Consider the following 55675-nt stretch of genomic DNA (forward strand, 5'->3'; position numbering starts at 1 on the left):
GAACCAGTGCGGGTGCGCGTGTCGAACTCGGTAACCTCGCCGGGTTCGAGGATGAGGTCGTGTTCACCGAGGACGAGTCGGAGTCTGCCGTTAAGGACAAAAGCCCAGTCGTAGCCTTCGTGAGTGCGAAGGTCCGGTTCGGCGTCGTCGCTTCCGGCGGGGAGCACGAATTTGTAGGCTTGGATACCTCCGGCTCGGCGGGTCAGGGGCAGGATGGTGTGGAGCCGTCGCGGCTGGGGAGCGGCAGCAGGCTGCCGAACAGATCGTCATGAGCCACGATCTGTTCGGCCATGCCGCATACGCCAAGGCGATCACTGCCGACGCGGGGTCACCTATCGTGCCAGCGGGCGGTCGGTAACCAAGCCCGCGAACTCCCAATACACCTGGATAGTTGAATCTCTCCCGATGACAAACCACCGCTGATCTAAAGTGGGCCTATGTCCGAATTCGTCCGATATGCGATCTGGTGGACGAAAACCGAACACGCCCGGGTGGTCACCGCAGCAGCGTCATGTCTTGGCGGCGTGGACCGCCGAATTGGCCAATCAGCCCGTAGGGCATGTGTGCCACACCGGCCCGTTGCGGGGATTCCCCGAAGCCAAACTTCTCAACGAGGTTTGCGCACGCGCCCACGGGTGCGGCACGAGCAAGCTCGCCTGAGTCAACAGCCTTTTCACCGCAGTCGAGGCACGTGGCATCGGACTCGGGAGCCAGCTGATGCGGGTCGTGGTCGATGACGCACTGAGCTGTGGGTTGTACCCGTGCCTGGAAGTACTCCCGAACCACCCAGCGGCGATATCTCTCTACACCGCGACTGGATGGCGCACCGTGCATCGACTCCGACCCGACTGGTTGCGTACCGGCGCCAGCGACGACGAGCCCGACGTGCATGTCATGGTTTTCACTGGTCAAACACTGTCGACACCGAACACCTCGCCAATATCCGCAACCGCCCGACTGAGTTCGCGCCAGGCGGCATCCCGCACTTGATCCTGGAGGTCATTGCGTACCCGGTTGACGAAGCCGAAAGTACGACGTCAGGGCGCTGTACTGTCAGGCTGCATGCCGACGGCTCGGTTTCTGTGACGGACAACGGTCGAGGAACCGACACCCGTCACGACGATTACGGCCAGTCGATCAAGAAACCGGTCATGGCGACCAGAGACCTCCGGTTCTTTGACTTCCCCGACGCTCAAATCCTTCCCGATAGTCATCCTCGCCGGGGGATATCGGTCGTCGCGGCGCTGAGCGAGTGGCTCATCCATACCAACCAACGCCACAGCGGGGCGTGGACCCAGCGCTACGAAAATGGCATGCCTGTGACTGATCTGGCACCGATTGAGGCCGACGGGACCAGCGGGACAACCGTGCACTTTCTTCCCAGCAAAGTGCGGCGTAGAGCAGCACCAGTGAGCGCGGTGCAGTTGAGAAGCTTGATCGGCTGGCCAAGCCTGGCAGTTGAGGTCATCACCGATGCGGGGTATGAGACGATCGCGGCAATCGACTGATACTGCCTTGGGGCGCTTATCTTGGCGTGCTTCTATGCCGCTGTGGGACGGAACGCCCGGCCACCCTGCGTCAACCGCTCCAGCACGGCGTCGCGATTCGGGTTGCCCACATCGTCACCACGCCACACCAGATGCAGCCCTGACTTCTCAGCCACGGCTTTCGAAGTACGATTGTGTTCGAGCCCGTCACGTTCCCAGGCTGCGACTTGCTCAACCAACCACTCAGAAATCTTCGCGCGGTCGGTGTACACCCCGGATGGAAAATGTGCCCACACCCGAGGATCGGACTCCAATCCATAGACGGCGTCGATGTCACTGACGTCAATGGCCGTTAGCTCAAGCCGGTCAGTCTGGCACCGTCGAAGATCACGCATCGACAGCACGATATATGGATCAGCATGTCCCCGTCTTTCCTCACCGGACGGTTCCGCAAGCCGGCGTCATACCGGGCACCTGAAGCGACAGTTGCGGCACTGAGGTGTCTCGAAACCTATAGGTTCCGACGCATCTGGATACCGAAACGTCGCAGTCAAACTGCTGCCGCAGACGTCAGCCGGCTGCCACCCGCCCCCAAGGTGCCTATCCGGCTGAGAACATGGACACATGGAGTTCACCGCGATGACTAGTCGCCCCCAGATCGACATCGCAATCCGGTCGGCGGTTGCTCTCGCCCTCGTCGTTCTGGTCATCGGCGCCGTGATCGAAAGGGACGCAAGCCAGATTGTTTCAACTGGTGTCTTCGGTGCGTGGATTGTGTCGATCTCCCGCGGGACTTGGCCCATGTGCTCGAAGCGGTGATCCTAGTCGGCTTCGTGGCCTGGCTGGCTCTCACGTTTGCCTGACAGCTAGGGACTGGCTCGATTTGGTTGACGCCTTGGGGTGTCACAGGCTTGACGGTTGTCAGGCCGCGTTAGGAGCGGAGCCTGTGAACGCGCCGACCGTATTGGGATCAAGGTCGGTTGAAACGCTCGACCGTTTGCCGCACAGTTAGTCGCTCCGCGAAGCAGCGCTCGTGACGACCACACGTGGGCTGCTGCAAGGTCCGGTGGTCCAAACCTGGGCCAGCCCCGGAAGGTCAAACTTAGACCTGGCCATAGATGTAGCCATGCGGCCCAACGCTTGTGCGTCGAGGGCGAAAGCAAGAGACACGCAATGTCGAACGAGTGTTGCGGAAGCGGCGTTGATGAAATCCTGCGTGCTCCTGTTATCGGTCATGGGGACCGTCATCTTGGTCCGGGTTTGTTCGCAGCTGCTTCGTAGTAGAGCTGAGTTGGCGACTCGAGTTCGCCGTTTGCCGGATCAGGGTTGCGATGAGTGTTGTTCGCCGTGCACTGCGCATTTCGCGTGCCAGCCTGTGGGAGCGACCTGGACGACCATGCGGCGGCGGCATTGGGCGCAGAAGCGCGGGGGTTCCATTCGCAGCAGGTCCGCGCACTGGCTGTGGTCGCGAGCGTCCGAGGCCTCCCCACATTGGTTGCAGAACGTCTTCATCATGGGGCGATCAGAGCGTCTTCTGAAGTTCCTTGATCGGCATCCCAAGCTCTGCCAACAAGTCGATGTCCTCGTTGGCGTCCCGGCCGAGGGTCGTGAGGTAATTGCCGACGACGACGGCGTTGACACCACCGAGGAGCCCCTCACGGGTACCGAGGTCGCCGAGGGTGAGTTCGCGTCCGCCGGCGTAGCGCAGAATCGTGTGGGGCATCGCCAGGCGGAAGGCAGCGATTGTTCGCAGCGCATCCTGCGAGCTCATGAGTTCTTGGTCGCCGAAGGGAGTGCCGGGACGGGGGTTGAGGAAGTTGAGCGGCACTTCGTGGGGCCGTAAGACCGCAAGCTGGGCGGCCAACTCGGCGCGCTGCTCGATCGATTCGCCCATGCCGACAAGTCCGCCGCAGCACAACTCCATACCGGCTTCGCGCACCATGAGGCAGGTGTCCCAGCGCTCTTCGTACGAATGGGTCGAGACGACCTGCGGGAAGTACGACTTGGCCGCTTCGAGGTTGTGGTTGTAACGATGAACGCCCATCTCGGCGAATTCATCGACCTGTCCTTTCGTCAGCATGCCGAGCGAACAGGCGATGTTGATGTCGACCTCGGTGTGGATCGCCTTGATGCCTTCGCGGACCTGGTCCATGAGGCGCTGGTCGGGGCCACGGACGGCCGCGACGATGCAGAACTCGGTCGCGCCGGTCTTGGCGGTTTCCTTGGCGGCTTCGACGAGCTCGGGGATGTTGAGCCAGACGGCACGCACGGGTGACTGGAACTGGCCGGACTGGCTGCAGAAGTGGCAGTCCTCAGGACATCCGCCGGTCTTGAGGGAGACGATGCCCTCGACCTCGACCTCGGGGCCGCACCACTTCATACGGACCGCGTGGGCCAGCTCGAGGAGTTCGGGGATCTGTTCGTCAGATAGGTGCAGGATCTCGACCAGATGATCCTCGGAAAGTCCGAGGCCCTGGTCGAGCACGTTATCGCGGGCAATCTGCAGTACGTCAGTCATGCTGGAAAACTTACCTGAACACTGTTCAGGTGCGGTGTCATACCCCCGCTCCACGGAAGATACCCTGATTTCGCTATGACCGACCTCCTCGACTTCGACCGCCAGCACCTCTGGCATCCGTATGCCCCGATGAACTCTGGCCGGGACGCGTTACTGGTTCGATCTGCGTCAGGTGTCCGGCTCACGCTCGACGACGGTCGGCGACCCGTGGATGCGATGTCATCGTGGTGGGCCGCGATCCACGGTTACCGGCATCCCGTCCTCGATGCCGCCGCGCACGCCCAGATTGACACGATGTCTCATGTCATGTTCGGCGGGTTGACACACGAACCGGCCATCGAGCTCGCCCGGCGCCTCGTCGACCTCTCGCCGGCAGGCCTCAACAAAGTGTTCTTCGCGGACTCGGGGTCGGTCTCGGTCGAGGTCGCGATCAAGATGGCGCTGCAATACCAGCGTGGCCGTGGACACGCCGGCCGCACAAAGTTCGTGTCCCTCAGTGGTGGGTACCACGGTGACACTTTCGGCGCGATGAGCGTGTGCGATCCGGTCGGCGGCATGCACTCGATGTTCACCGACGTTCTCGCCGATCAGGTCTTCCTGCCCCAACCCCCCGCCGGCCTCGGCGCCGACATCGCCGAATGGATCTCCGCGGCCGAACCGTTGCTCGACCGGGACGATGTCGCCGCGATCATCCTCGAGCCGGTCCTCCAGGGCGCTGGCGGTATGCACGTCTACCCACCCGCAGTCTTGTCGTGGCTGCGTGACCGGTCAACTGACCGCGGCTGGCTATTCGTCGCCGACGAGATCGCAACCGGTTTCGGCCGCACCGGAGAGATGTTCGGAGTCGATCACGCGGCTGTCTCTCCCGACATCATGTGCGTCGGCAAGGCCCTGACCGGCGGCTACCTGACCCTTGCCGCAGTGCTCTGCCAGGACGAGGTCGCCTCAGGAATCGACGCCTCGGAATCCGGCGCGCTCATGCATGGTCCGACGTTCATGGCCAACCCACTGGCCTGCTCCGTCGCGCTCGCCAACCTCGACCTGCTGGCTGGTTCGGACTGGCGCGCGACGATCGGGAACATCCAGACACGCCTCGCTGAAGGCCTCGCCCCCGCTCGCGCACTTTCCGGCGTCGCCGATGTTCGCACGATGGGTGCGGTCGGGGTCATCCAAGTGGACCGACCCGTCGACATGGCGATTGTGTCCAATATCGCCCTTGACCACGACGTGTGGGTCCGGCCGTTCCGCGACCTGATCTACACAATGCCGCCCTACATCAGCACCGATGACGATCTCGCGACGATCACGACTGCACTGGTCGCCGCAGCAGGAGCGCAATGACCTTGCCCGATTGGCTGGCCGCCCAGGCGAAGATCCGCGAACGCGACGGCCTTGTCCGTCGCCTCGTGCCCCGGACCGATGACTCGCTGATCGACCTGGCCGGCAACGACTACCTCGGACTGTGCCGAGACCGAAGGGTGATGGCCGCCGCGGCCCGCGCCGCCCTTCACTACGGAGCCGGAGCCGGCGCATCGCGGCTGGTCACCGGCACCTTACCGGTCCATTCCGATCTCGAGGACACCCTCACCGACTTCACCGGCCAAGAAGCCGCATTGGTTCACTCGACGGGCTATCACGCCAATCTCAGCGCCGTCACGGCGCTCAGCGACCGCGACACGTTGCTGGTCTCCGACGGGCATATCCACGCTTCTCTCATCGATGCGTGCCGGCTCGCGAAAGGGACGCTCAAGGTCGTCGGCCACAACGATCTCACCGCCGTTGAAAACGCACTCGCCTTCCGGACACAGACGCGGGCGATCGTCTTGGCCGAGTCGATCTACTCGGTCCTCGGCGACCAAGCCCCACTGACTGAACTCGTTGCCCTGTGCGACCGCCACGAGGCGATCCTGCTGGTTGACGAAGCTCACGGCATCGGTGTCGCCGGGGGAGGTCGCGGACTCGTCCACGCCGTCGGTCTCGCTGGCCGGGACAACGTCATCGTGACCATGACACTGTCCAAGGCCCTCGGTAGCCAAGGCGGAGCCGTTCTCGGAAGCGGCGCCGTCGTCGAGCACCTCATCAACCGGGCACGGCCGTTCATCTTCGATACCGGGCTCGCCCCCGCCGCCGCCGGCGCCGCGTTGGAGGCTTTGCGCATTATCGCCGAGACGCCGGCGCTCGTCGACCGGGTCAACGCCGTTGCCACTGCCGTGTCCGCGGCCGCGGGCATCACCGCTCCGGCCGGCGCCGTCATGTCAGTGGAGATGCCCGGGCCGCTCGAGGCTCTCGCCGCCCAGGCCGAGTGCGCCTCCGGAGGCCTTCGCGTGGGCTGTTTTCGACCGCCTTCGGTTCCGGACGGCATCAGCCGGCTGCGCATCACCGCCAGCGCCGGCCTCACCGACGAACAACTCTCCACGGCCTGCGCGGTCATCACCAAGGTGACCCGATGAAGTTCCCGCACTCCCGCTTCATCATCGTTACCGGCACCGACACTGATGTCGGCAAGACTGTCACGACCGCGGCGCTTGCCGTGTCCCTGGAAGAGCGCGACTTCAAAGTCGCGATCGTCAAACCTGTCCAAAGCGGTGTCGAGGCCGACGACTCCGGTGACATCAATGAGGTCGTTCGTCTCAGCTGCAACACATTCGTCCACGAGTTCGTCCGACTCCAGGCCGCACTCGCCCCCGAGTCAGCAGCGATGATAGAACTCGTCACGCTACCTACCATCGCCGAGCTGGCGACCCGTATTCGCAAGATCGAGGCCGACGCGATCCTGATCGAGGGCGTCGGCGGACTGCTCGTTCGGATCGACCTCGAGGGCGGCACGATCAAAGACCTAGCCCAGACGCTGCGCGCCGAAGTCATCGTCGTTGGACATGAGGCGCTCGGGACGCTCAACCACTTCCAGTTGACACTCGAAAGCCTCCGCCCAGTCCTTAGGCACGAGCCCCACATCGTCATCGGCTCCTACGCCGAGGATCCCAGTTTCGTCGAGCGCGCCAACCGGGACGATCTGCCGCGGATCACCGGTCTACCGATCGAAGGACGCATCCCCGCAGGTGCAGGTGTCCTGTCCGGGGATGAGTTCCGAAACAAGGCCCCCAGCTGGTTCACGTTCAGCTGACACTGAGGCCGCCCCAGATCCCATCCGGACGATCACAACCCGCTGCGCCATGTGCTCTCTCCGGAGTTTCATTTTCGGATGGGTCCTTGGGGCTTTTCAAACCGCTGACAAAACCAGAACGACTTGGCCTGCTACTGATCTCAATTGGAAGTTCGACTCACAGATCAGGGCGTAGTCATCGAGTCGGGCACGAAGGTCGGGTAGTTGTCCTCGCCGTGTCGCATAGGACGCACATACTCGAAACCAGCCTAGCCACGCCGCTTGACCAGAGCGGCGCCCTTAACGAGACAGTCCCACCGGCTGTCGGTGATGCTCCAATAGTGAGCAACCCGCCGCATCACATCTGCTCACTTTTCGAGCATCACTGAAACCGACCGGGATGAACCCCATTTTCCACTGATTTTCCGAGGTGGATTGTTGGTGTGGGTGGCTGTCAGTGGTGGTGGCTAGCGTGTAGGTATGTTCGAAATTGTGGCTGCCGACGACGTGCTTTCGTCCGTGCGCAGCCATGATTTTGATAGCCCAGATGATCCGATGGGGGCTGAGCGAATCGATGCGATTACCGCCCTCGATCGGGCGATTAGGGCGGCGCAGGCCGAGCAAGCTGTGCAGGTCGAGGCATTGCATGATTCGCGTTCTGCGGCGGCCAAGATCGCGCGTGAAGACCCATCGCTGTCGGTGGGGGCACCTCCCTGGACGCAGTCCTTGGGGGAATCGGCGAACTCGGCATGGCACGCAACATCTCACTATCAGCGGCCGCAACCCAATACGGTTTTTCTGTTGGTCTTGCCCGGCTGCCCAAAACCGCTGGCGTGTTTGCTGCTGGCGGGATTAGCGAGCAGGCCGCGAAACTGGTCGTCAAAGAGTCCACCGGCCTGACCCTGCTGCAATGCGGCATACTCGACGAGCGTCTTGCTCCACACATCGCTGGGATGACGGCCCGCAAAGCCCAAAGCCTGGCCCGGTCTGGGGGCACCTCCCTGGACGAAGTCCTCGGGGGATTTGACGAGCTGATCCTGCGCACTACTGGCCAGAAGACCGTGACAGGAGTGAACGTCGAACTCGGTGTCGCCATGAGCGTGGGCACCATGTTTGGGACCGAACAACTACCCGCTATTCTCGCTGGCTACGGCCCGATCCCCGCCGACCTGGCCCACGACCTGGTCGCCGCCGGCCACCAAGCGTGGATCCGCAGACTGTTTACCGACCCAGCCACCGGATCGCTGGTCGATTGCGACCCCAAACGACGCCGCTTCACCGGCCCACTCAGGCACCTGATCGCCACCCGCGACCGCACCTGTCGCCAACCGGGTTGCAGCTGTCGGATCAGCCAATACGACCACATCCGACCGTTCCACGCCGACAACGGCCCCACGAGCCTCGACAACGGTCAAGGCCTCTGCACCAGGTCCCACGCGTTGAAACATTTACCCGGCTGGAAGATCACCGGCAGTGGCTCGGGCGACATTATCTGGCGCACCCCAACCGGCCACAACTACACCTCAAAACCAGAACCGATCATCGAATACCAACCCCGACCACCAAAACCACCACGACCACCCGGCCACCTACGCCAATAAGCAGCCGGGAGCGATGGTCAGCTGCTTTTCTTGGGCAACTTGGGCAACGTCGCTTTGCCGCCATGCAGCATCGTGATCAGCGTGGCGGCGCGTGAGTCCGTCTTGCCGGTGCGTGTGAACGAGGTCAATAGCATCGGCGGTTTAATCCGCTGACTGGTGATCGACTTGGCGTAGGTGAATTCCTTGAGGCCGTCGGGTCCGTGGATACGACCGAAGCCGGATTGACCGACACCACCGAACGGCAGACCCGGCACACCGGCATACGCCACGACCGAGTTGACCGAAGTCATACCCGAGCGGATGCGGCTCGCAATGTCGACGCCGTTCTTCTTCGCGAACACCGTCCCCGCTAGGCCGTAATCAGTCGCATTCGTGAGCCGGATCGCCTCGTCCATGTCCTGAACCGGATTGACCGTCATCGTGGGACCGAAGGTCTCCTCGGTGATTGCCACCGAGTCTTCGGGGACATGGGTCAGGATGGTCGGCTGAACGAACCGCTCGCCAACTGCGTCCGCGCCACCGAGAACAACCTTGGCGCCCTTGGCGATTGCGTCATCGATGTGCCGCTTGATGATGCCGAGTTGCGAGGGCATCGTGATCGGACCAATCGGCGCTTCGGGATCGCCACCGGCTCGCAATGACTTGGCTTGCTTCATGACCTCGGCCATGAACGGATTGAAAACACGCTCGTGGACGTACACCCGCTCGACGCCGATACAGGTCTGTCCCGCATTTGACATCGCACCCCATACCGCAGCATCAGCTGCCGCGGCAAGATCGGCATCTTCGTCAACAATCAATGAGTCTTTGCCGCCCGCCTCGATAATGACCGGTGTCAGATTCTGGGCGGCCGCCATCATGACCTTCTTGCCCGTCGCGCCCGATCCGGTGAAGGCAACTTTGTCGACCTTCGCGCCAGCTAACGCGGCGCCAGTTTCACCCAGCCCAGTCACGACTTGGAAAACGTCATGATCGGGAACGATTTCGGCGAAGGTGTTTGCTAGCCATTGGCCGACTGCCGGCGTGTATTCACTTGGCTTAAACACCACCGTATTGCCAGCCGCCAACGCATAGGCAGTCGAACCGATCGGGGTAAAGACCGGATAGTTCCACGGTCCGATGACGCCGACGACACCGAGTGGATGATATTCGACCGTCGCGGCCTGATTGGCCATCAGTAGTCCCGGGTTGACTCGGTGTCGGCCGAGGACCTTTTTGGCGTGCTTGGCGGCCCACGCAATGTGATCAATCGCGAGCACGATTTCTAGCTGCGCATCCCCATGCGGCTTGCCAGTCTCCTGATGCGCAATATCGGCCAATTGCCCCATCCGCCTGGTGATAACCGCATTCCACTTGAGCAGAATTTCCTCACGCTCAGCGAATGTCAGCGCACCCCACCACGTGGCTGCGACCCGGGCACGTTCGACAGCGGCATCGACTTCGGCTGCGCTAGTGATCGGATGGACACCGACGACATCGCCGGTCGCCGGGTTGAGCGACTCGAAGGTCGGGACAGAACCACTCGTATCAGTTGCGGTATCGACGGTCGCGGTCATGATGCTCCTTTAATGAGATCGGCAGCCTTTTCGCCGATCATGATGGTTGGCGCGTTGGTATTGCCGCGCGGCACCCGTGGCATGACCGAGGCATCGGCGACCCGGAGGCCTTCGACACCGCGGACCCGCAGTTCGGGATCGACAACAGAATCGGCGGACGTTCCCATCGCGCAGGTGCTGGTCGGGTGATAGAGCGTCTGCGTAAGCCTTCGGATCGTCTCGATAATTTCGTCGTCGTTGGGTCGCAAACTAGCCGGCATCCATGGTTCATCGATAAATTTGGCGAACGGACCCTCGCGAAGCGTGTCGCTCACGCGATGGAAGCCGGCAACCAACGCATCAAGATCGGCCTGGTCCTCAAAGTAGGCCGGATCGATATGTGGATGCCACGTTGGATCGGCCGAACGCAGCCGAAGCGTTCCTTTGCTCTGCACGTTGACCAGGGTCGGCGCGACCGTAACTGCACGGCGGACCGGCTCATGCATGCCATTGTCATAGAAGCCCGCCGGCGCCATATGGATCTGGAGGTCGGGGGCGGCAAGGCCGTCACGACTGCGAAGGAATGCGCCAGCCTCGCCAATATTTGATGCGAGTGGGCCCTTGCCGGTTGCCTTCCACTTCAACAGATTTCCGACGTTGCTGAACTCAGCAAGATCGGTGGTGTTCTTGGTGTAGACAATGAATCCGGCGGCCGGATGATCCTGTAGGTTCTGGCCGACACCCGGCGACTCAACCGCGACATCGATACCCATCTCGCGCAGATGTGCGCCCGGCCCGATACCGGACAGCATGAGCAGCTGCGGGGTATTGATGGCGCCAGCGCTGACGATGATCTCGGCCTCCGCGTGAACCGTATGCTCCTGCCCGCCCTGCGAATAGGTCACTCCGACCGCGCGATTGCCCTCGAGCAGGATCTTCGTGGTAAACGCATTCGTGCGCACGGTGAAGTTCGGTCGGCCCATCGCGGGGCGGATGTAGGCATCCGCAACCGACCAACGACGGCCTTTCTTGCAGGTCACCTGATAGAGGCCAGCGCCATCCTGTTCGGCGCCGTTGAAATCATCGGTGCGCTTATGCCCCGTGGCAACCGCGGAATCGACCCAGGCTTCGCTCAGCTCATGCGTGTAGCGGCGATCCTCGACGTGCAATGGGCCGTCGGTGCCGTGAAAGCGGCCAGCCAGGCGGGTATTGCCCTCGGCCTTCTTGAAGTAGGGAAGGACATCGTCATAACCCCAGCCGGTTGCTCCGTAGGCGTCGCGCCATTCGTCGTAGTCGGCGGCATTTCCGCGAATGTAGATCATGGCGTTCATGGAGGAGCAGCCGCCGAGCGCTTTCATCCGCGGCCAATCCTTGCGTGCGCCGTGTAGCTGCTTCTGACCGGCAGTCCAGTAGTTCCAGTCCCATTTGGTTTTGAACAGCGTGGGGAAGGCCGCCGGAATCTTGATCTCGTCCGCATCATCTTCACCGCCGGCTTCGAGCAGCAGGACGCGATGCGATGGGTTTTCGCTCAATCGTGCAGCAATGACGCCGCCCGCGCTGCCCGAACCAACGACAATGTAATCAAATTTCTCTTCGGGCATGAACGACTCTTTCCGAACCTAGGTTCCTCATAACGTACTTCGGGTATGAGGTCAGGGCAAGATATCGGCGACCGCATCTCGCACGGCGGATGAAATTCGATCGACGAGTTCGCGCCGCCCGTGCCGGTCGAGCGGGACTTCCAAAACGCGTATACCGGCGGCTGGCACATCGATCATCGCCGCCAGATCGGCCGGTTCAACGAGCTGGTGTTCAACCCCATACCCACGGCAAAGGTCGACGATCGAGGCGCCCGTCGGCGTTGCATAGATTCGTTCGAAGCTGTCCGCATACTCCGAAGCGCCCTGTTCGAGCGTCGCAAAGATACTGCCACCGTCATCAGAGGCGACCACGATGGTGAGATCGGGGCGTGGTTCGTTCGGGCCGATCAGCAATCCATTGCTGCCGTGTAAGAAGGTCAGATCACCGACATAGAGCAGCGCACGGCTGGAACTGCGAGCGAGCGCCGCCCCGATCGCGCTAGACAGCACGCCATCGATCCCGGCAAGTCCGCGGTTCGCCATGACGTAGCGGCGCTCCCCCACCGTGTATGGCCGCGCCACCAGATCAAGATCACGGATTGGGTTGGACGACCCGACGAACAGCAGACCATTTGGGGGGACGGCATCGGCCACGGTTCGGGCAACGTCATACGGGGTGCTGCCGTCGAGGGTTTTGTCGATCGCGGCGACCGCAGCGCCGTCGGCTGCCTTCCAGGCGTCGAGCCAGATGCCGTCGTCGGCCCGATCGACCGCGACCTCGTCAACGAAGCGGACATTCGGGCCGGCGAGCACCGGGAATGTCGACTGATCACCAACATGGATGACCTCAATGTCGGTGCGCGCCAACAGGCTCGAAATCGGACGGGAGAGCGTCGCGTGACCGAAACTCACGACCCGCTCGATTCGGCTAGCAAGCGGTGAATGCTCAAGGAGAAGCCGATAGGCGATGAGGGCATCATGGCCATTGCGTGAACCCGAGCTCGGTTCGGCCAGCAGCGGCCAGTGGGCGTCGCGGGCCACGTGACGAGCTGGTTGTTTTGCGTCATCACCGGCAACAACAACCGTGCGCGGGCCGATTGTCAGACGTGGAACATCAACCCGGTCAGACGCGGGAATCGCCATCGTCCAAGCGGGCTGGGTGCTAGGTGTGAACCCCCAATCGATCGGTTCAAGCAGCGGCTGGTCGAGTTCGACGTTCAGGTGCAGCGGACCATCTGTCCTAAGCCTGCCGAGAATCTCACTGACCCGATCGGTAAACGGGATGCCCGGAAAAATAGCTCGTTGCTCTGTCGTCTGATTGGCTCCGGTCTCGCGCAGCCGTGCTGGGCGGTCGGCAGTGATCGCCAATAACGGCACACGCGCGTGCTTAGCCTCGAGCAGCGCTGGGTGAAGATTGGCGACCGCGGTGCCCGACGTAGTGATGACCGGAACAACGCGGTGCGAACCCTTCGCCAGACCCAGGGCCAGAAAACCGGCTTCACGTTCGTCGATCCGGACGTGGAGACGCAGTGCCCCGGCAGAGTCGGCGGCAGCCAGCGCAATCGCGAGCGGCCCCGATCGCGACCCGGGGCACAGCACCGCATCGCGGACGCCAAAGTCGATCAAATTGTGCACGAGGCTGCGCGCAATCGCGGTTGCGCCATGCGGGATCCTCACCGGCGCACGCCCCGTCCGAGTAGCTTCATCCGAGCACTCCCCGTCCGAGTACTCCGCGTACCGCGTCCATACGAGCGTGCCAACGTTCGGTCGTCTCGGCATCCGCAGCGACTGCGGCCAGTCGGGCGGGGTCGACGGCCGTACGGCCGACCGGCAGTGCACCGTCGACCGGGATCAGCGATTGGCCCACGACATCTGCACTCAGCAGCGCAGTCGTGGCTAGACCACAGGCATACGGCAATTCCGGCAGTGCCGCAGCGAGCGCAAGACCAGCGGCCAGACCGATCGAGGTTTCGAGGGCGCTGGACACGACCACCGGAATACCGATCTCTTCGGCGATTCGCAGGCAGGCCGCGACGCCGCCGAGCGGCTGGACCTTCAAGACTGCGACATCGGCAGCATCCAACTGAACGACTCGCAATGGGTCAGCCGCGTGCCGGATCGATTCGTCCGCGGCAATGGGTACGTCAACCTTGCGGCGGACGGCAGCCAGTTCTTCGACGCTGCGACAGGGCTGTTCGACATACTCAAGCCCGCCGGCTGCACGGTCGAGAAGTGCGATGTTGGCAATTGCTGCGTCAACCGACCAGAGGCCGTTGACGTCGATGCGCAGTTTGCCGCCCGGGCCGAGCGCATCGCGGACCGCTTCGACGCGAGCGATGTCGTCGGCAATGCTCTGACCGGGGTCGGCAACCTTGATTTTGGCGGTACGACAGCCATGGCTGCTGGTCACGACGGCCGCGGCGGCCTCCGGTCCAACCGCCGGCACGGTGCAGTTGACCGGGATCGAGGCGCGCAGCGCGGTTGGCCATACCCGCTCCGCAGAGGATAGTGCGGCGGCGAGCCACGGCGCCGACTCAGTGTCGTCATAGTCGTTGAACGGGCTGAACTCGCTCCATCCCGCAGCGCCTTCGAACACTATTCCTTCGCGCACCGTGATGCCACGGAAGCGTGTCACCATGGGGATTGAGTACACCTGCACGCCTCGACACTAACGCCACCTTGCGTGCGTCGTTACCGTGGCTGACAGAGCAAGGGAGAACTCATGGGAACTATTGCAATCGTTGGCGGTCACGGAAAGATCGCACTGCAGCTCATACCAATCCTTGTCGCGAACGGTCACACACCGCGCGCGCTTGTGCGCAATGCTGACTACACCGCCGAACTCGAGGCGATGGGGGCTTCAGTTGGCATCCTCGACATCGAGTCAGCCGACGCCGAAGCATTCGCCGCTGCCTTCGCAGGCACTGATGCCGTCGTCTTTGCCGCCGGTGGCGGGGCGGACGGCAACATCGAGCGCAAACGGACTGTCGATCTCGAAGGTTCGCTGAAGTCAATCGGCGGCGCACAGTCGGCCGGGGTGAGTCGCTTCGTCCAGATCTCGGTCATCGGCATTGACAACCCCGTGGCCGAGGACGCTGGCGAGGTCTGGACCGCCTATGCCGATGCAAAACGCAATGCAGATATCGCGCTCCGCAGCAGCGGTCTTGACTGGACGATCCTGCGGCCCGGTGGGCTGACCGACGATGCCCCGACCGGACAAGTGCGGCTCGACATCGAGGTGCCGCGCGATTCAGTCCCCCGCGCCGATGTCGCCGCAGTGCTCGCTGCAGCCCTCGACGACGACCGGACGATCGGTCGACAGTGGGAACTCACCGGCGGCGACGAGGCTATCGCCCACGCGATCGATCGACTGGTCCGCGCGGCCTAGGCGGTTGCGGCTTCGGCGCGGCGCCGCAACGCCAGTCGGTCGACTTTGCCGCCGGGCAGAAGCGGCAACGCGTCGACGATGAGTAGCTGACGAGGCGCCCAGGTGCGCGGCAGACCGGCCGCCTCAACCGCATCACGCATCGCATCGAGTTGAACCGATCCGACGACACAACCCACAACCCGTTGCCCCCACTCGGCGTCATCGATTGCTACCGCCATGGCATCGGTGACGTCGGCGCTGCCGCGAAGCGCGGCCGTGACGGCCGGGAGCGCGATGTTGACCCCGCCACTGATTACGACGTCGTCAGCACGGCCAAGCACACGCAACCGGCCCTCGGGATCGAATTCACCGAGATCCGCCGTGGCGAACCAGCCGTCGCGCAACACTGCCGCGGTGGCTATCGGATCGGCGTATCCATCGAACAGCATGGGCCCGCCGAGGTGAATCTGCCGATCGTCGTCGATTCGTATGCGGACCCCGTCGAGCGGAACTCCGTCGTACACACAGCCGCCGCAGGTCTCACTCATGCCGTAGGTACGCACGATGTTGATGCCCGCTCGTCGCGCTGTAGCCAGCAAGCCCGGGGCGACCGCAGCACCGCCGATCAAGAGCGCATCAAGGCCAGTCAGGATGTCGAGTTCGCCGGCTGCGGCCAGTCGATGAAGTTGCGTCGGGACGAGTGAGGCATACCGTCGGGGGCCGGTCATCCCGGTAATCGCGGCGGACAGCGAGTCGCGCTCGGCGGCGATCAGTGGCCGCTCGCCGGCAAGGATCGATCGGACGAGGACCTGCAATCCGCCCACCCCGGTCGGCGGCAAAGCCAGCAGCCATTGACCCGGACCGCCCAGCCGCGAATGAGTCGCCATGGCCGAAGCCAACATGGCCGCGTGCGACAAGACGACATCTTTGGGCTGCCCACTTGAACCCGACGTACGTACGAGAAGCGGCGCTCCGCCGTCAGTAACCCACAGGCGCAACAACTCGACCAGCCCGGCCGGATCTCCCGAAACCGGCGATAGCGACGCCCGCACGCTCAGTCCTCGCGCTCAGCGGGTAACCCGAGCGGCTTCTTGAGGTAGACCCAGGGAAACCACAGGTGCCCGATGCGCTCCCAGCCTTCGGTTTCCAAACTCTTGGCGCGTCGACTCCCGACGAACGCCCGGCGATGTTCCCACTGGCCATCGCTTTTCTCGAGTTCGTGGAACATCGGGCCGAAGCCAACCGAGTGCCAGCCGTGGCGGCCCTTCTCGTTGAGAATCGACATTTCATTCGTCGCGGAAAGGCCGACAATCCGCTGGCGGTCATTTGCCTCATCGGGTAGATCGCCCTTTAACCCAAAGCGCTGTTGCGCTGCCTGCCGGGACATGCCAAGCGCCTTACCGACCGCTTCCCAGCTCCACCCAGCAGCGCGGGCCGACGAAACCGCCGAGGTCAGAAGTTGCCCGGTCGCCGAATAGGCGTCAGCGGTGATGACAACAAGATCAAGTGCGGCTTGCGGGTCGGCATCGATGCGTTTCTCGATCGACGGGTCAACCTTGGCGATTGCTGCAGCCAGCGCATCGGCAAGATCAGTCATCTTTCCGGCTCAGCCGGTATTGCCAGGCAGCAGCGCAGCAGACGATCACCAGCGCGACGCCACACAACGCCTTAAGCCAAGGAATGTCCGTGGTCAAGGTAAAAACCAAGAACAATGCAGCAATGAAGACTAGCGAGTAAACCCCGGTGCGCTGATCCTTATTGGCCATACGTCAACTATTACTTGACACCTGTTCGTTGTCAACTATTTCTTGACATGTAGACGACTGGCACACTTGCTTCTCGTGACTTCATCGGATCGCGCCACATTCGCCCATTGGCTTGAAGGCGCACGGCCTCGTACGCTCCCCGCTGCCGTCGCCCCCGTGCTCGCCGGCAGCGGTGCGGCCGCCTATGCAGACTCGTTTATCTGGTGGAAGGCGTTGCTCGCACTCGGCGTCTCACTCGCGTTGCAGATTGGTGTCAACTACGCCAACGACTACTCCGACGGCGTCAAAGGTACCGATGACGACCGGGTCGGACCGCTGCGCCTTGTCGGATCGGAACTCGCTAGCCCGGCCGCGGTCAAGCGTGCCGCATACGCCTTTCTCGGGCTTGGCGGCGTGTTTGGGTTCGTCCTGGCTGCAACGTCATCGTGGTGGATCCTGCTCGTTGGCGTGGCCGCCATTTTCGCCGCTTGGACCTACACCGGCGGTGCCAACCCCTACGGCTATCGCGCGCTTGGCGAGGTCAGCGTCTTCGTGTTCTTCGGGCTCGTTGCTGTGATCGGGACAACCTACGTGCAGACCGAGTCGATCACCTGGTTGAGCGTGGCCGCCGCGTTGGGTATCGGCTCACTGGCCTGCTCAATCCTGGTGGCCAATAATCTCCGAGACATTCCCAGTGACACCCAAACCGGCAAACGTACGCTTGCGGTCGTGCTCGGCGACAAACGTTCGCGGGTGTTCTTCCTGCTGTTGCTGCTGCTCGCACTCGGCGCATTGATCTGGGCCGCAACGTTCACGGCGTGGGCGTTGCTCGGCCTCATTGCATTGCCCTTGGCCATCAGGGCCTATGTGACCGTCGCGCGCGGCGCGAATGGCCTTGACCTCATCCCGGTGCTCAAGCACACCGGCCTGACCGAACTGCTCTACGCGATCGGCCTCACCGCCGGCCTCGTCATCTCCCACCTCCGCTGACGAGTCAGCGGGTGGGGGTGAAAATTCCGGTGCGTGCGAACTCTTCGAGAACTGCCGTATACGGCGTGATGTCGAGGTTCTGCGCGGCTAACCAGCCATCGTTGTAATAGGTGCCGCCGTAGCGTTCGCCGCCGTCGCAGATCAACGTGACAACGCTTCCGGCCTCGCCGGCGGCTCGCATCTGTTCAATTATTTGCAGCACAGCCCACATATTGGTGCCGGTCGACCCGCCAACAGCCCGCCCGAGCTTTTTCGAGACCCAGCGCATCGCCGCAATCGAAGCCGCATCCGGAACGCGCACCATCTCGTCGATGACCCCACCGACGAACGACGGCTCGACGCGCATACGGCCGATGCCCTCGATCCGCGACGCGGTGCTGGTCGTGACATCGGAACTGTCGCTCTCCCAGCCGTCATAGAAAGCCGAATTCTCCGGATCCGCCACAGCGATACGAGTCGGGAAGCGGCGGTAACGGACGAACCGACCGATCGTTGCCGAGGTGCCGCCCGTGCCAGCGCTGACGACGACCCACGATGGGATCGGATGCAGCTCGGCCGCCATTTGCTCGAAGATTGACTCGGCGATGTTGTTATTGCCACGCCAGTCGGTCGCGCGTTCGGCGTAGGTGAACTGATCCATGTAGTGCCCGTCGCACTCGGACTCGAGCCGCCGTGCCTCGTCGTAAACCTCGCCGGCGTCGTCGACCAGATGCGTACGTCCGCCATAGAACTCGATCAACGCGATCTTCTCGGTACTCGTTGACTTGGCCATCACCGCGACGAACGGCAACCCGATCAAGCGCGCGAAGTATGCCTCGCTGACCGCTGTCGAGCCGCTCGAAGCCTCGATGACCGTGGTGCCTGGACCGACCCAGCCATTGCACAATGCATACAGAAACAGTGATCGCGCGAGACGATGTTTGAGGCTGCCAGTGGGGTGGACTGACTCGTCCTTGAGGAAAAGCTCGACCCCGTCGACCGGGAGTTCCAGCGCATGAAGATGCGTGTCAGCACTCCGATTGGCGTCAGCATCGACACGGCGGATGGCCTCGGCGATCCAGGCTCGATCTTCAGTCGACGTCTTCGGCACTCCGCGACTCCTCTATGCGTTCGCTCATCCGTGCGGCCCGCGCATGAACATCGGCAGCGAGCCGGTTGCGAAGGCCGTTCAGCAGGAATAAGGATCCAACTCCCGATACGGCCAGCGACACCAGCAATACCCAGAGCACAGAGATTCGATTTACGTCCAGCCAGATCGATGCGATCAGGCTGATCACGACGAACGCCCCAAAGAACAGCCCCAGCCGGGCAAGCGTATAAGTCCAGAAAGCCTTCATGAGCGAAGCCTACTTTGCCCCGATCATCGGCAGCTTCACGCCTTGACCGGTAGACTCAAATGTATGGGTAGAGCACTTCCGATCGTCATCGCCATCGTGCTGTTTGTGTATGCCCTATTCGACCTAATCGCCACGCCCTCACAGAACACGCGATACGTCCCGAAGCTGCTCTGGTTTGTCGCGATCCTCATCCCCGTCGTCGGCCCACTGCTGTGGATCTTCCTGGGTGTGAGCAACGCGGGCCGGCCGCCCGGCCCCGGCAATATCCCGCGCCACCCCAGCACGCGCGGCCCAGACGACGACCCAGATTATCTGCGCGGTCTCTAGGCAAGCTGCACCGTCAGTTCGAATCCCAGCGGAACATCTTGGCGCTGATCGCCGTAAGTACGACCGCAAAGCCCAATAGGATCAGGATCGGGACAACCGCCGACGACGGTCCCTCACCACGCACCATTGTGTCGAGCATCCCGTCATTCAGGTGTTTGAGCGGCAACAGGTTGCCGACCGCTCTGACCCAGCCGGGTGATCCGTCGAGCGGGAAGAACGAGCCGGACAGGAAGGCCATCGGCAGCACCACGAAGTTTGCGAGTCCGACAGCGCCCTCCTCCGTCTTAGCAACCGACCCCGCTAACAACCCGATCGACATGAACGACAACGTCCCGGCCAATACCAGCGGCAGGATCATCGGCCATGATCCGGTGAGCTTGAGACCGAACACCGCCATGCCCAAGCCGAGGAAAATTACCGTCTGAACCACCGCGATCGTAATGCTCACAGCAACGCGCGCCATGACAATCGAACTCGTGGAGACCGGCGCTAGCCGAAGGCGTCGCAACAAGCCATTCTTACGCCAAGCGACGAGATTGGTTGCGGCACCGAAAGTTGCACCCATCGCGATAGCCCAACCCAGCAGGCCCGGGGTGACATATTGAATCGTCGACATGGAATCGTCCTCGACCGGCTGACCGTCGAGGCTGAACTTGGGCGGCTGGCCGCTCGCGCCGATATTGGCCGATTGGACGATTGCTTGAAAGGTGCCTTGAACGACGGCCGATGTGACCTGATCGGCCTTGGAGAAATGGACAACGACCTTGTCACCATCCTGTTGGATCACGGCATCGGCGTCGCCCTTGCGCACCTTCGCAATCGCGGTCTTTAAGTCCGTGGATTTCGTGATCTTGAGGCTGTCGTCGAGAACTGCCCGCTCCTTGGCCGGGGCCTGGTCGAGCACTGCAACGGGGCCGACTTGGATCACATCGGACTTCGAGACGCCCTGATTGGTGAAGATGCCGCCAAACAACACCAAAAACATCAATGGAAACACGATCGAGAAAAATAACGCCATCTTGTCGCGGAAGAAACCCTTGGCCATCGCGGTCGACAGGCTCTTGAGCGCAGCCCACTTATCGCCGGTCATGCGCGGTACTCCCGCCCGGTGCGCTCAAGGAACACATCCTCCAGCGACGCACCCCGGACCGACAATCCGTCAAGCGCATCCCGCTGGGCCAGATCAGCCAAGATGCGTGCGGGATCACGAGTGGTGATCGTGAGCGCAGCTTCTTCATCGTCGACGTGATCCTCACCGGCAATTAGTCGAGCTGTCGCGAGATCGAGCGTTCCGGGCGCAACGCTGATCCGAACCGGCGCATCCAGGTCGCGTACGAGTGCTGCCGGTGTGTCAAGTTCGAGAATTCGGCCAGCATCCATGATCGCAACCCGATCGCACAATGCTTCGGCCTCATCCATGTGGTGAGTGGTCAGTATGACGGTCCGTCCCGAATCATTGAGGCTACGCAGCAAATCCCAGAGATTCCGTCTGGCCTGCGGGTCAAGGGCCGCCGTCGGCTCGTCCAAGAACACGATATCCGGATCGTGAATCAGCGCGCATGCGATCGACAGGCGCTGCTTCTGCCCACCGGAAAGGTCCTCGGTCCTGGTGTCAGCCTTATCCACCAGCCCAACATGTTCCAGCATCTCCTGCACACGACCGCGAGCAACGCCATACAACGCGCCAAAACTGTCGAGTTGCTCGCGCGCGGTGAGCCGTTCGAAAAATGCTGATGCCTGCAGTTGGACACCCATGCGTCGGAGCAGTTGCGGATTGCGCTGGGCCGGGTCCATTCCGTCAATCGTGACGGTGCCAGACTCTGCCGATCGCAGCCCCTCGATCATCTCGAGTGTCGTGGTCTTGCCGGCGCCATTCGGCCCGAGCAAACCGAAGAATTCTCCCGGCTCGACCTCGAATGTCACATCGTCGACCGCCCGTAGGCTGCCGTACGTCATTGTCAGGCCCGTGGCCTTGATTCCTGCCCCCATGGGACCCAACCTACCGAAATGGATTGGCACAAGGCCATGGCCTTTGCCCGATTTCGGCGCCAAACCTCAACCGGTCATTTAGCGTAGGAGTGTAATCCGGGGATGAAGAGGTTGACGCCGACGAAGTTGAAGATGAAAGTCGCGAAGCCGATGAGGGCGATGATCGCCGCGGCACGTCCCTTCCAACCGGCAGTGACGCGAGCGTGGAGGTAGCCGGCATAGACGACCCAGGTCACGAACGCCCAGATTTCTTTGGGATCCCAGCCCCAGTATTTGCCCCATGCATACTGCGCCCAGATCGGCCCGGCGATGAGCGCCGCGAATGTCCATATCGGGAACGCGAAGGCATGGACGCGGAAGGAAATCTGGTCCATCGCCGCCGACGAGGGCAGGCGCCAGATGTAACCGACACGGTCGGCTTCGGGTGTGCGCCGTTCGGCCCGCTCCTTGACCAAGAAGATGACTGAGGTGGCCGCACCGACGAGGAACGCGCTGCCGGCGATCATCGCGGCGGCGACGTGCATGACGAGCCAGTATGAATGCAATGCCGGTACAAGCGGTCCGGCCGGGACGTAGACGAGCATCGACAAGCCAAGCACGATGACGCCGAAGCCAGTGACAATCGGGCCGAGCCAGTCGATACCCCAGACCCGAACCAGCAGTAAGTATGCGGTCAGCGCAACCAAAATCGCGGCGCACGCAAACTCATACATATTGCCCCACGGAACCCGCTCGGCAGCCAGACCGCGGGTGACAACGGCGGCGAGCAGGATTGCCCAGGACAGGCCCGCGAGCGAGGTGCCGATGCCGCCAGCAACGGCGCTTCGTTCACTTGCCGCAGTTGCCGGGGCGGCTGGCAACCCGGGCGAACCGGCAGTGACCAGATCTGCGCTGGTGACAACTTTGCGCGCAAAGCCCCATTCGGCGAGATAGGCCAGCCAGGACAGTCCGAGCACGACCGTGGCCGAGGCCACTGCGTAATTGGAGAAGTTGGCATAGTCGGCGAGACTCATGTGCGGTCTTTCTGCTCAGCAAGCGTCTTCTTGAAACGCTCGACGAAATCTTCGAGTTCGACCGGAACGCCTCCGCGGGAGACGCGGTCGAGCACTGCGACTTCCACCACGGTACGCGACCCGTTTCTTTCGGCACGAATCCAGGTGCGTCGCGGCTTGATCGTCAACGACGCCATGAGGCCCAGGATCCCGATCGAGATACCCCACAGCGGAACCTGCAGCCACGGCGACGAACTGATCTGGAACTTCACGAATTGGGCGGTGCGGACGTATTGGAGCGTCCCGCCGTCGGGAAGGTCGACGACCTGCCCTTCGGAAAGGCTCAATCGAACTGGCGCGCCGTCCTTCTTTTTGGCCTGTACAAGCTTGTCCTTATCAAGGATGAACACCGACTGTGGCACGCCTTCATCAAGCCCGAGGTCCCCCGAATAGACGAACAAGCCGAGCAAGGGTGCAGCGGCCGCAGGGAATGCCGAGATCGGGGCACTATCGCCGACCGACACCGCGGTGGGCAGGAAGAACCCTTGGAAGCCGAGCTGTTTGGGCTTGGCATCGGGGACCTTAAGAACACCATTCGAGGTGTAGGTCGCATCGGCGGGCAGGAACGGCACCGCACCTTCGAACGCGACGTTGTCTTCGGCATCGGTGACCTTGATGACCGGCGCATAGCCTTGACCGATCAGAAAAACCGATGCCCCGTTGACGTTCAGCGGATGGTTGACCGTGATGTCGAAATCGCGCGGTGAGTCGCCAGGTTTGGGAGCGTACGTTCCGGTCGCCTCGAACATCCGCGGAGCGCCACGTTGCGGACCACTGAGCTGGAATTTCGCGGTGAAATCATCCAGCGTGAGCGAGAACGGAGCCAAATCGTCGGGGTTGAAGAGCGCACCCGCGCTGAACTCGTCGTATTGAGTGAGCGAGTTGGAGAAGCCACTGCCCTCGGTGACGATCGCGCCACCGCGGTAGCCGTACAACGCACCCGACGCCACACCGAGGAGCACGATGACAAGACAGACATGGAAGACCAGGTTGCCGGCCTCGCGCAGATAGCCGCGCTCCGCACGAACCTCATTGCCGACAACGTCGATGCGCGCGCGACCGATTGTCGTACGCCCGGCAGCGAGCACTTCGTCGATCGAGGCAGTCGTCTCAAAACTCGCCGAGGACGGCAGCCGGGTCAGGTTGCGCGGCGCCTTGGGCGGACGCGACCTGAGCGCTCGGTAATAGACCCCCGAGCGAGGAATGATGCAACCAACAAGGGACACCAGCAGCAATAGATAGATCGCGCTGAACCACGGCGACGTGTAGATCGAGAACAGTCCCAAGCGATCCATGATCGGGGCGCTCGAACTGTGGTTGAGGAAGTAGGCTTCGACCTTTTGTGGATCGACGCCACGCTGCGGAATGAGCGACCCCGGCACAGCGGCGACCGCCAGCAGCAAGAGCAGGAACAGCGCCGTACGCATCGAAGTGAGCTGTCGCCAGATCCAGCGGCCGAACTGGCGCGGGTTGAGGGCAGGAGCATTGGAAGTCATAGAACCGTCTCATATCCGGGGAACCAGCTACGCATCTCATTGACCAGCGAATCCCAGCCGCCCGTCACCAAGAGGATGCCGACGGCGATTAGCATGCCACCACCGGCGATCGAGACGACACGCTGGTGGGTCTTGAACCAGGCGATCGCGTGCATAAACCGACCGAAGCCGAGCGCCGCAAGGATGAAGGGGATGCCGAGGCCGAGACAATAAAATAACGTCAGGAAGGCGCCACGTCCGGCATTGGCGCCCGGGGTCAGGCTGAGCCCCAGCACCGCGCTCAAGGTGGGGCCGAGGCAGGGCGTCCAACCGACCGCGAAGAAAATGCCCAACAGCGGCGCCGCAGCAAGGCCGACCGCCGGCACCGCGTGGATCCGGGCTTCACGTTGCAGGAATGGAATCCAGCCAATGAAAGCGAAGCCGAGGATGATCACCAGGACGCCAGTGACGATTGAGAGAGTACGGGCGTGAGCGGCCAACTGCAGACCGATCGAGCCGAAGGCCACGCCGAGGCTGACAAACACCGCCGAGAAACCGAGCACGAACAGCACCGAGCCGGCGAGCATACGGCCACGCCGACCCCCGTCGAGATCGGTCACTGACAAACCCGTGATGTAGGACAGGTAGCCCGGCAGCAGCGGCATGACGCAGGGCGAGAAGAACGAGACAAGCCCCGCGAGCAGCGCGATTGGGATTGCCAGAACCAATGTCCCCGAGGTAACCGTCGCCCCCAGCCAGTCGGTCACGACGTGCTCTTCTGAACGTCTTCGATCAGGCCCTCGAGCGTCGCCTTGGTGATGGCGTCCAGAACACGTACGGCGACCCTTCCCTTGGCGTCGATGATCCACGTCGTCGGTATGGCCGCGGCCGGAAGACTCTTGGCAAAACCGAGGGTCAGGCTGCCGGACGTGTCGCTGATGTTGGGATAGGAGATGTCGTGCTTGCGGGTGAACGCCTTGGTAGTCGTGGCGTCCTCACGCTGGGCGATGCCGAGAAACTCAACATCCTTGGTCTTGAGTGACCGCGCCACTGCATCGAGGGCGGGCGACTCTTCCCGACAAGGTGGACACCACGAACCCCAGAGGTTGATCACGATCGTCTTGCCTGCCCAGTTCTTTGTTGAGACCGGATTGCCATCGAGGTCTTCACCAGCAATGACCGGTGCAGGCTTGCGCTCGGCCGGCGCGATCTGGACGATCCGATGATCGGCGTCGCCACTGATGTAACCGCCCTGCGTGCCATCCGTTTTCGGCGCGCCACAGCCGACCAGCGGCAGGACGAGGCACGCGGCAAAGATAAAACGCACCGTCAGACCCCTACGGGTTGTCCCGATGCACGATGACCTGATCATGCTCCGCCGACGAACTTCTTTCGAAGTGCTTCAGGGATCAGGTCGCCTGCCGGTTCGGTGTAGGACAGGGACACGAACCGGTCGTCCTCAAATGTCACCGACGTCAGGCTCGCCAATGAGCATTGACGCTTGCGCGGATCGTGCGCGAACCGATTGCTTTCGATCGCCTGGCGGGCGGTCCAAACCGGCAACTGGTGCGACACGATGAGCGCCTCATGGCCACGTGCTGCCGCGCGCGCATCACTGATTGCGTCCTGCATACGGGCGGCGATCTCAACGTAGGGTTCGCCCCACGATGGTTTGAACGGATTGCGCAGCAACCACCAGTTCTGTGGCCGTTTGAGTGCTCCGTCACCAACCCCGAAAGTCTTGCCCTCGAACTGATTGCCCGCTTCGATAACGCGCGGATCGGTATGGATCTCAAGACCCAATGCTGCAGCCGACGGGGTTGCCGTCTCCTGAGCCCGCTCCAACGGCGAGGCCACCACATGGGTGATGTCCCAGTCCTTGATCGTCGCAGCGACCCTGTCGGCCATCTGCACGCCAAGTTCCGACAAATGATAGTCGGGCAGCCGTCCATAGAGGACACCGGAGGGATTGAAAACCTCACCGTGCCGCATCAAATGCACGATTGTTCTGGTGGACATGAATTCCTTACTGCTCGGGTGTTGCGTGCGCCGCAGCTTTGGCCGCAGCCGGAAGTGCTTCGGCAATGATATTAAGTGCCTGGTCGTCGTGGGCGGCCGAGACGAACCACGCTTCGAAGGCGCTCGGCGGCAGATAGACGCCCGCTTCAAGCATCGCGTGGAAGAACGGTCGATAACGCCAGGCTTCCTGTGCTTGCGCACCGGCGAAGTCAGTGACTGTGTCTGAGACGCCCCAGAAGATGCTGAACAGGTTGCCGGCGCTCTGCACGACGTGTTCAACGCCCTCGGCGCTGAGGGCGGAACTCGCGAGCCGGCCAATTTCCGCGGCCGTGTGATCTAGTTTGGCGTAGACCTCATCAGTCGCGAGCCGCAATGTCGTGAGACCGGCGGTTGTTGCAATCGGATTGCCCGACAGCGTGCCGGCCTGATAGACCGGTCCAACTGGAGCCAACTGTTCCATGATGTCGCGACGGCCACCGAATGCGGCGGCGGGAAAGCCGCCACCCATGACTTTGCCGAAGGTCAACAGATCAGGCCGCCAGCCCTCGACTGCGCCGTCAAGTCCCCAATGGCCCGAACGGCTGACCCGAAATCCAGTCATGACCTCATCGCTAATGAATAGCGCGCCGTGCGCCGTGCAGGTTTCGGCCAGAAATTGATTGAAGCCCGGCAGCGGCGCAACCGCGCCCATGTTGCCGGCCGCGGCCTCAGTGATTAGGCACGCGATCTGGTCGCCGTACTCGGCGAATGCAGCCGTGACTGCGGCTCGGTCGTTGTAGGGAAGCACGAGGGTTGCAGCAGCGACCTCCGCGGGAACGCCCGGAGTGCCAGGCAAGCCGAGGGTGATCAGTCCCGATCCCGCTTCGGCGAGCAATGCGTCGACATGGCCGTGATAACAGCCCGCGAATTTGATAATCAGGTCACGACCGGTGAAGCCGCGCGCCAACCGGATTGCCGACATCGTTGCTTCGGTGCCGGAGGACACGAGGCGCACCTCGTCGACCGGGGCGCGCCCGACGATCTCCTCGGCCAAGAGCACTTCAGGCTCGCTCGGAGTGCCAAACGACGTGCCCCGCGAGGCTGCTTCAGTAACGGCCGCAATGATCTCGGGGTGTGCGTGGCCGAGCAACATCGGACCCCATGAACAGACCAGGTCGACATACCGATTGCCGTCGACGTCGGTCAGGAATGCCCCTGCCCCACTGGCCATAAACCGAGGAGTGCCGCCGACTGCTCGAAATGCACGAACCGGCGAGTTGACGCCACCGGGCGAAACTGCGCGAGCACGGGCGAACAGAGCCTGCGAGGATGGAAGGGCCGAATCGTCATGGATCACATCCACCATTGTCCCTGATGACTCCGTCCTACCCAACTTTGCGTCGCCACACCGTAACGATGTGGCCGTTTGGTCGTTGGACATCATGACGTTCGAACTGGCGGGCACCCGCATTCGGCTGTAACATCGGTTTACTTAACGGCGATGGAAGAAATCGCTGATTGTGGAGGGGCATCTCAATGGGAGCACACAAGCTCACTCGCTGGCAGAAGGCCAGTGCACTCGTTCCGATGGCAGTTCTCGTCGGCGCGTGGGGCGCGGCGCTGACCAACACTGGGCTCGCAAATGCCGCCAGTGGTGTCAACAGCCCCGGCATCCCCGATGTCCCCACAACCGCATTCGAGCAGCCTGCCAGCGTCCAAGCCGGCCCCGGCGTTGACGCCAAGGCAGGTCCGGGCGGCACGCTGTCAACGCTCTCAACCAACGGCATCCCCGCCGCGTCGCTGTTCGCCTACCGCCAGACCGAAGCACTCTTGGCCAAGGCCGATTCCAGCTGCAATCTCCCGTGGAACTTGGTCGCGGCAATCGGGCGCGTCGAATCCAATCACGGCCGTACCAACGGCAACACCGTCACGGCTTCAGGCGTTTCGAAGCCTGGCATCTACGGTATTCCGCTCACGGGTGAGAATGGCACGGCCAAGATCACCGATACTGACGGCGGTCGCCTCGACAAGGACGCGGTCTACGACCGTGCAGTCGGGCCGATGCAGTTCCTGCCGGGCACCTGGAAGTCAGTTGCAGTCGATGCCGATGGTGACGGCAAGAAGGATCCCCAGAATATCAACGATGCGGCCGCAGCAGCAGGCGTTTATCTCTGCGCTGGCACCGGCGATCTGTCCAACGCCTCGGGTGCCTCAGCAGCAGTCCTTCGCTACAACCACTCGAGTTCGTATGTCGACCTCGTGCTGAAGATCTCCGCTGCGTATGCCCGTGGCGACTTCACCCAGACGCCCGATGGCACCGGCCCTTCGGCGATCCTGACCAATAGGGCCAATGACCAGACTCTGACGCCAGGTCAGCGCAGCAATGCCACGAAGTCCGAGAAGAAGGCCAAGTCCAAGGGCTCGAAAAATTCGGGTTCAAATGGTTCTGGCACGACTCCGGGCGCTACTCCCGGCTCGGGCACAGTGACCAATCCCGGTGGTGGCACAGCCATTCCGCCGGTCAAGGGCGGAACGACCGGATCGAAGCCGCATACGCTCACCGGCCAACTCGGCGGAACGCTCGATTCGACGCCGCTCGGTACGGTCACCAAGCCAGTGACCGGTATCCTCAGCGCGCTTGAGGCGCGGACGACATGCTTCCTGAAGTTCCCGCTCGGTCTTCCGAAGGCCAAGTACGACGCCTGCGTCTACGACCTAACGCACTAGTCACCAAGATTTGGCGAATAAAGAGCCATTCCGACAGTGCAGCACTCCCGGAACCGGGATGAAACCCGCCAAAGCTCGGGGAGTGGGACTGCTCCTAGCGCAGCCGCGCGGCTAACTCGGCAGCCCAGTAGGTCAACACGATGTCAGCGCCAGCGCGGCGGATTGAGACGATGACCTCATCGATCGCACGTTCTCGATCGATCCAGCCATTGGCAGCAGCCGCTTCGACCATCGCCAACTCACCAGAGATGTTGTAGGCCGCAACTGGGACGTCGACCCGCTGGCGAACCGCAGCAATCAGATCAAGATATGCCAACGCCGGCTTGACCATGACGATGTCAGCACCCTCCTCGATATCGAGGAGCACCTCGCGGATCGCTTCACGCCCGTTCCTGGGGTCTTGTTGGTACGTCTTGCGATCGCCCTGAAGCGAGGAGTCCACAGCTTCGCGGAACGGGCCGTAAAAGGCCGAAGAATACTTCGCTGCATAGGCCAAGATCGACACGTCGGCGTGGCCAGCTGAATCGAGCGCCGAACGAATCGCCGCGACCTGACCATCCATCATTCCGCTCGGACCGACCATGTGGGCTCCAGCCTCGGCCTGGGCAACCCCCATACGGGCATAGATCTCGACCGTCGCATCGTTGTCGACACGACCCTGGGCGTCGAGGACGCCACAATGGCCGTGATCGGTGAACTCGTCGAGACACAGATCGGACATGATGACCAGATCGTCGCCGACCTCGCTATGGGCGTCGGCGATCGCGACGTTGAGGATACCTGCCGGATCGAGCGAGCTCGAACCCATCGCATCCTTGTGCTCCGGGACGCCGAACAGCATGACACCACCGAGCCCGAGCTCGGCCGCTTCGGCACAGGCCTTGCGGGCGCTGTCGCGAGAATGCTGCACAACCCCGGGCATGCTCGAGATTGGTCGGGGCTCGCTCAGCCCTTCGGCAATGAACATCGGCAGGATCAGCTGCCGCGGCTCGAACGAGGTTTCCGCGACCAACCGCCGCACCGCCGGCGTTGATCGCAGGCGGCGCGGACGGTCAGCCGGAAAAGTCATGCCGAGGCGCCTTTGAAGAAACGACGGTAAGGACGCATCGGCATGAATGCCTTAATGGTCACTCGCCGACGCCTAGTCATGCCCCGCTGGATTTCCGGCGGGTGGAGGGACGGCGCTGCGACGGCTTCGTGACCGCCTCGCCAGCCTCGATGAACGCCAACCGGCGTGCTGCACCGAAGGCCGCGAGTGCATCAGCGAGGACATCGACGGACGGCTTCTCGGCCATCACGTCGACACGCAGGCCATGCTCCTCGGCAGTCTTGACCGTTGCCGGGCCAATGCAGGCGATGATGGTCGTCGCATGCGGCTTGCCAGCGATGCCGACAAGATTGCGGACCGTGGACGACGACGTGAACATCACCGCGTCGAACTTGCCGGTCTTGATCGCTTCGCGGGTCGGCGCCGGCGGCGGAGCAGCCCGAACGGTGCGGTAGGCGGTGACGTCGTCGACCTCCCAGCCGAGCTCGATCAAGCCCGCGACAAGCGTTTCCGTCGCGATATCCGCCCGCGGCAGGAACACTCGGTTGATCGGATCGAGCACGTCGTCATAGGGCGGCCAGTCCTCGAGCAAGCCACGAGCCGACTGCTCACCGCTGGGCAGCAGATCAGCGAGTATGCCCCAGGTCGCGATCGCCTCGGCGGTCTTTTCACCAACCGCTGCAATCTTGAGCCCGGAGAACGCACGCGCGTCTAGCCCGTACTCCTCGAACTTCTCGCGCACAGCCTTGACCGCGTTGACGCTGGTGAAGGCGATCCATTCGTAGCGACCCTCGACGAGGCCGCGGACGGCCTTGTCCATCTGCTGCGGATTGCGCGGTGGCTCGACCGAGATGGTCGGAACCTCTTCGGAAACTGCACCGTAGCCGCGCAGCCGAGCAGCCAGTCCGGCGGACTGCTCCTTGGTGCGGGGCACCAGCACGCGCCAGCCATAAAGCGGCTTGGTTTCGAACCACGACAGTGTGTCGCGCATGTCGACGACGTCGCCGACGACCGTGATGGCCGGCGCTTCCATCTTGGCAGCCTTAACGTCCGCGGCGATGTTCTCGAGCGTCGAAACAACCGTCGACTGTTCGGTCGTCGTGCCAACGCGGGTCATCGCAACCGGGGTCTTGGCCGGGCGTCCGGCCTCGATCAGCCCAGTGGCCACTTCGGCGATGCGCGCGACTGCCGACAACAAAACAAGCGTGTGATTGCCGCCGTGAGCGCTCCAATCGACCTTCGAGTCGCCGACGCTCACGACCGACACATTGCGGTGTGAGCGCGTGGTCAACGGGACACCGGCGTAGGCCGGAACCGCGGTGACCGAGGACAATCCCGGCACGATCTCAAAGCCGATGCCAGCCTTGCTGCAGGCAGCAGCTTCTTCCGGTCCCGTGGAATACGTGAACGGATCGCCGGCGATCAAACGTACGACGTGAGCGCCAGTCTTGGCGTATTTGACGACAAGTTTGGCGCGTGCGGTGTGCGTTAATGCTTGGCCGTCCGCATCGGTGCCGCCGTCCACGATTTCCGCGTCGTTCGTGACGAGCGCGGCGTGTTCGGGCAGTTCCGTGATGACGACGTCGGCCTGACCGAGGATCTCGGCCGCGCGTACGGTCAGCAGACTCGCATCACCTGGTCCGGCGCCGACGAAACTGACATGGCCCATCGGGACCTTGCGCTTCGCCGGAGCAGAGGTGGTTGAATCCACTCGGGTCGCTGTAGAGGTAGTCACAGTGATCTTCTTCCTGAGCTGCCTGTGGGTGCTGTCACGAGACACTTGCCATCAATTCGGCAGCGCCTTCGGCGATCATCTCGGCAGCGAGACGTTCACCGACCGCGGTGGCATCGCTAGGCGATCCCGTTGCGGACATACGGATAGTTGGTGCGCCGGAAACATCTCCGACAATTGCTCGAAGCCACAGCTCGTCACCGTCATCGCCCATGGCGACTTCCGCGAGAGCTCCGACCGGAGCGGTGCAGCCTGCCTCCAACGTGGCAAGAAGGCTGCGCTCTGCAGTCACGGCGACGCGGGTGTCCATGTCGTCCATCATCTGCAGAAGACGAATTGTCACGTCATCATCAACGCGGCATTCGCCAGCAAGCGCTCCCTGCCCAGGGGCAGGAAGCATTTGCAAGGGGTCCAAGGTTTCGGTCGCCTCATCGAGGCGGCCAAGGCGGGCAAGGCCGGCGCGGGCCAACAGGATCGCATCAAGCTCACCGCTTCTGACTTTGCCGATCCGGGTATCGATATTGCCGCGGAGCGGCACGATCTCAAGACCGAGGCCAAGTGCATTGAGTTGCGCCAACCGACGCGGAGCGCCGGTGCCCACGCGAGCGCCCTGCGGCAGCTCGCCAAGGGTCAGTCCGTCACGCGCAACGACGATGTCGCGAGGGTCTTCACGAATAGGAATTGCGGCAACGGTCAGTCGGCTGTCCGGGTAGGTCGGCAGGTCTTTGAGCGAGTGCACCGCCATGTCGACACGATTTTCGGCGAGTGCTTCGCGCAGTGCCGCAACGAAAACGCCCTGTCCGCCGATCTGATTAAGCGGGCCGGGGTTACGGTCGCCCTCGGTGCTGATCCGCACGAGTTCAGTTTCAACGCCGGTGAGCTCGGTTAAACGCACCGCAAACTGCGAGCACTGTGCCACTGCCAACGCGCTCGCGCGGGTGCCGATACGCAATGTCGTTTCAAATCGTGTCATCCGCGATCACCGCTGACGGTCGAGACAGCATCGATGGCCGCCGGATCAAGCGCGAACAGATCGGCCAGCGCATCGGCATAGGTCATTCCATTGGGTCCGCCGGCCAGCTCCTGGATCCGAACGGTCGGCGAATGGATCAGTTTGTCCGCAACCCGCTTGAGCGCCTGCCGTATGTCGGACAATGTCGAGTCGTCGAGATCTGGCCGACGCGATTCGAGGCGGGCGAGTTCGCCGGCGACAACATCGGTGGCCATCGTACGCAGAGCAATCACGGTCGGCGTGACTGTAGAAGCGGCTCGCGCGGCGAGAAAAGCGCTGACCTCATCGGCAACGATCTCGCGTACGCGCTGGATCTCACCGGTGAGCTCGGCAGTCTCAGTCCGTTCGGACAGTATCTGTAGATCGATCAGCGTCACGCCGTCGAGGGTGCCAGCGGCGGTGTCGATATCGCGCGGCAATGCCAGGTCGATCAGGACCATGTCCCGACCATCACGCCCGGCTTCAATGCGTTCCGTATCGAACACAAGGCTGCTGGCACCGGTGCACGTGACAAGCACATCCGCGTGGGCAAGTTCGATGTCGAGCGACTGCCAGCGTACGGCGCTGACCCCGAACGTCGCGACCAATTCGTAGGCCCGCTGGAAAGTTCGGTTGGCCACCATGATGTGACTCGGCGCAACGCCACGTTCAACCAATGTCTTGACCGCGAGGCTGGCCATCGTACCGGCGCCTGCAACGAGGAACCGGGTGGAATCTCCGGTGATCTTGTCACCGGCAGCGTCGAGACTGGCTGTGACAATCGACGGTCCAAGCCGATCGATACCGGTCTCGGCGTGACCGCGCTTGCCAATGCGAAGAGCCTGCTGGAAAAGCAGGTTGAGCGCCGAGCCAACGGTCGATTCGGCCTGCGCAACCTGCAATGAGTCACGCACTTGGCCTAGGATCTGGCTTTCGCCCGGGATCATCGAGTCGAGCCCTGCGGCGACTGCGAACAAATGCGCAACCACAGCTTCGTCGTAGTGGACATAGACATTGGCGACGAAGTCATCTCGATTGACACCGGCTTGATCGGCGAGCAATGCCGACACTTCTTCGACGCTGCCGTGGAACCGATCCGCCTCGACGTAGATCTCGACCCGGTTGCAAGTCGAGACAACGACCGCTTCACTGACAAATTCGGTTTCGAGTACGTTCTGCGAGAGTTTCACGGCCGAATCCGTGTCGAGCGAGACCTGTTCGAGCAGGTCGATCGGGGCCGATTTGTGCGACATACCCACAACGAGAAAACTCACGAGTTCACCGCCGTCTCTTGGCTCGTCGATTTACGTTGCTCGTGATAGGCCAAAATCTGCAATTCAATTGAGAGATCGACCTTTCGGACATCGACGCCATCGGGAACCTGGACGATCGCCGGGGCAAAATTGAGGATGCTGGTGACGCCCGCGGCGACAAGCGCGTCGGCGACCTCTTGGGCAGCCTCGGCCGGCGTCGCGATGATGCCGATCGAGATCCGGCGCTCTTCAACGATCATCGGAAGGTCGGCCAGAGCCGAAACCTGAATCCCGGCAATGTCTTGACCGATGCGGCCGGGATCGGCGTCGACGAGCGCGGCAACGCGAATGCCTCGGGTGGTGAACCCTTGATAATTGGACAACGCGGCGCCGAGATTGCCGACACCGACGATGACAACTTCCCAGTCCTGGGTTTGGCCGATCTCGCGTGCGATCTGATAGCGCAGGTATTCGACGTCATAGCCGACACCCCGCGTGCCGTAGGAGCCTAGATAGGACAGATCTTTGCGCAGCTTGGCGGGATTGACCCCGGCCGCGAGCGAAAGTTCATGGGAGGAGCAGGACACGACGCCTTGATCGGCCAAGGACGTCAGGGCTCGCAAATACACCGGCAGTCTTGCCACCGTGGCATCAGGGATACCACGTTCGGGCACAGCCGAAGGGGGCTGCGGGCTACGAAGTTGTGTCACAGTACTCCTGCAACGCACGACCTTGGATTATCTCAAAGTGCGAAATGGATGCGCGCGCATACCCATGTTAAGAGTTTGTGAACGTGAGAACAAAATCGAGCATGGTGCTTAGTGCCTTAAATCACAACGATTCTGCGTATTCACGCCTCAGCGAGTGAGCGCAGTTTGCAGTCGAACCGGATCAACCCGCCAGAAATCATGCTGTTTACCGTCGACAAAAGTCACGGGAATCTGTTCGCCGTATTTATCAACCAACTCGGGATCATCGAGGATATTGATGCGGGTCCACCCAACTTCCAGCTGGGCACACACCTCGGTAACGATCGCCTCGGCGGTTTCGCACAGATGACAGCCCGGCTTGGTGTAGAAGACGACACGCTCGGCCGTCACTGTTGATCGATGCCCAACGCTTCGCCGCGCGCCAAGGCCCGCAGCCGCCCTTTGGCCACTTTGCCAGTCGCCGAATGCGGCAGGCCTTCCACGATGACAATTTTGTGCGGCCATTTGAACCGGGCGAGCCGATCTTCGCAATGCGTACGGATCATGGCTTCGAGATCATCGCGCGGCCCAGCCGTCGGCACCACGAACATCAGGACGGCTTCCCCGGTTTCCTCATCCGGTATGCCGACCACCGCGACCTGGGCGACGGCCGGCATTTCGGCAACGATCTCTTCGACCTCGGACGGATAAACGTTGAAGCCGGAAACGATCACGAGTTCACGTAGTCGGTCGACGAGGGTCAGATCACCGTCGTCGTCGAGGAAACCGATATCGCCGGTGGCATACCAACCGTCCGCATCCGGTCCGTCAGCCGCGTCCGGCCAGTAACCAGTGAATACGTTGTCGCCGCGCACCCAGATCTCGGCCGGATCGCCCGCCGCTGCATCGGTTCGGTCCGACTCAACAATTCGCAGCTCGATTCCGGGCAACGGTTGACCAACCGAACCGGGTTTGGGGCTTTCGCCCGGAGCGCGTACCGAACCCCAAGTCGTTGAGATGACCGGCGATGTTTCGGTGAGGCCATATCCCTGATCTACCGGCTTGGCCGCAGATGCTTCGAAACTCTGGGCAAGGTCCGGATCCAGCGTCGATGCCCCCGACATGATTCGTTCCACCCCCGCGAGTTTCGTAGCCAGATTGTCGCGGCCCGCCCAAGCTGCGATGACCGGCGGTGCGATGGGCAGGTTGGTGATGCCCTCCCGCTCAATCAGGTCGAGCAACCCGTCAGGATCGAAGCCGTCGACGAGCACGACCTTGGCGCTCTGTTTGACCGCCTGGCCCAAGATCGCGTTGAGCCCATAAATGTGGAAAAACGGCAACAACCCCAGCACGATGTCGTCAGCGTTCATCGGCGGTGGCTCGATCAGCGCGACCTGCTCCAGATTCGCGATGATCGCCCGGTGCGGCAACATCGCTGCCCTGGGCTTGCCGCTCGTACCCGCGGTATAAAGCAGCACAGCGAGCGATTCTGGGTCCTGAGGTGCGACCGGGCAGGCGCCCGTTGCCGCTGCGAGGAAGTCATCGAATGCCGTTTCTTGCGAGCGCGCCTTGACTCCTCCGACGATAACTGTCAGTCCGTCAATCGCGCCGCGAATATTGCGCAGATGCGTGATTCCGACTTCATCACACATCACCACATGTGCCTTCGAGTCGACAAGCATGCGTTCGAGCTCGCGTTCGGAGGAGCGCGGATTCATCGGCACGGCCACCATCCCACCGCGCAGGATGCCAAAATAGGCAACCACTAGGTCGATCCGGTTCGACATGATGAGCGCGACCCGGTGACCGGCAACGAGACCGCGGCTGGAAAGTCCACCTGCGACTGCATCGGCGGCAGCATCAAATTCTCGCCAGGTCATCTCACGTCGACCACCACGATGCTCGACAAGCGCGACGCGGTCGCCACCGCGTTCGGCTGATTCACGCAGGTACTCGCTGACATTTACCGTCACAAACAGGAGTCAACCACAGGACCGGTGCAGGCAATGCCGATAGGCTCGATCTATGTCTCGCGATTCGCTGCCTGATCAGCCGCTCAATCTGAAATCGCGGTCGGTTCTGGCCGGTCAGGCCGCCGCGGCAGCGGCCGAGGTTGAGAACGCGATCCGCCCGGAGGACGATCGCATTGCGGCCGCATTTTTTGACGTCGACAACACAATCATGCAGGGCGCCTCGATCTTCCATCTGGCGCGCGGATTGCATCGCCGACACTTCTTCACGACTCGTGACATCGTCAAGGCCACGTGGCAACAAGCTTATTTCCGCATCGTCGGCGCCGAAGATCCCGAACACATCGCAACGGCACGCGCTTCAGCCCTCGCATTTATTGCCGGCCATACGGTGGCCGAGCTCGAATCGATCGGCGAGGAGATCTTCGATGAAAACATGGCACACAAGATCTGGCCGGGCACCCGAGCACTGGCACAGATCCATCTCGACGACGGGCTTCGAGTCTGGTTGGTGACCGCGGCCCCAATCGAGATCGCCAACACGATTGCGCGCCGGCTCGGTCTCACCGGCGCTTTGGGCACCGTCGCCGAGCACATCGACGGCGTCTACACCGGTCTGCTCGTCGGGGACATGCTTCACGGCGAAGGAAAAGCAGTCGCGATCGCCGCGATCGCCGAACGCGAAGGCCTAGACTTGGCGCGCTGTTACGCCTACTCGGACTCGAGCAATGACCTACCGATGCTTTCGCTTGTCGGCCACCCCTGCGCGGTCAATCCGGACACCAAATTGCGCGCTCATGCCAAAGCACAGGGCTGGCAAGTCCGCGATTACCGAACCGGGCGCAAGGTCGCCTTCGCGAGCGCCAAAACCGCATTTACGGTCGGCGCTGTCGGCGGCACGCTGAAAGGCCTGCAAATTCTTCGACGTAAATTCCGGTGACAGACAGAAAGTTAGGCGTTAGACTCACTATTGGCTTTGGGAGGGTCGTCTGTGAATCTGCCTTGGGGAGAATTGCGTGTTGCGCTAACGCTCGCCCATGCCCTCCCCAATGATGCATCCTTGCTCGTAGCGCTGTCGGTCACAGACGCCGCACCCAATCGCCTACCCGGTGGTGGCAGCGGTGACTCGCATCATGATCAAAACCCCGAAGGCCTGAGACTCCGCGCGCTCGTTGACTTGGCCAAAGAAGGCGATGCCGAGGCATTCGGTCAACTCTATGACCACTATGCACGCGGCATCTTCCGTTTTGTCTACTACCGGGTCGGCTCACGTCAGTTGGCCGAGGACCTCACCAGCGAGACTTTCGTCCGTGGGCTGCGCTCAATCCAGCGGTTCAACTGGCAGGGCAAGGATTTCGGTGCGTGGCTGACCACGATCGCCCGAAATCTGATCGCCGACCACTTCAAATCCAGCCGGTCACGACTCGAAATCGTTTCGGATACGTTGCCGGAGAACACAACGGTCGTGTCAAGCCCCGAGCAGGACGTCCTGTCACTGATCTCGAATGAATTGCTGTATGAAGCGGTCAACCAGTTGCCGAAGGAACAGCGTGACTGCGTGCTGATGCGCTTCATCCAAGGGCTTTCGATTGCCCAGACCGCGGCTGCATTGAATCGCAGCGAGGGCGCGATCAAACAGCTGCAACTCCGTGCGATCCGTGGGCTGTCCAAGCTGATCTCGGAGGACGCCCGATGAACTTGGCCGAAGTCACAAAGACCCACCGTAACCCCGGCCCCCAGCTGCTCGTTGATGTTTATGTATTGAACGACTCCCAAAGGATGCAGCCATGATCGGCCACCGCTCGACCAACGACGTCGAGGCTTTTGCCAACGGCCTTGTCGGCCGTGGAACTCTCGACACTGAGGTTCAAGAGCTGGTCCGCTTTGCCGAAGGTCTGTGTGAGTTCGGCGTCGAGCCAGATCCTGAGTTCATACGGAGTCTTCGTTCCGATCTCATGGTCGAGGCCGACTCCATCCTCGTGAAGTCGACGCCTCGTTCGGCAGTGTCCACCACGGGAACCTCCCATCCCGCACGTCGGCGCCTCATTGCAGCTGCCACCGCGACCATCGCTATGGCGGCAAGTGCCAGTTTGGTCGCCTCCAGCGCGCAAGCGTTGCCCGGCGACATGCTTTATCCGATCAAGCGTGGCGTCGAGAACGTCGAATTGACGCTTCATCACGGCGATGCCGCGCGCGGCAAATTCGAGCTAGCGCAGGCAACCGAACGGCTTGCCGAAGCACAGACACTCGCGAGCCGGTCGGATGACACGAGCAAACAGCAAATGGCCGATTCGCTCAGCGCGTTCACTACCAAGGCAGAATCTGGCTCGCAATCACTGTTTGCCGATTATTCAAATGGTGGCGATCGGACCTCAATCGAGAACGTGAGCACATTCGCCGCGTCGTCGAGTTCAACGCTTGCCGATATGTCACAGGAGTTGCCCGCGACTCAATCGACAGATCTGCTCGCCGCAGCCGCTGCCGCCATTTCCAACCTCGCGACCCAGGCATCATCACTATGTGCCGATTGTGACGCTGCCTCGCTCACTTCGATAACCAAGCGGATCACTGACTTGGTAGGCCCGGCAAAGCAATCAGCGCCGTCAACGGCGAAGGCCAAGCCAAATCAAGCCCAGCAACCCGCCGCTCCCGTTGGTAGCACCCAACCGGGCGGCACTGCTACGAACACGCCGCCCAAGGCTGGGCTGCCGCTGCCATCAGTACCTCCCGTAGCGGCGCCACTAACGGACACCACTAAGACGTTGCTTGGCACGATTGTTGGCGACAATGAAAAGCCCGGTCTTGTCCCGGGGCTGTTGGGCGGACTTTTGAGAACGCCGAAGAAATAGCTCGCTGCTGGCTTCAGCGGGCTCAGCCCGCTAGTCCGCTGACTCACCGCGCTCAGAAGAAGGCGTTGCCGCGGTCGACCAGAAGCTTATAGAGCGTCTGCTGGATCGTCTCGCGTACCTGATCGGTCACGTTGAACAGTAACATCGGGTCATCAGCCGCATCTGGTGGATAAGCATCAGTACGGATCGGCTCACCGAACTCGATGATCCATTTACTGGGCAGCGGGATCATGCCCAGCGGCCCTAACAGCGGGAAAAACGGGGTGACGGGCAGGTACGGAAGGCCGAGGAAACGTGCCAACGAAGGCACATTGCCGACCAACGGGTAGATCTCTTCAGCTCCGACGATCGAGACCGGAACAATCGGCACCTGCGCTCGCATCGCCGAAGAGACGAAACCACCCCGTCCGAACCGTTGCAGCTTGTAACGGTCGGCGAAGGGCTTGCCAATGCCCTTGAATCCTTCGGGCCAGACACCAGCCAACTCGCCAGTTGTCAGCAGTCGTTCGGCGTCCTCTGCGCATGCCAGAGTCGCGCCGACCTTACGGGCAATCTGCCCGATGACCGGCAGCGAGAACACGAGATCGGCGCCAAGTGGACGAAGGTTTCGGCCCGCATATTTTTGGACCGCATAACCGGTGATCAACCCATCGATGGGAACCGTTCCAGAGTGATTGGCGACCAACAACGCGCCGCCGACAGCCGGAATGTTCTCGACGCCACGCACCTCAAGGCGGAACCACTTCTCGGCAATCGGTTCAACTGCTGCGGTGAAAATTTCGGTGATCTGCGGATCGAAGCCGAATGCGTCGACCTCATAGTCGCCAGCTAGCCGTTTGCGGAGACCGGCCAGAATTCCCGCGATACGAGCCTCCCAATCAGCACCTAGGATCCGCTGCGATGCGCCGATGAGCGCGACGATGATCTCGTCGAGTGGGATTCCGGCTGGCAATGCGGCCGACGTCTGGGTGCGTGTGGCCTTGGCCTTTGCCGCGGCTGCAGTCGCAGCTGCAGTTGCGGCATCCTCATCGGTCACTGCGCGAAGCTTGGGCTTGCTCGACGGCTGCTTCGGCGGATTAGTCTTCGACGCTGCTGGCTTGACGGTTGGACCCGAACCGGCTGCGGCCGATGCTTTCGGTGCCACCTTCTTGGCGGCGGCCTTGTTGGCGGGGGCCTTCTTCGGCACTGGCTTCTTGGCCGCTGGCTTGTTGCCACCGGCAAGCGACCGTGCCGCCGACGACGGGGTCGCATGGGAATTGCCGCGCCCAGCTTTGCCGCGCGTGCCGATCGGAATCGATTTGTTGCGTAGGTCGTCATCGTTCATCGGTGACCTCCAATTCCGGCAAATACACCAGGCTTGCTGGCCCGACGGTACTCGTCAAGAACGGCTTCGGTCGTATGCAGTAATTGGTAGCCGAAAATATCGCGAAGCGCTGACGTGTCGACGACCCTGCCGTAGGTGAGCAGTCGGTGCAAATCTGGTGAAATCTCCGAGCCCATCAGTCGTACGAGCCGGCGAGCGGCTGCGCCGAAACCGATCGGCGGCAACGGCAGGACTGGACGGCCGAGTCGGCGGGCGGCCTGGCTGAGTAGGACCACGCCATCACCGGCGACGTTGAAAGTGCCGGGCCGGTCGTTAAGAACGGCCTCGACGAGGACATTCATCGCGTCGTCGACGTGGAGGAATTGCAGCCGCGGGTCAAAGCCAATCGCGGCCGGCAGCACCGGATTCTCGAAATAGGAGCCGAACGACGACTCGACTTCCGCGTGCAGAATGTTGGCCGCACGGAATGTGGTGATGAGAATTTCAGGACGACGGCGGGCAAAGCCACGCACATACGCCTCAACCTCAACGATGTCCTTGGGAAATCCAGTCCGAGCACCGCCAAGTGCCGACGAGGATTCAGTGAACATCGCCGGATCACGCGGCGAGGTCCCGTAGACCGCGGTCGACGAGCCAAGAATGAACTTCTCCACCGTGGCAGCACGCTGGCACGCGGCCAACAATTGCATCGTGCCGATGACATTGGTTTCTTTGCTGCCGCCGCCGCCGCGTTCCTCAGGCCCCACCCCAAGGTGTACGACCGTATCGACTTCCTCGACTGCAATGACTTTGGCAACGACCGGAGTGCGGATATCCGCGCGGACATATTTGACCCCACCAAGATCGCCCTCGGGGGGTACCACATCGATGCCGACAACCTTGTCAATTCCGGCCGATTCGCCCATAACCGCCAGCCGTCGCGCAAAACGCGAGGATAGGTCCCGTGAAAGACCTGTGACTAGGACGATTCGGCCCATGGACTACTTGCCTAAACGACGACGCTGCACTCGGGTGCGCTTGAGCATCTTGCGGTGTTTCTTCTTCGACATCCGCTTGCGACGCTTCTTGATGACAGAACCCACGGTTCACCCTCTAAAGAACTTGAAACTACGTTGTTCCAGCGTACGGGGCGACTCCCGACGGGCTGTCACTGGGCCAGTAAAACTGGCAGGATCATCCTGCTTCGAAGAACGAGCGGCTCAGGTATTGCTCGAGAATGTGTTCGGGCACCCGGAATGAGCGGCCGACGCGCACGGCCTCAAGCTCGCCGTTGTGCACCAAACGGTAGACAGTCATCTTGGAGACACGCATCTGCGTCGCGACTTCGGCGACGGTCAAAAACTTGACGCTTGACGGCATGACACCTCTCCTATTGGCACAGGCCAAATTGGCTCGGGGCACGCGCGCTCTCCGGCTTCCCCACCGGAGATGACGCGCGCGTGCTTGAAGTTGAGAGTAGTGCCTGATGGGGCTGTTGCGGTAGTTGTTGACAAAAATACTTCGTTTTGTGGACGGACGCCCCCAAAAAGACCGCAGAAAAGTCACGATTGGCCGCTCAAGGTTGCGGATCTAGCCCATGGGTTGGGAACAGCGCCGTACGGGTTGCCATGATCGAGCGATCGAGCCAACTGGCGGGGTCATAGCCCCTCTCCCAGGGGCGATACAGCACATGCCGCCCGTCAGTCATCCGCATCGGTGCGGGCGATCCACGCAACTCAGCGACCCGCGCACGCCAACGCTCAGGTGTGAGGATCGTCGGATCCAGCGGCGTACCCGAGACGACGGCCAGAAGATGGGTCCAAGCGCGCGGCACGACCTGCAAAACGGCATAACCGCCACCACCGGTGGTCACCCATTTGCCGTCGCAGAGTTCGTCGGCAAGTTCACTTAACGCAAGGTAGGCAGCGCGCTGTCCATCAACGCTCAACATGAGATTGGTGAGCGGGTCGTCCATATGCGAATCGCAACCCTGCTGAGTCACCATGATCTCGGGCGCGAACTCGCGTAGCAACGGCGGGATGACCGCATGGAACGCTCGCAACCAACCGGCATCGGAGGTGCCCGGCGGCAGCGCAATGTTGACCGCGGATCCTTCCGCACCTTCGGCGCCCGTCTCAGTCGCATAACCGGTCCCGGGAAACAGCGTTTGAGGCCCCTCATGGATCGACAGGGTAAGCACCCGTGGGTCGTCGTAAAACATCGTCTGGACCCCATCCCCGTGGTGGGCGTCGACATCGACGTAGGCGACCCGCTGGGCACCGTTGTCGAGGAGCCAACGGATCGCCAGTGCGACATCGTTATAGATGCAGAAGCCGCTGGCATGATCGGGCATCGCGTGGTGGAGTCCGCCGCTGATGTTGATCGCGTGTTTGCTCACCCCGGTCCACACCCGGCGCGCCGCCTCAACGCTGGCGCCGGCAATCAGGGCACTCGCATCATGCATGTGCTCAAACACCGGGTTGTCTTCGGTGCCAAGCCCGAACTTGCCAGCGCCGTAAATCGGATGGGCGCTCAGTTTCTTGACCGCTTCGATGTAAGCGGGCGAATGAATCAACGCGAGGTCGTCGTCGGTCGCGGGAGTTGCGCCGACGATGTCAACCGACTCCAAGACGCCGAGTTCTTCGGCCAGCTGCATTGTCAGGTCGATGCGTACCGGCGCCATCGGATGGCTCTGGCCGAAGTTGTATTCGATGAGACGCTTATCGAATACCACGCTTGCACGAGTTGACATACCGTTCACACTAACTTCTATCCGGACAATTCCGCAGAGCGGCGAGCCGCGGCAACGACACCGGCCGCAATCGAATCCTTGACCTCATGTGCGTCGAACGTCTCGATGCCAGCGGCGGTTGTTCCATTGGGCGAGGTCACTCGCTTGCGCAGCAGCTCAGGCCCGTCCGCTGATTCGGCCAGCAATTTCGCCGCACCGACGATCGTTTGGGTGGTCAGCAGCCGCGCAGTGTCCGGATCAAGACCGGCTGTCACGCCACCAGCAATCATCGCCTCGGCCAGATAGAACACGTACGCAGGTCCCGATCCTGAAACTCCAGTCAACGCATCCTGCTGTGCTTCCTCAATGACGACGACCTTGCCGCCGGCGGCAAGGAGGTCGCTCGCAACGGCAAGCTGTTCGGGGCTGCAATCCTTGCCAGCCGAGAGGCCAAACATGCCTTCACCGACGAGTGCGGGGGTGTTCGGCATGACGCGGATGACCGCAACCCCGGCGGCAACGGCCGCTTCAATCGATTCGATCTTGACGCCGGCGGCAATCGAAAGCAGTGTCGTTCCCGGCCGCACCGCAGCGCCGATCTCAGCCAACACCGCGCCGATGTCCTGCGGCTTCACAACGAGCAACACCACATCGGCCGACGCAACCGCCTTGGCGCTGTCGACGACCTGAACCCCATACTTCGCACGAAGTTCGGCAGCCCGCTCGGCACGCTTCTCGGTGATGACAACATCGTCGGGCGAATGGCCGGCCGAGAGGAAGGTCGACAGCAATGTCTCGCCCATGACTCCCGCACCGATAATTGCGATCTTGATGCTCATGCCGTAACTCTAGGCGGTCACCGAGTTACGCCCAGGTGGCCTTGCCGATCAGCGATGCTCGCCAGTCAACGCAACGCCGACGCCAAGCGCAATCATTGACGAGCCACCGATCGCGCCGAGGAGTTCGCCCCGTTTGGTCGAGGCCAGAAACCACGCACGTAGTTGGCTGGCAATGATCGCCCAAACCGAATCGGACACGATGCCAATGCTGAAGGCCAGCAGTCCGAGGATAAGCATTTGGGCCGGCACCTGGCCTTCGCCACGATCGACAAATTGTGGGAGGACCGAGGCGAAGATGATGAATGCCTTCGGATTGGAAAATCCGACAATGAAGCCCTGTCGAGCGGCCGCGAACGCCGACATCGACCCACCCTCCTGGCCGATCTTGGCGACCGAGAATTCCTTGCGGTGGGCGATCGCCTGGATTCCCAGCCAGATCAGATAGGCCGCGCCGACAAATTTGATCAGCAGAAAAACGGTTTCAGATTGCTGAACGATCGTCCCCAGTCCGAAGGCTACGAAAATGAGAATGACCAACAGTCCCGTTGAGTTGCCAAGAACGGTCACCAACGCGACCCCGCGCCCGTATGCGAGCGCGCGGCCAATGACGAAAACGACGCTTGGGCCGGGGATCACAATCAGAATGAAGGCGGCAACAGCGAAGCCGAGGAGATGCTCGGTGGAAACCATGAAATGGAGGCTATCGCGGGTACACGATCACTGGGGCAAAATAGGCCACCAGCGTCACAGCAACGAACGCGGCAACCGCCGCACCACTCAGCCAAACCTCGCCCGGATGCTTACCTGGTCCCACCCCGATATCTGATTGCATACCCGCAGGCTATCGGTTCAAGACCCCTGACCGGAGCTCGGAATTTAGTTTTTGAGGTACGGCTGTCACGCGCTCAGATGCAGCTTCGTGAATGCCAAAGCCTCGAGCAAATCGGCTTCCTTCGCCGTATGATCGCCCGACTTGCGAGTGTTAATTTCGACAATGATGTGGCCGGCGAAGTCGCTGCCTGCCACATAGGCCAGAAACTCCTCGCACGGCTGCGTGCCGCGACCCGGCACGAGGTGCTCGTCCTTGGCTGAGCCGCCGCCGTCGCTCATGTGAATATGGGTCAGCCGGTCGCCGAGTGCCTTGGCAACATCAAGTGCGCTCTGACTGGCCGTGGCACAATGCGAGAGATCGAGCGTCACATGAGAGTAACTCTGTTCGAGCGGATCCCAGCCGGGCGAATAGGCCTGGAACTCGCGCTTGCCAGTACGCCACGGGTACATGTTCTCGACCGCGTACACCATGTCCATCTCGGCTTCGAGTTTGTCGATCCCGTCGACGAAATGCCGGGCATAGTCGCGCTGCCAGCGAAATGGCGGATGCACAACAACGGTGTCCGCACCAACCGTGTGTGCCATCTCGGCACTCTTCTTCAACTTGCCCCATGGATCGGTGCCCCAGACCCGCTGGGTTACTAATAGACAGGGCGCATGAATTGAGACGATCGGAATTTCATGCTGCTCGCTGAGGCTGTGCACCGCCTCGATGTCAGCACTGACGTCGTCGATACCGACCATGACCTCAACGCCGTCATAGCCCAGCCGTTTGGCCAACTCGAAGCCGCTCGCGGTCGATCCGGGATAGACCGACGACGTGGAGAGCGAAATATTTGCAGGCATGGGCACCACCCCAGCCTAGAGGTGGTCAAGGTGTTGCAAAAGGACGCCTTCGCGTAACGCCCACGGACAGATCTCCAGTTCGTCGAGTCCGAACAGGTCCATCGTGGCGTCGGCAACCATCGCGCCGGCGAACATCTGATGCGCTCGGTCGAGCGAAACGCCTGGTAGTCCCGCAATCGCATCGATGTCCATGACCGCAAGTTGATCGACTAATGCGGACACGTCACGGTGGCGCAAGTGGCGGCGCACGTATGGGCCATCGGCCGACGATGCAGCACCACACATACGGGCCAATGAACGGAATGTCTTGCTGGTACCGACGGCATGATCGAACGCGCCACCGCGCAAGATCGCGCCGGCGTCCTCGGCAATCGAAGTACGGATGTGAAGCCGCAATTCTTCGGCCGACCGCCCAGCGGACAACCAGTCGCGCGTAATGCGCCCGGCCCCAAGCGGAAGCGATTGGGCAATTGCGGGCGACTCATCGCGACCGCAGGCGAACTCAAGCGACCCGCCACCGATGTCGAATACCCCGAGCCGGCCCGACGACCAGCCAAACCAGCGACGTACGGCAAGAAAGGTCAACCGAGCCTCGTCAGCGCCGGGCAAAACTTGAAGATCGATGCCAGTCGTGATGTTGACTTGATTGAGCACAGCATCGGCATTGACCGCATCCCGCACCGCCGATGTAGCGAACGCAATGACCGTAGTGCAGCCGAGGTCCTCCGCCTGAGCCTTGGCCTCGCGCACATATTTGACCAGGCTGGCGATGCCATCATCGGTCACCGAATTGTCGGCGCTGAGATGCTCCGCCAGCCGTAACGGCTCCTTGTAGGAATGCGCCGGGACCGGCGGACCGCCGCGAAACGCATCGACAATCAGCAGGTGGCCGGTGTTGGAACCGATGTCCAGAACGCCCATGCGCATGACCCCATCGTCCCACGTCACGGATCCGATCCGGCCGAAGGCACCTGAAATATGGATAAAAGAGGAGTACTAATTACTAATGCTTCGTTTCTCGATACTCGCCTGCTTGGGCGTTCTCGTCATCCTTGCCAGCGTCACCGCCGCAATCGGCTCGGCCGCTTGGTGGGTCTTGGCGGCGCTGCTCGTCATCGTGCTCCTCACCGCAATCTTCGATGTCGTACAGAAAAAGCACTCGATCCTCCGCAACTATCCAGTTATCGGGCACATGCGCTTCCTGATGGAGTTCATCCGCCCCGAAATGCAGCAATATTTCATCGAACGCGATACCGACGGTCGGCCGTTCCCACGCGAAACCCGCTCGATCATCTACGAACGCGCCAAAGGGATCCATGGCGATGCCGCCTACGGAACCCAACACGACGTGTATGAATCGGGATATGAATATCTGGTCCATTCGACAGCGCCGGCGGACATTCCCGAACATCCTCATCGCACGGTGATCGGCGGCCCGGACTGCAAGCTTCCGTACTCCATGTCCCTGCTCAACGTGTCTGCCATGAGTTTCGGCGCTTTATCGGGAAATGCAATCATGGCACTCAACAAGGGCGCGAAACTGGGCGGTTTCGCCCATGACACGGGTGAAGGTGGCATCAGCAAATATCACCTCGAACACGGTGGCGACCTGGTCTGGGAGATCGGCAGCGGCTATTTCGGCGCACGCACCGCGGACGGCGATTTTGATCCCGCGATGTATGCCGATCACGCCGCTCACGAATCGGTCAAATGCTTATCACTCAAACTGAGCCAAGGCGCGAAACCCGGCATCGGCGGCGTTCTTCCAGCGGGGAAGGTCACCGCTGAGATTGCTGCGGCTCGCAATGTTCCGGTCGGGGTCAAATGCATCAGTCCGGCCGCGCACAAGGTGTTCTCGACCCCGCGCGAACTTGTGCTCTTCATCGCACGTATGCGCGAGTTGGGCAAAGGCAAACCGGTTGGCTTCAAACTCTGTGTGGGCTCGCGAGTCGATCTGTTGGCGATCTGCAAGGCCATGGCGGCCGAAGGCGTCACTCCTGATTTCATCATCGTGGACGGGTCCGAGGGCGGCACCGGCGCAGCGCCATTGGAATATGAAAATGTGGTGGGAACACCACTCACCGAGGGCCTCATCATGATGCACAACGCACTGGTCGGCGTTGGGCTTCGTGATCGAATCAAGCTCGGCGCCTCCGGGAAGGTCGCCACCGGCGCTGATCTGGTCGCGCGGCTCGCTCAGGGTGCCGACTACACGAATGCCGCGCGCCCCATGATGATGGCGACTGGTTGTATCCAGTCATTGCGCTGCCACACCAATCACTGCCCAGTCGGTGTCGCGACCCAGGACCCACGTCGAGCTCGGGCCCTCGACGTCGAAGACAAAAGTATGCGGGTGTTTCGTTATCACGATGCGACTGTTGCCGAGGCCTGCCAAATAATCGCGACGATGGGCGTCGATTCGCCTGATCAGTTGAAGCCGCACATGCTGCGACGGATGATCGGCGACACCCAGACTCGTTCCTACACTGAGCTTCACGAATGGCTCGAACCTGAGCAACTACTTCAAGAGCCACCGACCTCCTGGGCTGCCGATTGGCAAGCCGCAGACGCGGATCGTTTCCGTCCCTGAAATCCGATCGAAAGGCACTCCATGAGCACCGTCGCAGAGACCCTCGTCCAAGCCCTCGTCCAATTGGGAGTCAAGAGCGTTTGGGGAGTCGTTGGGGACGCCCTCAATCCCGTAACCGATGCGATCCGACGCGAAGAGCGAATCGAATGGATCGGTGTACGTCACGAAGAGGCTGGCGCCTTCGCCGCGTCCGCCCAGGCCCAGTTGTCCGGCACTTTGGGCGTCTGCATGGGCACTGTCGGGCCGGGTTCAATTCATCTCCTCAACGGCCTATACGACGCAAAAAAATCCCATGCCCCCGTGCTCGCGATCTGCGGGCAGGTTCCGCTTGCCGAGTTGGGCAGCGACTACTTCCAAGAGGTGAACAACGATCTGCTTTTCACCGACGTCGCCGAATTTACCCGGACGATCACAAGCCCTTCGCAGTTGCCGTACATGTTGGAACAGGCCGTCAACACCGCGCTTGAGCGCCAAGGAGTCGCGGTCCTCACGCTGCCCGGGGACATTGGCGGTCTAGAGATGGACAAGCACGCCGCCGAACCGAAATTCGTCGATCTTCACCCGTCCACGACACCCGACGCGGACCTTTTGGCCAAGGCCGCAGGACTTCTCAATGGTGCCCACAAGGTCACGATGCTGGTCGGTATGGGCGCACGCGACGCCCGCGAGGCGGTTCTGTCGACGGCCGAAGCGCTATCCGCCCCGATGGTCCTGACGCTCAAGGCCAAAGAAGGCCTCGAGCACGACAACGTTTTTCAGGTCGGACAGTCCGGGTTGATCGGCAATCCCGCCACGCAGGTGGCGTTCGACGAATGTGACGTGCTGCTCATGGTCGGCACCGATTTCCCCTACCGCGAGTGGTATCCCGCGGGAAAGACCGTCATCCAGATTGATTCGCGCGGCGAACACATCGGCCGGCGCACCCACGTTGATCTGGGGCTCGTCGGCCACAGCAGATCGACACTCGAGGCTCTGCTGCCGCTGCTCAGTCGACAGAACAATGCTGATCATCTCGACGACGCGCGCGGACGCTACCAGTCTTGGCGCGAAGGCCAATCCCGGCTGATCGATCCAGACTTCGATCACGAGCGACTCGGACGCATCCGGCAGGCTTTCGACAACCGTGCGCATGCGATCCGACCCGAGGCACTCGCGGCCGCGGTGGATCGACACGCTACCAGCGATGCGATCTTCGCCACCGACACCGGCATGTCGACCGCGTGGCTGGCCCGGTTCGTCACGATGAGCGATCAGCGTCGCCTGATCGGTTCATTCAACCTAGGCTCGATGGCCAATGCCATGCCCCAATCGCTCGGCGCCGCTGCCTTGGACCGAAAGCGTCAGACCATCGCGTTCTGCGGGGATGGCGGCCTCACGATGCTGCTCGGCGACCTGATAACCGCAGTGAGTTATGACCTCCCGGTGAAGTTGATCGTGTTCGATAATTCTCGACTCGGCATGGTGAAACTCGAACAAGAGCAAGGCGGCCTGCCTGAATTCGGCACAATTCTGGCCAATCCCGATCTTTCGGCAGTGGCCCGTGCCTGCGGACTTCACGCGGTCCGGGTGGAGGACCCGAACGAGGTGGACAGCGCGGTCAAAGCGATCCTCGCCCATGACGGTCCAGCGCTGCTCGACGTGGTCACCAACCCCGATGAGATTGCACTGCCACCGAAACCCACGCTGGCAGAGGGCTGGGGTTTCGCGATCGCGAAGGTCAAGGAGACCCTTCGTTCGCCGGGCGAATGACGCCACCCACGTAACCGGCGCACATTAGGATGGTCAGATGCCCGAAGTCGACCTCGAATTTCCCCGCGCGATCATTGAATTCACCAATCCAGCGGACCCCGACGAGGTGTTCCGTTGTGATCTGACTTGGCTCACCTCGCGCTGGACCTGTATTTTCGGCAGCGGTTGCCAGGGCATCTATGCCAACAGCCCGTCGACTGGATGTTGCACGCTCGGCGCGCATTTCTCCGGGGATGAGGATCACCAGCGCGTCGCGGCCGCAGTTGAATTGTTGACGCCCGAATACTGGCAAGCATACGACGAAGGCCAGAACGGGTGGACCGAAACCGACGACGAAGGTGACCTTAAAACCCGGACCTTCGAGGGCGCCTGCATCTTCCACAACGCACGCGACTTTGCCGGTGGTTACGGTTGCGCGCTGCACGGTATGGCGCTGGCGACCGGCGTCAAGCCGCATACCGTCAAACCAGACGTTTGCTGGCAACTGCCGCTGCGCCGCCAGTTCCGCGATGTTGACCGCGGTGACGGCACCACCTACTCAGAAGTGTCGATCGGCGAATACACCCGTGCCGGTTGGGGACCGGGCGGCGCTGAGCTGGATTGGTACTGCTCGTCGAACACCGAGGCCCATGTCGGTAGCGAGCCGGTCTACCTCGCCAACTGCGATGAACTCACCGAACTCATGGGCCCGGACGGCTACGCCGAACTGGTCCGTCACTGCGACGCGCATCTGGACGGGTCGCCGCTCGCGCCGCACCCGGCCGACCCCCGCTGACTAACTGCGAAGCCACTCGGGCAAGAATGCGGTATGCGCTTGGATCACATCTCATTTGCCGTCGGACCTGACGGGCTCGCCGGGACCACGGTGACATTGGCTGGCCTGCTCAATACGAAGTTCTATGACGGCGGCATTCACCCCCGCTTCGGAACCCGCAACATGATCATGCCGCTGAAAAATGGCATGTACTTCGAAGTCGTCGAAGTTCTTGATCACCCCGCCTCGGACAAAGCCCCATTCGGCCAAGCCGTGCGTGAACGTTCCGAGGCTGGCGGCGGCTGGCTTGGTTGGGTCGTCGCAGTCGATGACATCACCGCAGTCGAGCGCCGAATCGGGCGGCACGCAGTGCCCGGCAACCGGCGGCGTCCCGACGGCATCAACATGGAATGGCGTCAGATTGGCGTGCGCGGTCTCCAAGCCGATCCCGAGCTCCCGTTCGTCATCTGCTGGGACAGCGATCCGAAAGAACATCCGTCCAACGCGGGCAGCGCTGAGATCGAACTCGTCGCACTCGAGATCGCTGGCCATCCGTCCCGCGTAGCCGAATGGCTCGGCACGCCCGCGTTGGACGCGCTCGACACAATCAAGGTCGAGTGGGTCGCTCCACACGGATCGCCTGGAATCGTTGCCGCCCAGTTCGCAACCGCCGAAGGCATCGTCCGCATCTGATCCCGGCTCCGACGAATCTGTCGGTGGGAACGCATACGGTTCAGGTATGGCGAACAGCACCAAGGCCGCTCGACCGACATATGCCTGTGCCGAATGTGGTTGGACCACGTCCAAATGGGTTGGCCGGTGCGGCGAATGCCAAGCGTGGGGCACAGTTGACGTAGCCGGCGGCAAGAGCACCGGTCGCACCAAAGCCGCAGCGGTTTCAGCCCCGGCCCTGCCAATCACCGCGATCGATGTGACTCATTCACGGGCCACAACGTCGGGCATCCCCGAATTCGACCGTGTGCTCGGCGGCGGGGTCGTGCCGGGTGCTGTGTTCCTGCTTGCCGGCGAGCCCGGCGTCGGCAAGTCGACACTACTGCTGGAGGCCGCCTCGCAATGGGCCAAGTCCGGCGCCCGCACGCTCTACGTCTCCGGCGAAGAATCTGCCGCTCAGGTTCGGCTGCGTGCCGAACGCACCGGCGCGCTCCACGACGAGTTGTTCCTTGCCGCCGAGACCGATCTCGGCTCCGTGCTGACCCACATTGCTCAGGTCAAGCCGACGCTGTTGATCATCGACTCAGTCCAGACGATCGGTTCGGCTGACGTCGAGGGCGTGCCCGGTGGGGTGACTCAGGTACGCGAAGTGGCCTCATCGATCATCCAGCTGGCCAAACGCGAAAACATTGCAACATTGCTAGTCGGCCACGTCACCAAGGACGGGTCGGTCGCAGGCCCGCGCGTTCTCGAGCATCTTGTCGATGTGGTGTTGCAGTTCGAGGGCGACCGCAACTCACGGCTGCGACTGCTCCGGGCGGTCAAGAACCGGTTCGGCCCCGTCGATGAAATCGGCTGTTTCGACCTTGTCGATGATGGCATCGTCGAGGTTCCCGATCCGACCGGATTGTTCGTCTCCCAACACGCAACTCCGGTCTCGGGCACCTGTGTGACCGTCACAATGGAGGGCCGGCGGCCGCTGTTGGCCGAGGTCCAGGCGTTGACCGTCGAGACCAAAGCCCCGTCGCCCCGTCGCACCTCGAGCGGCCTCGATTCATCCCGTGTGGCGATGATCCTGGCGGTCCTCACCAAGCACTGCGAACTCAAGATCGGCGAACACGACGTTTATACCGCGACGGTCGGCGGGGCGAAATTGACCGAGCCGGCGGTCGACCTCGCAATCTTGATCGCGACGTCGTCGGCGTTCAGCAACAAAATAGTGCCCAGCGGTCTAGTCGCGATCGGCGAGGTGGGGCTGGCCGGCGAGCTTCGCAAGGTCAGTTCGATGTCGGGCCGGTTGCGTGAGGCAGCTCGAATTGGCTTCACCAAGGCCATAGTGCCGGTCGGTTCTGAATATCCCAAGGACCTTCCGATGCAGGTCTACGAGGCCCATGACGTCCGCTCAGCTGTCATCGCGTTCGAGACTGCCGGCCGGCGGCCCTAGACTGTTCGCATTGAGTCATTCTGGGATTATGGAGCACTATGGCAGCCACTTCGGACCGTGCCGCTGACAAGGCGGACACTGCCGCACGCATACGCGCCCATTTGGCGACCGTCGCGCCCGGCACCGACTTGCGCGAGGGCCTCGAACGCATCCTTCGGGGCCGCACCGGCGCGCTGATCGTGGTCGGCCATGACCGGCAGATCGATTCGATTTCGACCGGCGGATTCGCTCTCGATGTGCCGTTCACGGCAACCGGGATCCGTGAACTCGCCAAGATGGACGGCGCGATCATTCTCGACAAGGATGTGACCCGCATTCTGCGCGCTGCGGTCCATCTGATGCCCGATCCGTCAATCCATACCGATGAATCCGGCACGCGCCACCGCACCGCTGACCGGGTGGCCCGCCAGACTGGCATACCCGTCATTTCCGTATCCGCCTCGATGCACATCATCGCGCTCTATCTCGACGACACCCGTCGGGTCCTCGAAGAAGGCGGCGCCGTGTTGGCGCGTGGCAACCAGGCCCTCGCGACGCTAGAACGCTACAAGATCCGCCTCGATGAAGTCTCCGACGCCTTGTCGGCACTCGAGATCGAAGACCTCGTCACGGTCCGCGATGTGGCAGCGGTGGCGCAGCGACTCGAGATGGTCAGCCGCATCGCGTCGGAGATCGACACCTATGTCCTTGAGCTCGGCACCGACGGCCGGTTGCTCTCGCTCCAGTTGGATGAGTTGATCAGCGGCGTCGACACCGAGCGCGAGCTCGTAATCCGTGACTACATGCCCACTGGCCGGCGCAAACGGCCGGTCGAGACAGTCCTGGCCCAACTCTCCACGATTGAATCAAGCGGCCTCGTCGATCTCGGCGTTGTCGCCACCGCACTACGGATCGGCGACAACGAATCGCTCGACAACGGTCTTTCGCCGCGTGGCTACCGGTTGCTCGCCCGCGTGCCTCGGCTTCCACAGACCGTGGTTGAACGCCTCATCGAGCACTTCGGCTCGCTACAGAAGCTTCTCGCCGCCAGCCACGATGAATTGCAGACGGTCGAGGGCGTCGGTGATCTGCGCGCCCGCGGCGTACGCGAAGGGTTGTCGCGGCTCGCCGAGTCGAGCATCCTCGACCGCTATGTCTAAATTGAACACAGTGTCTGAGTTGGTCGCTTAGGGCCGAATGACGGTGATGCCGCCGGCACCGCCGCCCGACCCACCGAGTGCGGCCAACCGTGCCGGTGTCTCGTCGAGGGTTATCGTGTCGCGGATCAGTAGTTGCGGGCGCAATGCCCCCGAATCGATCTCGGCAAGCATCGACGGGTAGGAATGCGCGGCCATGCCGTGACTGCCTAGGAGCTGCAACTCCGAGCTGATCACAACATCCATCGGCACCGAAATCTTCGACTCCGCTGCGAGCAGGCCGATCTGGATGTGGCGTCCGTGTTTGCGCAGAACCGCCAACGAATTCTGCACGATGCTGGCGCTGCCCAGTGCGTCGATTGACACCGCAGCGCCACCGTCGGTCAGGTGGCGGATCGTCTCGACCAGCGCGGGATCGGCGCCGTCAATCGTCTGCACCGCGCCGAGCGAAGCGGCCAACTTCAGTGATGACTGCGCCAGATCGACGGCGATGACACGGGCACCATGCGCGGCGGCGATCATGACCGCGGACAGGCCGACCCCACCGCAACCGTGCACGACGACCCACTCGTCCGCGATCGGCCCAGCCAGCTGAGCCACTGCACGGTACGCCGTGGCAAATCGGCAACCCAAACTGGCCGCGACGTCGAACTCCATCGCATCGGGCATACGTATGAGATTGGTTTCGGCGTGCTCGATCGCGACGAGTTCGGCGTAGGAACCCCAGCCGCTGAAGCCGGGTTGGAATTGGTTGTCGCACACTTGTTGATCGCCGCGAAGGCAGGTTGGGCAGACGCCGCAAGCGCACACGAAAGGGGTCGTCACCCGATCGCCAATCGACCAACCGCTGACATCGCGGCCGATCCCTCGGATCACTCCGGCGAGCTCATGACCGGGCACGTGCGGGAGCTGGATGTCCGAATCGTGGCCCATCCAGGCGTGCCAATCGCTCCGACACAGACCCGTCGCTTTGACCTGGATCAGCACGCCGGAGGCCGAACAGCGCGGATCCGGTACGGAGGTAACCCGTGGCATTTCACCAAATTGGTCGATCACAACTGCGCGCATGATGGAACTGTAAGCCAGCCGCATACGCGCACTGCTCGGGAGTTAAAAATCGGCCCGGCCTACAGTGTTGTCGTGGGATTCAGTCGTGCCGAGCTGCAGGGATTCAGGGGCGCGACGGTGCCCGATCTGGTCGGGTCGAAGGTACGGCTGCTTCTTGTCGGGATCAATCCCGGGCTTCTGTCGGCCGCCGTGGGGACCCATTTCGCCACGCCCGGCAACCGGTTCTATCCAGCGCTGTTCCGTGCTGGCGTGCTTGACCGGAGGATTAACGCGGCAGCCGGATATGAACCGGCCGACCTCGCCCACCTGCTGGATCGCGGTATCGGGATCACCAACGTGGTGCCGATTG

General features: G+C 62.0%; 60 protein-coding genes (2 of these 60 running past the window's edge). 21 read left to right on the forward strand and 39 right to left on the reverse strand.

Annotation, left to right across the window (positions count from 1 at the left end; all coding sequences use genetic code 11):
* Nucleotides 1-167, reverse strand: partial view of a cupin domain-containing protein gene (locus AC2YB9_RS16115; RefSeq protein ID WP_487266377.1) — the 5' portion only. It extends 127 nt beyond the left edge of the window; the window shows 167 of its 294 coding nt (coding positions 1-167); the start codon lies at nt 165-167; its stop codon lies off the left edge, out of view.
* Nucleotides 168-717: 550 nt separating this feature from the next.
* On the opposite strand from AC2YB9_RS16115, the gene AC2YB9_RS16120 reads away from it, so the two are divergent.
* Together AC2YB9_RS16120 and AC2YB9_RS16125 are read left to right on the forward strand one after the other, a co-directional pair.
* Entirely contained in the window at nt 718-990 is a 273-nt protein-coding gene (locus AC2YB9_RS16120) for a GNAT family N-acetyltransferase (protein ID WP_487266378.1), read from the forward strand.
* Nucleotides 991-1082: 92 nt separating this feature from the next.
* Nucleotides 1083-1508 (forward strand): hypothetical protein, encoded by a 426-nt coding sequence (locus tag AC2YB9_RS16125; RefSeq protein ID WP_487266379.1) that lies wholly within the window; start codon nt 1083-1085, stop codon nt 1506-1508.
* A 32-nt stretch (nt 1509-1540) separates the two neighbouring features.
* Here the strand turns inward: AC2YB9_RS16125 and AC2YB9_RS16130 are convergent, their stop codons facing one another.
* Nucleotides 1541-1882: a GNAT family N-acetyltransferase gene (locus AC2YB9_RS16130; protein ID WP_487266380.1), complete on the reverse strand. Its 342-nt coding sequence runs from the start codon at nt 1880-1882 to the stop codon at nt 1541-1543.
* Between the two features lie 244 nt (nt 1883-2126).
* On the opposite strand from AC2YB9_RS16130, the gene AC2YB9_RS16135 reads away from it, so the two are divergent.
* On the forward strand, nt 2127-2306 hold the full coding sequence (locus AC2YB9_RS16135; protein WP_487266381.1) for a hypothetical protein: 180 nt from the start codon (nt 2127-2129) through the stop codon (nt 2304-2306).
* A 501-nt stretch (nt 2307-2807) separates the two neighbouring features.
* Here AC2YB9_RS16135 and bsaP read toward each other — a convergent pair.
* Nucleotides 2808-3002 carry a biotin synthase auxiliary protein BsaP gene (gene bsaP, locus AC2YB9_RS16140; protein WP_487266382.1) on the reverse strand — a complete coding sequence of 65 codons (195 nt, stop codon included), beginning with the start codon at nt 3000-3002 and terminating at the stop codon, nt 2808-2810.
* A gap of 7 nt (nt 3003-3009) precedes the next feature.
* Nucleotides 3010-4005 (reverse strand): biotin synthase BioB, encoded by a 996-nt coding sequence (gene bioB / locus AC2YB9_RS16145; protein ID WP_487266383.1) that lies wholly within the window; start codon nt 4003-4005, stop codon nt 3010-3012.
* 75 nt (nt 4006-4080) lie between these two features.
* On the opposite strand from bioB, the gene AC2YB9_RS16150 reads away from it, so the two are divergent.
* The 4 genes from AC2YB9_RS16150 to AC2YB9_RS16165 all read left to right on the forward strand — a co-directional run bounded on the left by AC2YB9_RS16150 (nt 4081) and on the right by AC2YB9_RS16165 (nt 8709).
* The gene (locus AC2YB9_RS16150) at nt 4081-5346 is read left to right on the forward strand and encodes an adenosylmethionine--8-amino-7-oxononanoate transaminase (RefSeq protein WP_487266384.1); all 1266 of its coding nucleotides are present in this window, start codon (nt 4081-4083) and stop codon (nt 5344-5346) included.
* A complete protein-coding gene (locus AC2YB9_RS16155) occupies nt 5343-6455 on the forward strand; it encodes an 8-amino-7-oxononanoate synthase (RefSeq protein ID WP_487266385.1) in 1113 nt (370 codons plus the stop codon). The genes AC2YB9_RS16150 and AC2YB9_RS16155 overlap by 4 nt, the downstream gene beginning before the upstream one ends.
* Nucleotides 6452-7129 carry a dethiobiotin synthase gene (bioD, locus tag AC2YB9_RS16160; protein ID WP_487266386.1) on the forward strand — a complete coding sequence of 226 codons (678 nt, stop codon included), beginning with the start codon at nt 6452-6454 and terminating at the stop codon, nt 7127-7129. The genes AC2YB9_RS16155 and bioD overlap by 4 nt, the downstream gene beginning before the upstream one ends.
* 728 nt (nt 7130-7857) lie before the next feature.
* Nucleotides 7858-8709 (forward strand): HNH endonuclease signature motif containing protein, encoded by an 852-nt coding sequence (locus AC2YB9_RS16165; RefSeq protein WP_487266387.1) that lies wholly within the window; start codon nt 7858-7860, stop codon nt 8707-8709.
* 17 nt (nt 8710-8726) lie between these two features.
* Here the strand turns inward: AC2YB9_RS16165 and AC2YB9_RS16170 are convergent, their stop codons facing one another.
* From AC2YB9_RS16170 to AC2YB9_RS16185, 4 genes are read right to left on the reverse strand one after another with little or no spacing between them, the layout of a single operon-like run.
* Nucleotides 8727-10265 (reverse strand): aldehyde dehydrogenase family protein, encoded by a 1539-nt coding sequence (locus tag AC2YB9_RS16170; RefSeq protein ID WP_487266388.1) that lies wholly within the window; start codon nt 10263-10265, stop codon nt 8727-8729.
* Nucleotides 10262-11845: a GMC family oxidoreductase gene (locus AC2YB9_RS16175; RefSeq protein ID WP_487266389.1), complete on the reverse strand. Its 1584-nt coding sequence runs from the start codon at nt 11843-11845 to the stop codon at nt 10262-10264. Before AC2YB9_RS16175 ends, AC2YB9_RS16170 begins: the two co-directional genes overlap by 4 nt.
* A 51-nt stretch (nt 11846-11896) precedes the next feature.
* Complete coding sequence (menD, locus tag AC2YB9_RS16180; RefSeq protein WP_487266390.1) at nt 11897-13501, reverse strand: 2-succinyl-5-enolpyruvyl-6-hydroxy-3-cyclohexene-1-carboxylic-acid synthase; 1605 nt, start codon at nt 13499-13501, stop codon at nt 11897-11899.
* Between the two features lie 25 nt (nt 13502-13526).
* Complete coding sequence (locus AC2YB9_RS16185; protein WP_487266391.1) at nt 13527-14483, reverse strand: o-succinylbenzoate synthase; 957 nt, start codon at nt 14481-14483, stop codon at nt 13527-13529.
* A gap of 63 nt (nt 14484-14546) precedes the next feature.
* Here AC2YB9_RS16185 and AC2YB9_RS16190 point away from each other — a divergent pair, with 63 nt between their 5' ends.
* Nucleotides 14547-15212, forward strand: a complete 666-nt coding sequence (locus AC2YB9_RS16190) for an NAD(P)H-binding protein (RefSeq protein WP_487266392.1) — start codon at nt 14547-14549, stop codon at nt 15210-15212.
* Here the strand turns inward: AC2YB9_RS16190 and AC2YB9_RS16195 are convergent.
* From AC2YB9_RS16195 to AC2YB9_RS16205, 3 genes are read right to left on the reverse strand one after another with little or no spacing between them, the layout of a single operon-like run.
* Nucleotides 15209-16243 carry an AMP-binding protein gene (locus tag AC2YB9_RS16195; protein ID WP_487266393.1) on the reverse strand — a complete coding sequence of 345 codons (1035 nt, stop codon included), beginning with the start codon at nt 16241-16243 and terminating at the stop codon, nt 15209-15211. The genes AC2YB9_RS16190 and AC2YB9_RS16195 overlap by 4 nt on opposite strands.
* A gap of 2 nt (nt 16244-16245) precedes the next feature.
* The gene (locus tag AC2YB9_RS16200) at nt 16246-16788 is read right to left on the reverse strand and encodes a hypothetical protein (RefSeq protein WP_487266394.1); all 543 of its coding nucleotides are present in this window, start codon (nt 16786-16788) and stop codon (nt 16246-16248) included.
* On the reverse strand, nt 16781-16957 hold the full coding sequence (locus AC2YB9_RS16205) for a hypothetical protein (protein ID WP_487266395.1): 177 nt from the start codon (nt 16955-16957) through the stop codon (nt 16781-16783). Before AC2YB9_RS16205 ends, AC2YB9_RS16200 begins: the two co-directional genes overlap by 8 nt.
* 75 nt (nt 16958-17032) lie before the next feature.
* Here AC2YB9_RS16205 and AC2YB9_RS16210 point away from each other — a divergent pair, with 75 nt between their 5' ends.
* Entirely contained in the window at nt 17033-17926 is an 894-nt protein-coding gene (locus tag AC2YB9_RS16210; RefSeq protein ID WP_487266396.1) for a 1,4-dihydroxy-2-naphthoate polyprenyltransferase, read from the forward strand.
* Between the two features lie 4 nt (nt 17927-17930).
* Here AC2YB9_RS16210 and cds1 read toward each other — a convergent pair whose 3' ends face one another.
* Both cds1 and AC2YB9_RS16220 read right to left on the reverse strand, forming a co-directional pair.
* On the reverse strand, nt 17931-19016 hold the full coding sequence (cds1, locus tag AC2YB9_RS16215; RefSeq protein WP_487266397.1) for an L-cysteine desulfhydrase Cds1: 1086 nt from the start codon (nt 19014-19016) through the stop codon (nt 17931-17933).
* A complete protein-coding gene (locus tag AC2YB9_RS16220) occupies nt 18997-19263 on the reverse strand; it encodes a DUF4229 domain-containing protein (RefSeq protein ID WP_487266398.1) in 267 nt (88 codons plus the stop codon). The genes cds1 and AC2YB9_RS16220 overlap by 20 nt, the downstream gene beginning before the upstream one ends.
* A 63-nt stretch (nt 19264-19326) precedes the next feature.
* Between AC2YB9_RS16220 and AC2YB9_RS16225 the strand changes: the two genes are divergently transcribed.
* Nucleotides 19327-19590 (forward strand): PLD nuclease N-terminal domain-containing protein, encoded by a 264-nt coding sequence (locus tag AC2YB9_RS16225; protein ID WP_487266399.1) that lies wholly within the window; start codon nt 19327-19329, stop codon nt 19588-19590.
* 13 nt (nt 19591-19603) lie between these two features.
* Here the strand turns inward: AC2YB9_RS16225 and AC2YB9_RS16230 are convergent, their stop codons facing one another.
* The 8 genes from AC2YB9_RS16230 to hemL all read right to left on the reverse strand — a co-directional run bounded on the left by AC2YB9_RS16230 (nt 19604) and on the right by hemL (nt 27461).
* Entirely contained in the window at nt 19604-20680 is a 1077-nt protein-coding gene (locus AC2YB9_RS16230) for an ABC transporter permease (RefSeq protein ID WP_487266400.1), read from the reverse strand.
* Nucleotides 20677-21579, reverse strand: coding sequence for an ABC transporter ATP-binding protein (locus AC2YB9_RS16235; RefSeq protein ID WP_487266401.1), 903 nt, complete (start codon nt 21577-21579; stop codon nt 20677-20679). Before AC2YB9_RS16235 ends, AC2YB9_RS16230 begins: the two co-directional genes overlap by 4 nt.
* Nucleotides 21580-21653: 74 nt before the next feature.
* A complete protein-coding gene (gene ccsB / locus AC2YB9_RS16240) occupies nt 21654-22592 on the reverse strand; it encodes a c-type cytochrome biogenesis protein CcsB (protein WP_487266402.1) in 939 nt (312 codons plus the stop codon).
* Entirely contained in the window at nt 22589-24127 is a 1539-nt protein-coding gene (gene resB / locus AC2YB9_RS16245; RefSeq protein WP_487266403.1) for a cytochrome c biogenesis protein ResB, read from the reverse strand. Before resB ends, ccsB begins: the two co-directional genes overlap by 4 nt.
* Complete coding sequence (locus tag AC2YB9_RS16250; protein ID WP_487268632.1) at nt 24124-24834, reverse strand: cytochrome c biogenesis CcdA family protein; 711 nt, start codon at nt 24832-24834, stop codon at nt 24124-24126. Before AC2YB9_RS16250 ends, resB begins: the two co-directional genes overlap by 4 nt.
* 35 nt (nt 24835-24869) lie before the next feature.
* Nucleotides 24870-25433 (reverse strand): TlpA family protein disulfide reductase, encoded by a 564-nt coding sequence (locus AC2YB9_RS16255; RefSeq protein ID WP_487266404.1) that lies wholly within the window; start codon nt 25431-25433, stop codon nt 24870-24872.
* Between the two features lie 41 nt (nt 25434-25474).
* On the reverse strand, nt 25475-26125 hold the full coding sequence (locus AC2YB9_RS16260) for a histidine phosphatase family protein (protein ID WP_487266405.1): 651 nt from the start codon (nt 26123-26125) through the stop codon (nt 25475-25477).
* Nucleotides 26126-26132: 7 nt separating this feature from the next.
* Nucleotides 26133-27461 (reverse strand): glutamate-1-semialdehyde 2,1-aminomutase, encoded by a 1329-nt coding sequence (hemL, locus tag AC2YB9_RS16265; protein ID WP_487266406.1) that lies wholly within the window; start codon nt 27459-27461, stop codon nt 26133-26135.
* Between the two features lie 179 nt (nt 27462-27640).
* On the opposite strand from hemL, the gene AC2YB9_RS16270 reads away from it, so the two are divergent.
* Nucleotides 27641-28831, forward strand: coding sequence for a lytic transglycosylase domain-containing protein (locus AC2YB9_RS16270; RefSeq protein WP_487266407.1), 1191 nt, complete (start codon nt 27641-27643; stop codon nt 28829-28831).
* Between the two features lie 94 nt (nt 28832-28925).
* Here AC2YB9_RS16270 and hemB read toward each other — a convergent pair whose 3' ends face one another.
* From hemB to AC2YB9_RS16305, 7 genes are all read right to left on the reverse strand, one after another.
* The gene (gene hemB, locus AC2YB9_RS16275) at nt 28926-29900 is read right to left on the reverse strand and encodes a porphobilinogen synthase (RefSeq protein WP_487266408.1); all 975 of its coding nucleotides are present in this window, start codon (nt 29898-29900) and stop codon (nt 28926-28928) included.
* 76 nt (nt 29901-29976) lie between these two features.
* The gene (locus AC2YB9_RS16280) at nt 29977-31548 is read right to left on the reverse strand and encodes a bifunctional uroporphyrinogen-III C-methyltransferase/uroporphyrinogen-III synthase (RefSeq protein ID WP_487268633.1); all 1572 of its coding nucleotides are present in this window, start codon (nt 31546-31548) and stop codon (nt 29977-29979) included.
* Between the two features lie 100 nt (nt 31549-31648).
* Nucleotides 31649-32584 (reverse strand): hydroxymethylbilane synthase, encoded by a 936-nt coding sequence (gene hemC, locus AC2YB9_RS16285; protein WP_487266409.1) that lies wholly within the window; start codon nt 32582-32584, stop codon nt 31649-31651.
* On the reverse strand, nt 32581-33876 hold the full coding sequence (locus AC2YB9_RS16290) for a glutamyl-tRNA reductase (RefSeq protein ID WP_487266410.1): 1296 nt from the start codon (nt 33874-33876) through the stop codon (nt 32581-32583). Before AC2YB9_RS16290 ends, hemC begins: the two co-directional genes overlap by 4 nt.
* Nucleotides 33873-34565, reverse strand: a complete 693-nt coding sequence (locus AC2YB9_RS16295; RefSeq protein ID WP_487266411.1) for a redox-sensing transcriptional repressor Rex — start codon at nt 34563-34565, stop codon at nt 33873-33875. The genes AC2YB9_RS16290 and AC2YB9_RS16295 overlap by 4 nt, the downstream gene beginning before the upstream one ends.
* Before the next feature lie 147 nt (nt 34566-34712).
* The gene (locus AC2YB9_RS16300; protein ID WP_487266412.1) at nt 34713-34955 is read right to left on the reverse strand and encodes a glutaredoxin family protein; all 243 of its coding nucleotides are present in this window, start codon (nt 34953-34955) and stop codon (nt 34713-34715) included.
* A complete protein-coding gene (locus AC2YB9_RS16305; RefSeq protein ID WP_487266413.1) occupies nt 34952-36517 on the reverse strand; it encodes a class I adenylate-forming enzyme family protein in 1566 nt (521 codons plus the stop codon). The genes AC2YB9_RS16300 and AC2YB9_RS16305 overlap by 4 nt, the downstream gene beginning before the upstream one ends.
* Before the next feature lie 52 nt (nt 36518-36569).
* On the opposite strand from AC2YB9_RS16305, the gene AC2YB9_RS16310 reads away from it, so the two are divergent.
* The 3 genes from AC2YB9_RS16310 to AC2YB9_RS16320 all read left to right on the forward strand — a co-directional run bounded on the left by AC2YB9_RS16310 (nt 36570) and on the right by AC2YB9_RS16320 (nt 39363).
* Nucleotides 36570-37454 (forward strand): HAD family hydrolase, encoded by an 885-nt coding sequence (locus tag AC2YB9_RS16310; protein WP_487266414.1) that lies wholly within the window; start codon nt 36570-36572, stop codon nt 37452-37454.
* Between the two features lie 51 nt (nt 37455-37505).
* Nucleotides 37506-38210: a sigma-70 family RNA polymerase sigma factor gene (locus tag AC2YB9_RS16315; protein WP_487266415.1), complete on the forward strand. Its 705-nt coding sequence runs from the start codon at nt 37506-37508 to the stop codon at nt 38208-38210.
* A 91-nt stretch (nt 38211-38301) separates the two neighbouring features.
* Nucleotides 38302-39363 carry a DUF5667 domain-containing protein gene (locus tag AC2YB9_RS16320; protein WP_487266416.1) on the forward strand — a complete coding sequence of 354 codons (1062 nt, stop codon included), beginning with the start codon at nt 38302-38304 and terminating at the stop codon, nt 39361-39363.
* Between the two features lie 52 nt (nt 39364-39415).
* Here AC2YB9_RS16320 and AC2YB9_RS16325 read toward each other — a convergent pair whose 3' ends face one another.
* The 10 genes from AC2YB9_RS16325 to AC2YB9_RS16370 all read right to left on the reverse strand — a co-directional run bounded on the left by AC2YB9_RS16325 (nt 39416) and on the right by AC2YB9_RS16370 (nt 46861).
* A complete protein-coding gene (locus AC2YB9_RS16325; RefSeq protein ID WP_487266417.1) occupies nt 39416-40687 on the reverse strand; it encodes a lysophospholipid acyltransferase family protein in 1272 nt (423 codons plus the stop codon).
* Nucleotides 40684-41664: an NAD-dependent epimerase/dehydratase family protein gene (locus tag AC2YB9_RS16330; protein ID WP_487266418.1), complete on the reverse strand. Its 981-nt coding sequence runs from the start codon at nt 41662-41664 to the stop codon at nt 40684-40686. Before AC2YB9_RS16330 ends, AC2YB9_RS16325 begins: the two co-directional genes overlap by 4 nt.
* Nucleotides 41665-41667: 3 nt before the next feature.
* Nucleotides 41668-41769: a 30S ribosomal protein bS22 gene (locus tag AC2YB9_RS16335; protein ID WP_019143756.1), complete on the reverse strand. Its 102-nt coding sequence runs from the start codon at nt 41767-41769 to the stop codon at nt 41668-41670.
* A gap of 91 nt (nt 41770-41860) precedes the next feature.
* Entirely contained in the window at nt 41861-42046 is a 186-nt protein-coding gene (locus tag AC2YB9_RS16340; protein ID WP_487266419.1) for a helix-turn-helix domain-containing protein, read from the reverse strand.
* Between the two features lie 196 nt (nt 42047-42242).
* Entirely contained in the window at nt 42243-43418 is a 1176-nt protein-coding gene (locus AC2YB9_RS16345; RefSeq protein WP_487266420.1) for an acetoin utilization protein AcuC, read from the reverse strand.
* Nucleotides 43419-43435: 17 nt separating this feature from the next.
* Nucleotides 43436-44236, reverse strand: coding sequence for a pyrroline-5-carboxylate reductase (proC, locus tag AC2YB9_RS16350; protein WP_487266421.1), 801 nt, complete (start codon nt 44234-44236; stop codon nt 43436-43438).
* Between the two features lie 48 nt (nt 44237-44284).
* Nucleotides 44285-44926 carry a LysE family translocator gene (locus AC2YB9_RS16355; protein WP_487266422.1) on the reverse strand — a complete coding sequence of 214 codons (642 nt, stop codon included), beginning with the start codon at nt 44924-44926 and terminating at the stop codon, nt 44285-44287.
* A gap of 10 nt (nt 44927-44936) precedes the next feature.
* Nucleotides 44937-45068: a hypothetical protein gene (locus AC2YB9_RS16360; RefSeq protein WP_487266423.1), complete on the reverse strand. Its 132-nt coding sequence runs from the start codon at nt 45066-45068 to the stop codon at nt 44937-44939.
* A 65-nt stretch (nt 45069-45133) separates the two neighbouring features.
* A complete protein-coding gene (locus AC2YB9_RS16365; RefSeq protein WP_487268635.1) occupies nt 45134-45913 on the reverse strand; it encodes a sugar phosphate isomerase/epimerase family protein in 780 nt (259 codons plus the stop codon).
* A 15-nt stretch (nt 45914-45928) separates the two neighbouring features.
* On the reverse strand, nt 45929-46861 hold the full coding sequence (locus AC2YB9_RS16370; RefSeq protein WP_487266424.1) for a Ppx/GppA phosphatase family protein: 933 nt from the start codon (nt 46859-46861) through the stop codon (nt 45929-45931).
* A 58-nt stretch (nt 46862-46919) separates the two neighbouring features.
* On the opposite strand from AC2YB9_RS16370, the gene AC2YB9_RS16375 reads away from it, so the two are divergent.
* Genes AC2YB9_RS16375 through disA form a run of 6 tightly spaced genes read left to right on the forward strand, consistent with a single transcriptional unit; the run spans nt 46920 to nt 54261 of the window.
* A complete protein-coding gene (locus AC2YB9_RS16375; protein WP_487266425.1) occupies nt 46920-48503 on the forward strand; it encodes an FMN-binding glutamate synthase family protein in 1584 nt (527 codons plus the stop codon).
* A 21-nt stretch (nt 48504-48524) separates the two neighbouring features.
* Nucleotides 48525-50252: a thiamine pyrophosphate-dependent enzyme gene (locus AC2YB9_RS16380; RefSeq protein ID WP_487266426.1), complete on the forward strand. Its 1728-nt coding sequence runs from the start codon at nt 48525-48527 to the stop codon at nt 50250-50252.
* 37 nt (nt 50253-50289) lie between these two features.
* A complete protein-coding gene (locus AC2YB9_RS16385; protein WP_487266427.1) occupies nt 50290-51027 on the forward strand; it encodes a DUF3109 family protein in 738 nt (245 codons plus the stop codon).
* Nucleotides 51028-51060: 33 nt separating this feature from the next.
* Complete coding sequence (locus tag AC2YB9_RS16390) at nt 51061-51699, forward strand: VOC family protein (RefSeq protein ID WP_487266428.1); 639 nt, start codon at nt 51061-51063, stop codon at nt 51697-51699.
* Between the two features lie 46 nt (nt 51700-51745).
* Complete coding sequence (radA, locus tag AC2YB9_RS16395) at nt 51746-53122, forward strand: DNA repair protein RadA (RefSeq protein WP_487266429.1); 1377 nt, start codon at nt 51746-51748, stop codon at nt 53120-53122.
* Nucleotides 53123-53160: 38 nt separating this feature from the next.
* Nucleotides 53161-54261, forward strand: coding sequence for a DNA integrity scanning diadenylate cyclase DisA (disA, locus tag AC2YB9_RS16400; protein ID WP_487266430.1), 1101 nt, complete (start codon nt 53161-53163; stop codon nt 54259-54261).
* A 27-nt stretch (nt 54262-54288) separates the two neighbouring features.
* Here the strand turns inward: disA and AC2YB9_RS16405 are convergent, their stop codons facing one another.
* Nucleotides 54289-55326 (reverse strand): alcohol dehydrogenase catalytic domain-containing protein, encoded by a 1038-nt coding sequence (locus AC2YB9_RS16405; protein WP_487266431.1) that lies wholly within the window; start codon nt 55324-55326, stop codon nt 54289-54291.
* A 72-nt stretch (nt 55327-55398) separates the two neighbouring features.
* Here AC2YB9_RS16405 and mug point away from each other — a divergent pair, with 72 nt between their 5' ends.
* On the forward strand, nt 55399-55675 hold the 5' portion of the coding sequence (gene mug, locus AC2YB9_RS16410) for a G/U mismatch-specific DNA glycosylase (protein ID WP_487266432.1). Its footprint extends 305 nt past the window's final position; only the first 277 of its 582 coding nucleotides appear in the window; it begins with the start codon at nt 55399-55401; its stop codon lies beyond the right edge, outside the window.

It is taken from the genome of Aeromicrobium changchenzhani, from assembly GCF_057586615.1.

Excerpts from the sequence above, each read along its gene's own strand:
- ccsB (WP_487266402.1), bottom strand. The coding sequence starts at position 22,592 with ATGAGTCTCGCCGACTATGCCAACTTCTCCAATTACGCAGTGGCCTCG.
- AC2YB9_RS16235 (WP_487266401.1), bottom strand. The coding sequence starts at position 21,579 with ATGGGGGCAGGAATCAAGGCCACGGGCCTGACAATGACGTACGGCAGC.
- AC2YB9_RS16405 (WP_487266431.1), bottom strand. The coding sequence starts at position 55,326 with ATGCGCGCAGTTGTGATCGACCAATTTGGTGAAATGCCACGGGTTACC.
- proC (WP_487266421.1), bottom strand. The coding sequence starts at position 44,236 with ATGAGCATCAAGATCGCAATTATCGGTGCGGGAGTCATGGGCGAGACA.
- AC2YB9_RS16205 (WP_487266395.1), bottom strand. The coding sequence starts at position 16,957 with ATGGCCAATAAGGATCAGCGCACCGGGGTTTACTCGCTAGTCTTCATT.
- hemB (WP_487266408.1), bottom strand. The coding sequence starts at position 29,900 with ATGACTTTTCCGGCTGACCGTCCGCGCCGCCTGCGATCAACGCCGGCG.
- AC2YB9_RS16225 (WP_487266399.1), top strand. The coding sequence starts at position 19,327 with ATGGGTAGAGCACTTCCGATCGTCATCGCCATCGTGCTGTTTGTGTAT.
- bsaP (WP_487266382.1), bottom strand. The coding sequence starts at position 3,002 with ATGATGAAGACGTTCTGCAACCAATGTGGGGAGGCCTCGGACGCTCGC.
- AC2YB9_RS16320 (WP_487266416.1), top strand. The coding sequence starts at position 38,302 with ATGATCGGCCACCGCTCGACCAACGACGTCGAGGCTTTTGCCAACGGC.
- AC2YB9_RS16155 (WP_487266385.1), top strand. The coding sequence starts at position 5,343 with ATGACCTTGCCCGATTGGCTGGCCGCCCAGGCGAAGATCCGCGAACGC.
- AC2YB9_RS16375 (WP_487266425.1), top strand. The coding sequence starts at position 46,920 with ATGCTTCGTTTCTCGATACTCGCCTGCTTGGGCGTTCTCGTCATCCTT.
- AC2YB9_RS16340 (WP_487266419.1), bottom strand. The coding sequence starts at position 42,046 with ATGCCGTCAAGCGTCAAGTTTTTGACCGTCGCCGAAGTCGCGACGCAG.
- AC2YB9_RS16220 (WP_487266398.1), bottom strand. The coding sequence starts at position 19,263 with ATGAAGGCTTTCTGGACTTATACGCTTGCCCGGCTGGGGCTGTTCTTT.
- AC2YB9_RS16390 (WP_487266428.1), top strand. The coding sequence starts at position 51,061 with ATGCGCTTGGATCACATCTCATTTGCCGTCGGACCTGACGGGCTCGCC.
- radA (WP_487266429.1), top strand. The coding sequence starts at position 51,746 with ATGGCGAACAGCACCAAGGCCGCTCGACCGACATATGCCTGTGCCGAA.
- AC2YB9_RS16355 (WP_487266422.1), bottom strand. The coding sequence starts at position 44,926 with ATGGTTTCCACCGAGCATCTCCTCGGCTTCGCTGTTGCCGCCTTCATT.
- AC2YB9_RS16345 (WP_487266420.1), bottom strand. The coding sequence starts at position 43,418 with ATGTCAACTCGTGCAAGCGTGGTATTCGATAAGCGTCTCATCGAATAC.
- bioB (WP_487266383.1), bottom strand. The coding sequence starts at position 4,005 with ATGACTGACGTACTGCAGATTGCCCGCGATAACGTGCTCGACCAGGGC.
- AC2YB9_RS16380 (WP_487266426.1), top strand. The coding sequence starts at position 48,525 with ATGAGCACCGTCGCAGAGACCCTCGTCCAAGCCCTCGTCCAATTGGGA.
- hemC (WP_487266409.1), bottom strand. The coding sequence starts at position 32,584 with ATGACACGATTTGAAACGACATTGCGTATCGGCACCCGCGCGAGCGCG.
- AC2YB9_RS16200 (WP_487266394.1), bottom strand. The coding sequence starts at position 16,788 with ATGACTGATCTTGCCGATGCGCTGGCTGCAGCAATCGCCAAGGTTGAC.
- disA (WP_487266430.1), top strand. The coding sequence starts at position 53,161 with ATGGCAGCCACTTCGGACCGTGCCGCTGACAAGGCGGACACTGCCGCA.
- AC2YB9_RS16280 (WP_487268633.1), bottom strand. The coding sequence starts at position 31,548 with ATGGGCCATGTCAGTTTCGTCGGCGCCGGACCAGGTGATGCGAGTCTG.
- AC2YB9_RS16385 (WP_487266427.1), top strand. The coding sequence starts at position 50,290 with ATGCCCGAAGTCGACCTCGAATTTCCCCGCGCGATCATTGAATTCACC.
- AC2YB9_RS16310 (WP_487266414.1), top strand. The coding sequence starts at position 36,570 with ATGTCTCGCGATTCGCTGCCTGATCAGCCGCTCAATCTGAAATCGCGG.
- AC2YB9_RS16270 (WP_487266407.1), top strand. The coding sequence starts at position 27,641 with ATGGGAGCACACAAGCTCACTCGCTGGCAGAAGGCCAGTGCACTCGTT.
- AC2YB9_RS16325 (WP_487266417.1), bottom strand. The coding sequence starts at position 40,687 with ATGAACGATGACGACCTACGCAACAAATCGATTCCGATCGGCACGCGC.
- resB (WP_487266403.1), bottom strand. The coding sequence starts at position 24,127 with ATGACTTCCAATGCTCCTGCCCTCAACCCGCGCCAGTTCGGCCGCTGG.
- AC2YB9_RS16135 (WP_487266381.1), top strand. The coding sequence starts at position 2,127 with ATGACTAGTCGCCCCCAGATCGACATCGCAATCCGGTCGGCGGTTGCT.
- AC2YB9_RS16170 (WP_487266388.1), bottom strand. The coding sequence starts at position 10,265 with ATGACCGCGACCGTCGATACCGCAACTGATACGAGTGGTTCTGTCCCG.
- AC2YB9_RS16230 (WP_487266400.1), bottom strand. The coding sequence starts at position 20,680 with ATGACCGGCGATAAGTGGGCTGCGCTCAAGAGCCTGTCGACCGCGATG.
- AC2YB9_RS16165 (WP_487266387.1), top strand. The coding sequence starts at position 7,858 with ATGGCACGCAACATCTCACTATCAGCGGCCGCAACCCAATACGGTTTT.
- AC2YB9_RS16150 (WP_487266384.1), top strand. The coding sequence starts at position 4,081 with ATGACCGACCTCCTCGACTTCGACCGCCAGCACCTCTGGCATCCGTAT.
- AC2YB9_RS16120 (WP_487266378.1), top strand. The coding sequence starts at position 718 with ATGCGGGTCGTGGTCGATGACGCACTGAGCTGTGGGTTGTACCCGTGC.
- AC2YB9_RS16190 (WP_487266392.1), top strand. The coding sequence starts at position 14,547 with ATGGGAACTATTGCAATCGTTGGCGGTCACGGAAAGATCGCACTGCAG.
- AC2YB9_RS16360 (WP_487266423.1), bottom strand. The coding sequence starts at position 45,068 with ATGCAATCAGATATCGGGGTGGGACCAGGTAAGCATCCGGGCGAGGTT.
- AC2YB9_RS16330 (WP_487266418.1), bottom strand. The coding sequence starts at position 41,664 with ATGGGCCGAATCGTCCTAGTCACAGGTCTTTCACGGGACCTATCCTCG.
- AC2YB9_RS16365 (WP_487268635.1), bottom strand. The coding sequence starts at position 45,913 with ATGCCTGCAAATATTTCGCTCTCCACGTCGTCGGTCTATCCCGGATCG.
- AC2YB9_RS16130 (WP_487266380.1), bottom strand. The coding sequence starts at position 1,882 with ATGCGTGATCTTCGACGGTGCCAGACTGACCGGCTTGAGCTAACGGCC.
- bioD (WP_487266386.1), top strand. The coding sequence starts at position 6,452 with ATGAAGTTCCCGCACTCCCGCTTCATCATCGTTACCGGCACCGACACT.
- AC2YB9_RS16260 (WP_487266405.1), bottom strand. The coding sequence starts at position 26,125 with ATGTCCACCAGAACAATCGTGCATTTGATGCGGCACGGTGAGGTTTTC.
- AC2YB9_RS16175 (WP_487266389.1), bottom strand. The coding sequence starts at position 11,845 with ATGCCCGAAGAGAAATTTGATTACATTGTCGTTGGTTCGGGCAGCGCG.